58 protein-coding genes, 1 other RNA gene and 1 pseudogene (2 of these 60 cut by a window edge) are annotated in these 57,671 nt (G+C 54.9%); 49 read left to right on the top strand and 11 right to left on the bottom strand.

The features are described 5' to 3' along the window. From BLU70_RS07340 to BLU70_RS07320, 5 genes are all read left to right on the top strand, one after another. A protein-coding gene (locus BLU70_RS07340) for a ComEA family DNA-binding protein (protein WP_244885139.1) crosses the window boundary here: on the top strand, nt 1–539 show its 3' portion. The gene continues 229 nt to the left of window position 1, outside the view; the window shows 539 of its 768 coding nt (coding positions 230–768); the start codon falls outside the window, past its left edge; its stop codon occupies nt 537–539. Nucleotides 540–627: 88 nt separating this feature from the next. After that, the gene (locus tag BLU70_RS07335; protein ID WP_074692978.1) at nt 628–2,136 is read left to right on the top strand and encodes a ComEC/Rec2 family competence protein; all 1,509 of its coding nucleotides are present in this window, start codon (nt 628–630) and stop codon (nt 2,134–2,136) included. A 97-nt stretch (nt 2,137–2,233) separates the two neighbouring features. Then, the gene (locus BLU70_RS07330; RefSeq protein ID WP_237716361.1) at nt 2,234–3,415 is read left to right on the top strand and encodes an NAD(P)/FAD-dependent oxidoreductase; all 1,182 of its coding nucleotides are present in this window, start codon (nt 2,234–2,236) and stop codon (nt 3,413–3,415) included. 93 nt (nt 3,416–3,508) lie between these two features. Next, nucleotides 3,509–4,528 carry a DNA polymerase III subunit delta gene (holA, locus tag BLU70_RS07325; protein ID WP_074692976.1) on the top strand — a complete coding sequence of 340 codons (1,020 nt, stop codon included), beginning with the start codon at nt 3,509–3,511 and terminating at the stop codon, nt 4,526–4,528. Nucleotides 4,529–4,546: 18 nt separating this feature from the next. Further along, the gene (locus BLU70_RS07320) at nt 4,547–4,852 is read left to right on the top strand and encodes a small, acid-soluble spore protein, alpha/beta type (protein ID WP_006445528.1); all 306 of its coding nucleotides are present in this window, start codon (nt 4,547–4,549) and stop codon (nt 4,850–4,852) included. A 30-nt stretch (nt 4,853–4,882) separates the two neighbouring features. Here the strand turns inward: BLU70_RS07320 and rpsT are convergent, their stop codons facing one another. Continuing rightward, nucleotides 4,883–5,155 carry a 30S ribosomal protein S20 gene (rpsT, locus tag BLU70_RS07315; protein ID WP_040288297.1) on the bottom strand — a complete coding sequence of 91 codons (273 nt, stop codon included), beginning with the start codon at nt 5,153–5,155 and terminating at the stop codon, nt 4,883–4,885. 96 nt (nt 5,156–5,251) lie between these two features. Between rpsT and gpr the strand changes: the two genes are divergently transcribed. Then, nucleotides 5,252–6,292, top strand: a complete 1,041-nt coding sequence (gene gpr / locus BLU70_RS07310) for a GPR endopeptidase (protein ID WP_040288299.1) — start codon at nt 5,252–5,254, stop codon at nt 6,290–6,292. Between the two features lie 54 nt (nt 6,293–6,346). Here gpr and BLU70_RS07305 read toward each other — a convergent pair whose 3' ends face one another. After that, nucleotides 6,347–7,084: a lytic transglycosylase domain-containing protein gene (locus BLU70_RS07305; RefSeq protein ID WP_006445531.1), complete on the bottom strand. Its 738-nt coding sequence runs from the start codon at nt 7,082–7,084 to the stop codon at nt 6,347–6,349. A gap of 195 nt (nt 7,085–7,279) precedes the next feature. On the opposite strand from BLU70_RS07305, the gene BLU70_RS07300 reads away from it, so the two are divergent. From BLU70_RS07300 to deoC, 12 genes are all read left to right on the top strand, one after another. Beyond that, nucleotides 7,280–7,711, top strand: coding sequence for a hypothetical protein (locus BLU70_RS07300; protein ID WP_006445532.1), 432 nt, complete (start codon nt 7,280–7,282; stop codon nt 7,709–7,711). A 19-nt stretch (nt 7,712–7,730) separates the two neighbouring features. Then, nucleotides 7,731–8,381 (top strand): cation diffusion facilitator family transporter, encoded by a 651-nt coding sequence (locus tag BLU70_RS07295; RefSeq protein ID WP_040288301.1) that lies wholly within the window; start codon nt 7,731–7,733, stop codon nt 8,379–8,381. A gap of 182 nt (nt 8,382–8,563) precedes the next feature. Beyond that, complete coding sequence (gene lepA, locus BLU70_RS07290; protein ID WP_006445534.1) at nt 8,564–10,372, top strand: translation elongation factor 4; 1,809 nt, start codon at nt 8,564–8,566, stop codon at nt 10,370–10,372. A 5-nt stretch (nt 10,373–10,377) separates the two neighbouring features. Then, nucleotides 10,378–11,556: a radical SAM family heme chaperone HemW gene (hemW, locus tag BLU70_RS07285; protein WP_074692973.1), complete on the top strand. Its 1,179-nt coding sequence runs from the start codon at nt 10,378–10,380 to the stop codon at nt 11,554–11,556. Between the two features lie 81 nt (nt 11,557–11,637). Then, the gene (hrcA, locus tag BLU70_RS07280; RefSeq protein WP_040288305.1) at nt 11,638–12,672 is read left to right on the top strand and encodes a heat-inducible transcriptional repressor HrcA; all 1,035 of its coding nucleotides are present in this window, start codon (nt 11,638–11,640) and stop codon (nt 12,670–12,672) included. 30 nt (nt 12,673–12,702) lie between these two features. Continuing rightward, complete coding sequence (gene grpE / locus BLU70_RS07275; protein WP_006445537.1) at nt 12,703–13,323, top strand: nucleotide exchange factor GrpE; 621 nt, start codon at nt 12,703–12,705, stop codon at nt 13,321–13,323. A gap of 55 nt (nt 13,324–13,378) precedes the next feature. Then, nucleotides 13,379–15,226, top strand: a complete 1,848-nt coding sequence (gene dnaK / locus BLU70_RS07270) for a molecular chaperone DnaK (RefSeq protein ID WP_040288307.1) — start codon at nt 13,379–13,381, stop codon at nt 15,224–15,226. A 119-nt stretch (nt 15,227–15,345) separates the two neighbouring features. Continuing rightward, on the top strand, nt 15,346–16,488 hold the full coding sequence (gene dnaJ / locus BLU70_RS07265) for a molecular chaperone DnaJ (protein WP_006445539.1): 1,143 nt from the start codon (nt 15,346–15,348) through the stop codon (nt 16,486–16,488). Nucleotides 16,489–16,499: 11 nt separating this feature from the next. Next, a complete protein-coding gene (gene prmA / locus BLU70_RS07260; protein WP_006445540.1) occupies nt 16,500–17,450 on the top strand; it encodes a 50S ribosomal protein L11 methyltransferase in 951 nt (316 codons plus the stop codon). Next, entirely contained in the window at nt 17,450–18,196 is a 747-nt protein-coding gene (locus BLU70_RS07255; protein ID WP_006445541.1) for an RsmE family RNA methyltransferase, read from the top strand. Before prmA ends, BLU70_RS07255 begins: the two co-directional genes overlap by 1 nt. A 4-nt stretch (nt 18,197–18,200) precedes the next feature. Further along, on the top strand, nt 18,201–19,628 hold the full coding sequence (gene mtaB / locus BLU70_RS07250) for a tRNA (N(6)-L-threonylcarbamoyladenosine(37)-C(2))-methylthiotransferase MtaB (protein WP_074692970.1): 1,428 nt from the start codon (nt 18,201–18,203) through the stop codon (nt 19,626–19,628). Then, entirely contained in the window at nt 19,625–20,902 is a 1,278-nt protein-coding gene (gene deoC / locus BLU70_RS07245) for a deoxyribose-phosphate aldolase (protein ID WP_074692968.1), read from the top strand. Before mtaB ends, deoC begins: the two co-directional genes overlap by 4 nt. Before the next feature lie 2 nt (nt 20,903–20,904). Here the strand turns inward: deoC and BLU70_RS07240 are convergent, their stop codons facing one another. Continuing rightward, nucleotides 20,905–21,831, bottom strand: coding sequence for a Na/Pi cotransporter family protein (locus tag BLU70_RS07240; protein WP_040288308.1), 927 nt, complete (start codon nt 21,829–21,831; stop codon nt 20,905–20,907). Nucleotides 21,832–21,958: 127 nt separating this feature from the next. On the opposite strand from BLU70_RS07240, the gene rpsU reads away from it, so the two are divergent. The 17 genes from rpsU (at nt 21,959) to rnpB (ending at nt 36,856) form a co-directional block, all read left to right on the top strand. After that, the gene (gene rpsU, locus BLU70_RS07235) at nt 21,959–22,138 is read left to right on the top strand and encodes a 30S ribosomal protein S21 (RefSeq protein WP_040288309.1); all 180 of its coding nucleotides are present in this window, start codon (nt 21,959–21,961) and stop codon (nt 22,136–22,138) included. A gap of 27 nt (nt 22,139–22,165) precedes the next feature. After that, nucleotides 22,166–22,609, top strand: coding sequence for a GatB/YqeY domain-containing protein (locus BLU70_RS07230; protein WP_006445545.1), 444 nt, complete (start codon nt 22,166–22,168; stop codon nt 22,607–22,609). A 181-nt stretch (nt 22,610–22,790) separates the two neighbouring features. Continuing rightward, nucleotides 22,791–23,087: a YabP/YqfC family sporulation protein gene (locus BLU70_RS07225; RefSeq protein ID WP_040288310.1), complete on the top strand. Its 297-nt coding sequence runs from the start codon at nt 22,791–22,793 to the stop codon at nt 23,085–23,087. Next, nucleotides 23,084–24,304 carry a sporulation protein YqfD gene (locus BLU70_RS07220; protein WP_052012163.1) on the top strand — a complete coding sequence of 407 codons (1,221 nt, stop codon included), beginning with the start codon at nt 23,084–23,086 and terminating at the stop codon, nt 24,302–24,304. Before BLU70_RS07225 ends, BLU70_RS07220 begins: the two co-directional genes overlap by 4 nt. 20 nt (nt 24,305–24,324) lie before the next feature. Continuing rightward, nucleotides 24,325–25,296: a PhoH family protein gene (locus BLU70_RS07215; RefSeq protein ID WP_006445549.1), complete on the top strand. Its 972-nt coding sequence runs from the start codon at nt 24,325–24,327 to the stop codon at nt 25,294–25,296. A 61-nt stretch (nt 25,297–25,357) separates the two neighbouring features. Then, the gene (locus tag BLU70_RS07210) at nt 25,358–27,481 is read left to right on the top strand and encodes an HD family phosphohydrolase (RefSeq protein ID WP_006445550.1); all 2,124 of its coding nucleotides are present in this window, start codon (nt 25,358–25,360) and stop codon (nt 27,479–27,481) included. Continuing rightward, nucleotides 27,478–27,960 (top strand): rRNA maturation RNase YbeY, encoded by a 483-nt coding sequence (gene ybeY, locus BLU70_RS07205; RefSeq protein ID WP_006445551.1) that lies wholly within the window; start codon nt 27,478–27,480, stop codon nt 27,958–27,960. The genes BLU70_RS07210 and ybeY overlap by 4 nt, the downstream gene beginning before the upstream one ends. A gap of 20 nt (nt 27,961–27,980) precedes the next feature. Further along, nucleotides 27,981–28,523, top strand: coding sequence for a diacylglycerol kinase (locus BLU70_RS07200; protein ID WP_052012169.1), 543 nt, complete (start codon nt 27,981–27,983; stop codon nt 28,521–28,523). After that, the gene (gene era, locus BLU70_RS07195) at nt 28,513–29,406 is read left to right on the top strand and encodes a GTPase Era (RefSeq protein ID WP_074692965.1); all 894 of its coding nucleotides are present in this window, start codon (nt 28,513–28,515) and stop codon (nt 29,404–29,406) included. The genes BLU70_RS07200 and era overlap by 11 nt, the downstream gene beginning before the upstream one ends. A gap of 93 nt (nt 29,407–29,499) precedes the next feature. Beyond that, on the top strand, nt 29,500–29,655 hold the full coding sequence (locus tag BLU70_RS07190) for a YqzL family protein (RefSeq protein ID WP_006445554.1): 156 nt from the start codon (nt 29,500–29,502) through the stop codon (nt 29,653–29,655). Between the two features lie 27 nt (nt 29,656–29,682). Beyond that, nucleotides 29,683–30,450: a DNA repair protein RecO gene (gene recO, locus BLU70_RS07185; protein WP_040288381.1), complete on the top strand. Its 768-nt coding sequence runs from the start codon at nt 29,683–29,685 to the stop codon at nt 30,448–30,450. Nucleotides 30,451–30,756: 306 nt separating this feature from the next. After that, nucleotides 30,757–32,565 carry a DNA primase gene (gene dnaG, locus BLU70_RS07180; protein ID WP_074692963.1) on the top strand — a complete coding sequence of 603 codons (1,809 nt, stop codon included), beginning with the start codon at nt 30,757–30,759 and terminating at the stop codon, nt 32,563–32,565. A 26-nt stretch (nt 32,566–32,591) separates the two neighbouring features. Next, nucleotides 32,592–33,707, top strand: coding sequence for an RNA polymerase sigma factor RpoD (rpoD, locus tag BLU70_RS07175; protein WP_006445557.1), 1,116 nt, complete (start codon nt 32,592–32,594; stop codon nt 33,705–33,707). 162 nt (nt 33,708–33,869) lie between these two features. Further along, on the top strand, nt 33,870–34,472 hold the full coding sequence (locus BLU70_RS07170) for a YdcF family protein (protein WP_237716364.1): 603 nt from the start codon (nt 33,870–33,872) through the stop codon (nt 34,470–34,472). 33 nt (nt 34,473–34,505) lie between these two features. After that, nucleotides 34,506–35,270 (top strand): tRNA (adenine(22)-N(1))-methyltransferase, encoded by a 765-nt coding sequence (locus tag BLU70_RS07165; RefSeq protein ID WP_040288311.1) that lies wholly within the window; start codon nt 34,506–34,508, stop codon nt 35,268–35,270. Beyond that, complete coding sequence (locus tag BLU70_RS07160; RefSeq protein ID WP_074692960.1) at nt 35,270–36,379, top strand: Nif3-like dinuclear metal center hexameric protein; 1,110 nt, start codon at nt 35,270–35,272, stop codon at nt 36,377–36,379. Before BLU70_RS07165 ends, BLU70_RS07160 begins: the two co-directional genes overlap by 1 nt. Before the next feature lie 70 nt (nt 36,380–36,449). After that, nucleotides 36,450–36,856, top strand: an RNA gene (rnpB, locus tag BLU70_RS07155) — RNase P RNA component class A. Nucleotides 36,857–37,439: 583 nt separating this feature from the next. On the opposite strand, the gene BLU70_RS07145 is transcribed toward rnpB, so the two are convergent. Further along, nucleotides 37,440–37,889: a DUF2231 domain-containing protein gene (locus tag BLU70_RS07145; protein ID WP_176780858.1), complete on the bottom strand. Its 450-nt coding sequence runs from the start codon at nt 37,887–37,889 to the stop codon at nt 37,440–37,442. 670 nt (nt 37,890–38,559) lie between these two features. Here BLU70_RS07145 and BLU70_RS07140 point away from each other — a divergent pair. The 4 genes from BLU70_RS07140 (at nt 38,560) to BLU70_RS07120 (ending at nt 43,845) form a co-directional block, all read left to right on the top strand. Further along, entirely contained in the window at nt 38,560–39,234 is a 675-nt protein-coding gene (locus BLU70_RS07140; RefSeq protein WP_040288314.1) for a response regulator transcription factor, read from the top strand. Continuing rightward, nucleotides 39,231–40,577: a sensor histidine kinase gene (locus BLU70_RS07135; protein WP_006445564.1), complete on the top strand. Its 1,347-nt coding sequence runs from the start codon at nt 39,231–39,233 to the stop codon at nt 40,575–40,577. Before BLU70_RS07140 ends, BLU70_RS07135 begins: the two co-directional genes overlap by 4 nt. 182 nt (nt 40,578–40,759) lie before the next feature. Continuing rightward, nucleotides 40,760–41,782: an NADH:flavin oxidoreductase/NADH oxidase gene (locus BLU70_RS07130; RefSeq protein ID WP_040288386.1), complete on the top strand. Its 1,023-nt coding sequence runs from the start codon at nt 40,760–40,762 to the stop codon at nt 41,780–41,782. 173 nt (nt 41,783–41,955) lie between these two features. After that, nucleotides 41,956–43,845 (top strand): PAS domain-containing sensor histidine kinase, encoded by a 1,890-nt coding sequence (locus tag BLU70_RS07120; protein WP_081503843.1) that lies wholly within the window; start codon nt 41,956–41,958, stop codon nt 43,843–43,845. Between the two features lie 12 nt (nt 43,846–43,857). Here BLU70_RS07120 and BLU70_RS07115 read toward each other — a convergent pair whose 3' ends face one another. Together BLU70_RS07115 and BLU70_RS07110 are read right to left on the bottom strand one after the other, a co-directional pair. Continuing rightward, entirely contained in the window at nt 43,858–44,283 is a 426-nt protein-coding gene (locus tag BLU70_RS07115; RefSeq protein WP_040288315.1) for a DUF1284 domain-containing protein, read from the bottom strand. 17 nt (nt 44,284–44,300) lie between these two features. Further along, complete coding sequence (locus BLU70_RS07110; protein ID WP_040288316.1) at nt 44,301–44,615, bottom strand: cytochrome C oxidase subunit IV family protein; 315 nt, start codon at nt 44,613–44,615, stop codon at nt 44,301–44,303. A gap of 187 nt (nt 44,616–44,802) precedes the next feature. On the opposite strand from BLU70_RS07110, the pseudogene glpX reads away from it, so the two are divergent. The 3 genes and pseudogenes from glpX (at nt 44,803) to BLU70_RS07100 (ending at nt 47,393) form a co-directional block, all read left to right on the top strand. After that, a pseudogene (gene glpX, locus BLU70_RS07105) lies at nt 44,803–45,768 on the top strand (class II fructose-bisphosphatase). A gap of 154 nt (nt 45,769–45,922) precedes the next feature. Next, on the top strand, nt 45,923–46,096 hold the full coding sequence (locus BLU70_RS14585) for a hypothetical protein (RefSeq protein WP_157785430.1): 174 nt from the start codon (nt 45,923–45,925) through the stop codon (nt 46,094–46,096). Between the two features lie 427 nt (nt 46,097–46,523). Then, on the top strand, nt 46,524–47,393 hold the full coding sequence (locus tag BLU70_RS07100; protein WP_006445571.1) for an aldo/keto reductase: 870 nt from the start codon (nt 46,524–46,526) through the stop codon (nt 47,391–47,393). A 6-nt stretch (nt 47,394–47,399) separates the two neighbouring features. Here the strand turns inward: BLU70_RS07100 and BLU70_RS07095 are convergent, their stop codons facing one another. Genes BLU70_RS07095 through BLU70_RS07085 form a run of 3 tightly spaced genes read right to left on the bottom strand, consistent with a single transcriptional unit; the run spans nt 47,400 to nt 51,360 of the window. Then, the gene (locus BLU70_RS07095; RefSeq protein WP_237716365.1) at nt 47,400–48,572 is read right to left on the bottom strand and encodes a GerAB/ArcD/ProY family transporter; all 1,173 of its coding nucleotides are present in this window, start codon (nt 48,570–48,572) and stop codon (nt 47,400–47,402) included. 14 nt (nt 48,573–48,586) lie between these two features. Then, a complete protein-coding gene (locus tag BLU70_RS07090; RefSeq protein ID WP_006445573.1) occupies nt 48,587–49,720 on the bottom strand; it encodes a Ger(x)C family spore germination protein in 1,134 nt (377 codons plus the stop codon). Beyond that, on the bottom strand, nt 49,717–51,360 hold the full coding sequence (locus BLU70_RS07085) for a spore germination protein (protein ID WP_074692957.1): 1,644 nt from the start codon (nt 51,358–51,360) through the stop codon (nt 49,717–49,719). Before BLU70_RS07085 ends, BLU70_RS07090 begins: the two co-directional genes overlap by 4 nt. Before the next feature lie 153 nt (nt 51,361–51,513). Here BLU70_RS07085 and BLU70_RS07080 point away from each other — a divergent pair, with 153 nt between their 5' ends. The 6 genes from BLU70_RS07080 to BLU70_RS07055 all read left to right on the top strand — a co-directional run bounded on the left by BLU70_RS07080 (nt 51,514) and on the right by BLU70_RS07055 (nt 56,316). After that, complete coding sequence (locus BLU70_RS07080; protein ID WP_040288317.1) at nt 51,514–51,732, top strand: heavy-metal-associated domain-containing protein; 219 nt, start codon at nt 51,514–51,516, stop codon at nt 51,730–51,732. Between the two features lie 137 nt (nt 51,733–51,869). Next, complete coding sequence (locus tag BLU70_RS07075) at nt 51,870–52,754, top strand: SGNH/GDSL hydrolase family protein (protein WP_237716366.1); 885 nt, start codon at nt 51,870–51,872, stop codon at nt 52,752–52,754. 80 nt (nt 52,755–52,834) lie between these two features. After that, nucleotides 52,835–53,227 (top strand): aspartate 1-decarboxylase, encoded by a 393-nt coding sequence (gene panD / locus BLU70_RS07070; protein WP_006445577.1) that lies wholly within the window; start codon nt 52,835–52,837, stop codon nt 53,225–53,227. Between the two features lie 177 nt (nt 53,228–53,404). After that, nucleotides 53,405–54,457, top strand: a complete 1,053-nt coding sequence (locus BLU70_RS07065) for an inorganic phosphate transporter (RefSeq protein ID WP_074692954.1) — start codon at nt 53,405–53,407, stop codon at nt 54,455–54,457. Between the two features lie 138 nt (nt 54,458–54,595). Next, the gene (locus BLU70_RS07060) at nt 54,596–55,525 is read left to right on the top strand and encodes an ABC transporter ATP-binding protein (RefSeq protein ID WP_040288319.1); all 930 of its coding nucleotides are present in this window, start codon (nt 54,596–54,598) and stop codon (nt 55,523–55,525) included. Continuing rightward, complete coding sequence (locus BLU70_RS07055) at nt 55,522–56,316, top strand: ABC transporter permease (protein WP_006445580.1); 795 nt, start codon at nt 55,522–55,524, stop codon at nt 56,314–56,316. The genes BLU70_RS07060 and BLU70_RS07055 overlap by 4 nt, the downstream gene beginning before the upstream one ends. Here the strand turns inward: BLU70_RS07055 and BLU70_RS07050 are convergent. Then, nucleotides 56,291–56,704, bottom strand: coding sequence for a hypothetical protein (locus BLU70_RS07050; protein ID WP_006445581.1), 414 nt, complete (start codon nt 56,702–56,704; stop codon nt 56,291–56,293). The two genes, BLU70_RS07055 and BLU70_RS07050, sit on opposite strands and share 26 nt — an antisense overlap. An 89-nt stretch (nt 56,705–56,793) precedes the next feature. Beyond that, nucleotides 56,794–57,447 carry a four-helix bundle copper-binding protein gene (locus BLU70_RS07045; RefSeq protein WP_040288321.1) on the bottom strand — a complete coding sequence of 218 codons (654 nt, stop codon included), beginning with the start codon at nt 57,445–57,447 and terminating at the stop codon, nt 56,794–56,796. A gap of 191 nt (nt 57,448–57,638) precedes the next feature. Here BLU70_RS07045 and metA point away from each other — a divergent pair, with 191 nt between their 5' ends. Further along, a protein-coding gene (gene metA / locus BLU70_RS07040; protein WP_040288322.1) for a homoserine O-acetyltransferase MetA crosses the window boundary here: on the top strand, nt 57,639–57,671 show its start. 903 nt of this gene lie beyond the right edge of the window; 33 of the gene's 936 nt are visible here — the first part of the coding sequence; the start codon lies at nt 57,639–57,641; its stop codon lies off the right edge, out of view.

Genomic DNA, 57,671 nt, shown 5'->3' with positions numbered 1-57,671 from the left:
TACAAGCTCGTGTTCGCACAAATAACGCGACAACTGCCAATGACGGGCTGGCGCCCGGTACGATTGAGGTCGATGTGCATGGTGACGTACGTCGTCCTGGTGTTGTCCAGGTGCTGTCGACTGCGCGTGTCGGAGACGCTATCCGGGCGGCAGGTGGCTTTCTTCACGCTGCGGACGCAGCCACTGTCAACCAAGCAGCTTTACTCTGGGATGGCGAAGAAATCGATGTCTTGGCAAGTGCACCAGCTGGCGGAACCGGCGATGGCACATCCGCTTCCCAGATATCGGGGGTTGCTCGAGGATTGGGCTCGCCAACGCCGATGCGTATTGATGTCAATACGGCCGATGCAGCAACTCTAGAAACACTACCCGGCGTCGGCCCAAAGCGGGCCGCAGAGATCATTGCTTACCGAACGGCGCATGGCCCATTTGTCAATTTGCAGAGCCTTGGGCAAGTGCGCGGGATCGGTCCAAAAACCTTGGCCAAGTGGCAGAGCTTGCTTAGCTTTGGCGTTGGATCGCCAGCCGGCGGGGCGTGAGTAGCCCTTGAGACGCTCGGTCGTTGCATGCAGTTGTGCATGGTTATGGATTGTGGCGGAATGGTTGTCATATCGTTGTGTAAACTGCGTGCAGGCCGTATGGGTGGTATGCTGCTCCGCCGGTATCGGTGCGGTGTTGGGGCTGCTGTTCCAGTTGCGACACAAAAGCTACGGACTGAAGCTGGTGTTGGTCATCGTCGCGCTGGCGATCGGCGCATGCACTTATGGACTCACATATGTTCGCCTGTGCCCTGGCCGTCCAGCGGTCGAGCCGGGTGTCTACACAACGCTGACAGGCGTGATCGAAAGTGTAACGCAAAAGCAAAGGAATACGGAGTTATGGTTAGAGGTAACGAGTGAAGGGGAACTGAGGCAGCCTTGTCGTTTTCGCGTACTGGCACTTGTTCCGGTTTCTACGGTTTGGCAAACTGGTCAGCGTGTACGGGTAAACGGCATCTATGTATGGTCGGTTTCGAGAAAACAAGGTGTGCTCGATGCGCTTGCACCATTTTGGTTGTTTCGTGGAAACGCCTATCCCATGGCAACGGGGCATGGTTGGTTCACGGATACGGGTACCACGGCATTGGCGGCTATGCAAAAGACGGTGTCGACGAACCGGGTGGCGAGTGCAACGTTGGCCGAATCCATCGTGATCGGAAAGTCCGCACCTATTGCCGATACGACGCAATCGGCGTTTTTGGCGGCGGGTGTGGCGCACCTGCTCGCTGCCAGTGGCGCCAATGTCACCTTCGCATTGCGCCTCGCCCTTCTACCATGGCGGTTTGCGGCGCGAGCAGCCGGTCGCTGGCGGAAAACGGCGCGATGTGTATATGCGCTTGCCGTGATTTGGGTTTTCGCCGCGCTGTGCGGGGGAACACTTTCCATCATTCGTGCCGCCTTTGCCGCCTCGTATCGGATCCTCGCAACAAGCCTAGGCAGATCGGCCGGTGGCGGGGTTACGCTGACAGCATCCTGTCTGTTGTTCGCTATTGCCTTACCCGCAGACTTCACGCAGCCGAGTACGTTGTTGTCGATGTTTGCGACATTCGCCGTGTGTGAGGCGACAGATTTGGTTGAGGTGTCGCACGTACGAGGTCAAGCACCAAACTCATCGCCTGCATGGTACCCCCTTCCAAAAATATTAAATACATTGTGGCGCACTATGTTCCATTCCATTATCACGAGTCTTGTCGTGGATGCGTATCTGTTACCCATCGTTTGGTGGATGTTTGGCCAGTGGACACCGTATAGTGCTATTGCGACCGTGCTTTTAGAACCTATGGCTGCTTGGTTGCTGCCCCTGACCGTCCTTTGGGCAGCTCTATCCCTATTCGCGTCTCTAGTGGCACAGAATACGATTTTGTTCGATCTCGCGCATGCATGTGGTATCCTCGACACAAACTTGGTGTCCATTGTTATGGCTATCGTACGGACAATCGCCCATTGGCAATGGAGTCTCGTCCAAATGCCCCCATTGCCTCTGCCTGCGGCTTTGCTCTGCGTGATCGCGATGGCATGCTGCAGACGCCTGCACCTGCCGTACATAGCGAATCGCAGATTGCGTATACAGAGTCGTGTAAATCGACAAACGATATGATATGATTTTGCGTTGGAAGATGTTCGGTCTTGTCGCCGTGTCGGATCGGACAATCGGGCAACAGAAATCAAGGACACTGGAACTGGAGAGGACGAGCATGAGCAAAATCGTAATTGTCGGCGCAGGCTATGCAGGAATGATGGCCGCCGCTCATCTGGATCGGGAAGGCATCCCGTTTACCATCGTCAACAACCACGACTATCACTACCTCACCATCCTCCTGCACGAGGCTGCTGGCGGTCGTGATGACGGTGAAAAGTATGCCATTCCCATCAAAGAAGTTCTGCGCAAAGACACCTCGGAATTGGTTGTTGCAGAAGTGACAGGTATCGATAAGGCGAATCGAGTCGTGAAGACGTCAACTGGAGATATTTCGTACGACTACCTCATTTACAGTCTTGGGTGGGTGTCGGAGTACTTCGGCATTAAAGGCCTGAAAGAGTACAGCTTGAGTATCACCAACCTCGATTCGGCTATCGAGATTCGCAAGCATATCGATAATCAGTTCCAGCTCTATACGCAGGACGGCGACGAACGTCATCTGCGCATCGCTCTTGGCGGCGCCGGTTTGACGGGTATCGAGCTCATGGGCGAATTGCTTGACTATCTACCGAAGCTCTGCAAGTCGCTGAACATTCCTTGGGAAAAGGTTGACCTGCAGTGCATCGAAGCGATGCCTACCATTTTGCCGATGGTGGCCGAACATCTGCGTCCATTCGTCGTGGAGACGTATACCAAAAAAGGCGGTAAATTGCGCACGGGTACCAAGATTAATGAAGTGACAGAGGGCGTCATTCATCTCGATGGCGGCGAAACGGTTGAAGCTGGTACGATCATTTGGACGGGTGGTGTCCGTGCGAATCCGTTGTTGTCCGAGTCTGGCTTCACGGTTGATCGCCGCGGTCGCGCGAAAGTCAATGAATTTATGCAGTCCGTTGATGACGAAGTGATTTTCATCGCTGGTGACAGTGCATGGGCCGAGGATGCAAATGGTCGTCCATATCCGCCAACAGCGCAAAATGCTGAGCAGATGGGTGCGCTGGCTGCGAAAAACATTCTGTTGCGCGAGCGTCGTCGACCCATGGAGCCGTTCCATCCGCGCGATTGGGGCACGCTCTGTTCGTTGGGAGCTGAAGTGGGCGTCGGCAGCTTCATGGGCGTACCCATCAAGGGCGTCATGGGTGCACTTGCGAAGGAAGGCAGCAAAGCGAAGTACCTTTGGGAACTTGGCGGCATGCGCCTCGCGGGTAATCGCAGCAAGTATGTCATGAAACTCTAATCGCTGTAACTTAGCTTTTCATCTGTCGCTTCGATTTCAATATGTGCCTTCCTGGGTCAGGTTGTATACTGGTGCCGGGGAGGCGTTTTACTTTTGGATGTTTTTCAAGCGATGGATGAGTTGGAGGCAAACCGCTTAGCTTCCGTCTACGTGCTATACGGTAGCGAGATTGGCCTTGTGGATCTGTTTTGCGATCGCGTTAAGCATATCGGTGGGTTCACGAGCATTGCCAGATTTGACTTCGAAGAGGATGGTTTTGAACAGGCACGATTAGAACTGGATACCTTGTCATTTTTTTCTGAAAAGGCTTTAGTACATGTGCGCAATTGTGTTGCACTGACCAGTCAAGGTAAATCTGGATCTGATGCAGAGGCGCTCGAAGCGTACTTTGAAAATCCCGCTCCCGGGCGTGTACTCGTGCTCTCGACGGTCGCAGATAAGCTCGACGAACGCAAACGCATAACAAAGGCAGCCAAGCGACATGTCGTCGTGCAATGTACGACACCAAAAGAGCCGGAGGCTTTGCGCCGTCTCAAGCGCTTTGCAAATGAACGCGGTATGAATATCACGGAAGAAGCGATACACGAACTTTGGCGGCGCGTGGGCAGCATGACGCATTGCATGAACGAGATGGAGAAGTTGTCCGTATACGCTTTGGACAGGCGCATCGAACGCGCGGATGTGGAACAGCTTGTAGCCAGAAGTGTGGAGGACAGTGTCTTTGACTGGATCGATTGCGTTGCCCAAGGCCAAATTGCTGCTGCACTGACGAGTCTGCAGGGACTGGCCCGGCAAGGCTATGATCCGTTGGCTCTGATGGCGCTTTTGGCGAGACAGATTCGCATGATGGGGCTCGCGAAAACCCACGGCGATGGTCGGGAGACGTTGGATCAACTTGCGAAACGGGCAAGTGTGCATCCGTTTGCGATGCGGGTAGCGGCCAAACAAGCGCAGCGTTTTGCACTGCGGGATTTGGAAATGTTGACGCGACGGATCGCTGACAGCGAATACGATGTTAAGCGCGGGCGGAGAGACCCACAGCAGGCGTTGGAAACCATCCTCATGCAGGCTGCTTTGGCGGCGAGTACGAGAAGTTCACCCCGGGTACAGTAACGCAAAGGGGGTGCGTGTATGGAACCAAACAGGAATGACGGCCCTGCGGTTCGGACGATTGGAAAGGATGGGCAATTACATGTCGTACCGTACACGGTGCCGGAAAAACCTTCAGCCGCAAAATTGGTCGCCGACAAATTGCACGTTCCTTACCAGGAGGGTGGGGACAATGGCGCGCTGACCGCGGAACAGGCGGGGGCGGTTGGCGGGCACTTGGGCGGCCCGATGGTTGCGAAGCTGGTGGCATTGGCTCGCCAGGAGCTGGCCAATGGGCATGTGGAAAGGCTTCTACAAACACAAAAAGCGACTCCACCGAGTCGCTGATTGCCGGCCATTCGGCCTTATTTTGTTTGATCAGCCGTTGTTGGCCAAAGCGTTCAGACGCTTGGTCAAGCGCGACTTTTTACGCGCAGCGGCGTTTTTGTGCAATATGCCTTTGGTAACCGCCTTGTCCAATGCGCGAATGGCAGCACGCAAAGTTTCTTGCGCCTGTTCGACGTCTTGCGTCGCATAGGCCGATTCAAACTTGCGGATGCTCGTGCGTAGAGCGGACTTCAAGGATGTATTGCGAAGCGTTTGGCGCTTAGCAACCAAAACCCGTTTTTTCGCGGATTTGATGTTCGGCATCGATGGTTCACCTCCAGTGCGCAGAGCCGTCATCATGCAGACGACAGAGAGTGTAACACAGACTGGTCATTGTCGCAACAGATGGGAGGTAAGTCGATGGAGCAGCGGATCGGATGTAAGCGCTGGCGGCGAGTGCCGCTTAAAGAATGCCACATGTCGGTTACGCATAGAAGTCCGCGCACCGACCTGGCGATGGAAGCGCACGAACTCGCTTCGCGGCAAGGAGCTGTCAATGGCGTCGAGGAATCGCGCGAAGAACACGAGGGCATTGTCGTCACGCGCGTGCGTGTACGGACGCAAGCGGCACAGCGGCGCCTTGGGAAGCGTAAGGGAACATACATCACGCTCGATGTCCCAGGCTTGCGTCACCGGGATCTCGATTTACAGGAGCGAGTGACCAAGGTATTGGCGGACGAACTCAAGCATCTGCTTGACCTCCCTCCGTCAAGTACCATTTTGGTGATTGGGTTGGGCAACGAGCATGTGACGGCCGATGCCCTGGGCCCGATGGTGGTCAACAAGTTATTTGTGACGCGCCACCTGTTCGAATACATGCCTCATGTGCTTGGCGATGGCAAGGGCTATCGCTCCATCGCGGCCGTTTCACCGGGCGTCCTTGGCTTAACAGGAATTGAGACGAGTGAAATCGTGCGCGGCATCGTCGAGCGCGTGCGGCCTGACGCTGTGATTGCGGTCGACGCTTTGGCATCGCGCTCCCTCTCTCGGGTGAACGCGACGATTCAGCTGTCTGACGCAGGCATTCAGCCTGGTGCCGGCGTGGGAAACAACCGTCGCGCACTTGACAAGGAATCGCTTGGCGTCCCCGTGATTGCCATCGGCGTGCCTACGGTCGTCGAGGCGGCTACCATTGCCGGTGACGCCATAGAGCTCGTGCTCAACCAACTGCGCGAACAAGTGCCCGGCAATGCGGCGACGGCGCTGTTTGATCAATTATCGTCAATGGAGAAGTGGCATTTGGTGAAAGAAGTGCTTGAACCGATAGAAAATAATTTGGTCGTCACACCTAAAGAAGTGGATGATTTTATGGACAATGTGGCCTATATCGTCGCCAAGGGTTTGAACGTTGCACTTCATCCTGCGATGACATTTGAAGATGCGGATCTCGTCACGCATTAAAACGTTAGGCCGCCCGTTTGAATCGGGCGGCCGTGGTCGTTGGCTTTTAGACGTTTAGGTGGACTGCACCATGCCGCTTTTTGCGAGAATGCTTTGTACATATTGCTGAGTTTCTGGATACGGTGGAATACCACCATATGCCTTCACGGCGTTTGGTCCTGCATTATAGGCGGCGAGCGCCAGCGGTACGCTACCCCCAAACTCCTGGATCAATTGCGCAAGATAGCGGGTGCCTCCATCGATGTTCTGCGCAGGGTCATAAGGATTTTGGACGCCGAGCCCGGCGGCCGTCGTCGGCATCAACTGCATGAGCCCGATGGCACCGGCATCCGAGACGGCGTTTGCGTTGCCGCCGGATTCCTGCGCGATCACGGCCCTTATCAGAGACGCAGGCACACCATAGCGATTGGCGGCCTGCTCGACGAGCGATGCGACATCGTCGCTGGTACCCGTGCCCGTGGCCGGCAGAACGGTGGAGCCTTGAGCCAGTTGATCCGGCAAGGTCGAGTCCAAATTGCCGATGACCGCCCCGGCGTAGTTTGGCAGCGCCGCCAACAGGCCACTGCTATCTACCGGGAAGCTTGTATCATCAGCCCCGACGAGGGTATCTCCGTTTGCGCTGGCATCTACATCGGGCAGGTCTTCTTCACCAGACATGAGCGCCCACTCGGCCTCAAGCAACAGTGCGAACGCCTGCGCGGCGTTGGTGACCTGCGCCGTATCGCTGTTCGTCTGCGCGTAGGTCCCATTAAGTGGTGGGAGCGCACTGCTCTGCGAAATCGTATTGTCCATCTGAAAATTCCCTCACTGGTGTCCAGGTTGGTCGCCCAACCCTAATCTTGAAGTCTCTTTCGACCAATTCGTTCTTGCGGTGTGGTTTCCTGCTCGCAAACCTAGTGGTCTACTGATTTTTTGTGTATGGTGATAATTCTTTTCGTTTGGGCATAGGCTGGTGATAGAAGCGAGAACGAAAGGAAGCATGCGCAGATGAACTTTTCATGGCAGCACGCGCAAAGAAAGCTAAAGCAAATTGCCGCAGTCGTCATTTTTGTGTCCATCTTGCTCGGTGCTAGCGGAACCGTATTTACCATTGTTTCGACAGTTATGTCCCATCTCGGTACAAGCACGGTGTCCGTCGCACCTATCACGCAGGTTCCTGCGACGACGAGTAGCGCTTTTGCACCTGAAGGCGTGACGACATATCAGCCGCCTGTGTTAGAATACAACAATTTTCCAAGTGATAGTAATCCTGTGACGACGGGATCGAGCACGACTTCACCCGATCCGCAAGACGCGTCGAACAGCGCCTTGGCGGCGGCCATGGATACCGGTGGCGTATACGTTGGCGAGCGGATTACACACGTCTTTGGCTCGATGCTTAAAGGTGTGCTCAATACGTTGTTTCTAAATACAAACTGAGCTAAGTGTGGAGGACGTCATGGAGTCGATGCGTGAAAAGCGCCTTCGGGGTGCTCTTGAGCTCGAGCTATTATCGGTCGGATGGATTATGACTGAATCGATTCTTTCAGCGATTGCGGCCTATCACGTAGGGAGCCTATCGCTATCTGCATTCAGCGTCGATAGTGCGGTGGAACTGGTGAGTGGCATGTTACTGGTTGCGCGCCTGTTTATCGAAGTCCAGTCGGGTGTGCCGATGAACGCCAAGCACCCCGTCGAGCGCTGGACGAGCGGCTTTATTGCCGCATGTCTATTTGTGCTCGCTGGTTATATTGCGGTGAAGTCAGGACAGGCCCTGCGCCTGCGCGAAGGCCCCGAACTGTCGATCCTGGGCTTGGCCGTTGCAGCCGCAAGCAGCGTCATAACGCCTTGGCTGGCCGTGCAAAAATTGCGATATGGGCGCGAGATCGGCAGTCCGTCGCTAATTGGGGATGCGATGTGTTCGTTTACATGTGCCTACATGTCGTGGACGCTGCTCGTCGGTTTAGCGTTGAACGACGTGTTCCATTGGTGGTGGGTGGACGCTTTGGCGGCGACAGGAATTCTTTACTTCGTGCTACACGAGGGCTTTGAGGCTTTCGCGTCGTTCACCTCGGGAGAGGGACATACACACGCACACCACAACCACTGATCCCAATGTGGCGGGCATCTCACGCGAGTGCTATAATCTAGGGCAAGCCGCGCATTAGGCGCGGTTTATTTGTGTCGAAAACGGAACGTGCGCCTGTTTACGCAGACCACGCTTTTTGCACATGGGATAGATTTTAAGCAGCTCTGGCGGATTCATGGTTCCGTCAGAGAGGAGGATGAACGGTGTCTACGGCGGATCGGCAATCGCGCATTCGCAACTTTTCCATTATCGCACACATTGATCACGGCAAGTCGACGCTGGCAGATCGGATCCTGCAGCTAACTGGGGCAGTCAGCGAGCGGGAGATGCAGGACCAGTTACTTGATCAGATGGATCTTGAGCGCGAACGGGGCATCACCATCAAGTTGCAGGCGGTGCGACTGGCGTACCGCGCGAAGGACGGCAATGAATACGAATTAAATTTAATTGATACGCCTGGACACGTCGATTTCACGTACGAGGTTTCAAGATCGCTCGCGGCGTGTGAAGGTGCGTTGCTTGTGGTCGATGCGGCGCAAGGAATCGAGGCGCAGACCTTGGCAAACGTCTACCTGGCCTTGGATAACGACCTCGAAATTCTTCCGGTCATCAATAAGATTGATCTGCCCAGTGCTGAACCGGAGCGCGTGCGCACTGAAATTGAAGAAGTGATTGGCCTGGATGCGAGCGAGGCGGTTTTGGCTTCCGCAAAAGCAGGCATCGGCATCGAGGACATTCTCGAGCAGGTCGTGGCCAAAATCCCGGCACCTCAAGGCGATCCGCATGCGCCCTTGCAGGCCCTTATCTTCGACTCGCACTACGACGCGTATCGCGGTGTGATAGTTTATATGCGCGTGTTTAACGGCACCGTGAAGAAAGGTATGCGCGTGCGCATGATGGCGACGGGCAAAGAATTCGAAGTGGATGAGGTCGGTGTCTTTCGGCCGCGCATGACGCCTGTGGAGGAACTTTCAGCCGGCGATGTCGGGTATCTGGCGGCGAGTATCAAGAATGTACGAGATACACGCGTCGGCGATACGGTTACGGATGCCGAACATCCGACTCCAGAGCCGTTGCCTGGGTATCGCAAGACAAACCCGATGGTGTTTTGTGGACTGTACCCGGTCGATTCCGCTGATTATCAGGATCTGCGCGAAGCGTTGGAAAAGCTCGAACTGAACGACGCGGCACTGAGTTATGAGCCGGAGACGTCCAGCGCCTTGGGATTCGGCTTTCGCTGTGGCTTTCTCGGCATGCTGCACATGGAAATCGTACAAGAGCGGCTCGAACGCGAGTACGGGCTGACCTTGATCACGACAGCGCCCAGCGTCGTCTATCACGTGTATCGGACGGACGGCACCATGCAGACGGTCGACAATCCAAGCGAAATGCCGAATCCGGATCGGATCGAGCGGATTGAGGAACCGTACGTTCGGGCATCGATTTTTGTGCCGAAGGACTATGTCGGTAGCGTCATGGAGTTGTGCCAAGAAAAACGCGGACAATTCCACGACATGCAATACCTCGACGAGACGCGGACGACCATTGTGTACGATCTGCCGCTTTCGGAAATTGTCTACGACTTCTTTGATCGGCTCAAATCATCAACCAAGGGCTACGCTTCGTTCGACTACGAGTTGGTCGGCTATCGCGAGTCCAAGCTCGTGAAGATGGACATCTTGCTGAATGGTGAAGTGGTCGATGCCCTGTCCTTTATCGTGCATCGCGACAAGGCGTACGACCGTGGACGTGTGTTGTGCGAAAAACTCAAGGAACTCATCCCGCGCCAGATGTTCGAAGTGCCCATTCAGGCGGCCATCGGCAATCGCGTGATCGCCCGCGAGACGATTCGCGCAATGCGCAAAAACGTCTTGGCCAAATGCTATGGCGGCGACATTTCGCGTAAGCGCAAGCTACTGGAAAAGCAGAAAGAGGGCAAAAAGAGAATGAAACAGGTCGGCAGTGTCGAGGTGCCGCAGGAAGCGTTTATGGCCGTCTTAAAAATGGAGTGATCGACATGGCCGATTGGTTGGATCGGGAGGCAGGGGCTTGGCCTAGGTCTTTGTACGTGCACATTCCGTTCTGCAAGAGCCGATGCTTTTATTGCGATTTTAATACGTATGTGGCGCCGGAACGCGTGATGGAAGACTATGTTGAAGGCCTCGCACGGGAGTGGGAGATGATTGCACAGGCAGGCGTACCTCCTTTGCGAACCGTATTTTTTGGCGGCGGTACGCCCACGCTCTTGGCGGACCCGTTGCTGGCGCGCATGCTGCAATCGCTGCATGCGCATTTTTCGTTGGACGAGGAAGCGGAAGTGACCTTCGAGGCCAACCCAGACTCCATTACGCCAGAGAAGTTGCGCGTGCTGCGCGAATATGGGGTCAACCGCATCTCCTTCGGTGCTCAGACATTTCGCGATCACCTGCTCATGGCCATCGGCCGCGCGCACGATAGCGAAGCCATAGCTACCGCAGTCGATGCAGCGTTTGAAGCGGGCTTTGGCCATATCAACATCGATTTAATGTTCGGCTTGCCAGAACAGACCATCGAAGACGTCGAAGACAGTCTCTTGCGCGTATTGGCTTTGCCTGTCGATCACGTTTCCGCTTACTGGCTCAAAGTGGAGCCCGGCACGCCGTTTGCCAAGTGGCAGGAGCTTGGCCAGCTTCCGCTGCCCGGCGAGGATGAGGAGGCGGACATGTATGATCTCGTCCGCGATACCCTTACACAACGTGGTTTTCGCCATTATGAGATTAGCAACTTCGCAAAGCCGGGGGCAGAAGCACGCCACAACCTCGTGTATTGGCGCAATCAGCCTTATCTTGCGGCGGGGGCAGGGGCACATGGCTATGTCGGCGGCGTCCGCCACGAAAATTTGCGCAAAATCCGCGATTATCTTGACGCGATCGCGCTGGGGCGGCGTCCCTACGCCGAGGAGACAGCCATCTCTATCGCTGAACGCATGGAAGATCAGGTCATGCTCGGACTTCGCTTGGCCGAAGGCGTGTCAGCACCCCGCTTTCAGGAGCGCTTCGGCTTGTCTGTCGAAGAGGCTTTCGGGGATGTTTGGCGCGGCCTGCTCGCGCAAGGTCTGGTGGTTGAAGCGGAAGGCGGGTATCGAATTCCCGCTGGTTATTGGCCCGTTGCCAATGCCATCTTCGCGAAGTGCATCGGCGCCGTTACAGTCGATTGACAATGGGCCTTGGCGTTGCTATTGTCAAGGAGAGTAGCTTAGCACTCGCGGAGCTGGAGTGCTAACAAGGAGGCGAGAATGATGTTGACGCCCCGCCAACAGTTGATTTTGTCTGCAGTGATCGAGGACTATGTGCGGATGGCCGAACCTGTCGGCTCGCGGGCGCTCGCCAAACATGAAGAAATTCAGTTCAGCCCAGCGACGATTCGAAATGAAATGGCGGATTTGGAGGAGATGGGTTACCTGACGCAGCCTCACACTTCGTCGGGGCGTATTCCGTCGCAGAAAGGCTATCGGTTCTACGTCGATAACCTGTTGCGGCAGGGTCACGTCGACCGCGGCGCTGGCGCCTTCCTGAAAGATTTTTTCACGAAGCGGATCGACGAAGTGGAGCAGGTTGTGCGCGAAGTATCGATGATGCTATCTTCGCTGACCAGGCAGACGTCGATTGTCCTTGGACCCAATATGTATACCGAAAAGGTGCGTAAGATTGAGCTGATTCCCATCGGCGCCGGGCGGGCAGTCGCCATTCTCGTGACCGATGCAGGTCATGTGGAAAACGCACACGTCCATTTTTCGGAGGATATTCGCGTCGATGACGTAGAGGCTATCGTCAACGTTCTGAATGACAAACTGGTTGGTGTGCCCATTTCGAAGTTGCGCAGCAACCTATACGCGGAGTTGGCTGAAGAACTGTCGCGGACGGTTGAGCGTTTCGAAGATGCGTTGGCGGTGTTGAGCGAAGTCTGTCAGGTGACGGACCGCGAAGAGACGGTGTACATCGGCGGCGCGGCGAACGTCCTTAGCCAGCCTGAATTTCACGATGTCGAAAAGGCGCAGTCCATTCTCAGCCTATTGGAACAAGGCGGTACCGTGACGTCTTGGTTCCCGAAGGACGAACGTGGACTCACGGTGCGTATCGGCGCGGAAAACAGCGTTGGCGCATTGCAAGACTGCACCGTCATGACGACGACATACAGTTTGTACGGGCATCCCGTGGGCCATATTGGTGTGTTGGGGCCCACGCGCATGGATTACAACCGCATCATGCAAATCCTTCAATACACGTCGGCAGCGTTGACCGAGTTTTTGACGCGCTGGAGCACAGGCATTTGATGCTACATCGGCGCGATACTCGAAGAAAGGATGTTCCAGGTGACGGAAGACTCGACGAAGCAATCAGATGCAGAGCCGATGGTGGACGACGCGCAAGCGACTGTAAACAAAGAACAACAGGCGGACCTCGCCGCGGCTGAACACGATGTTGACGCCGCGGAACTCGCTCGCGAGGATATCTCGTTTGACGAGGATGGCGTGAGCGAAACCGCGCGCGATCCGAGGGATGCGCAGATTGAGGAACTGACCCAGCAATTGTTGCGGACGCGCGCGGACTTTGACAATTTTCGCCGGCGTACGCGTCAGGAGCGCGAAGAATTGACCCAGTTTGCGACCAAAAAACTGCTCGGCGACTTGCTGCCGGTTATCGATAATTTTGATCGCGCGATGGCGGCCTTCGACCAGGTGGACGAGCCGCAACTAAAAACGGGTATTGAAATGGTCCACCGGCAGTTACAACAATTGCTCGGGCAATATGGCGTTGAAGCGATGGCGGCGGAAGGCGCCACGTTTGATCCAGCTCTGCACGAGGCGGTTATGCAGGAGTCGGTGGAAGGCACAGAGCCGGGCGTCGTGTTGCAGGTCTTGCAAAAGGGTTACACGATTCACGGCAAAGTGCTACGACCGGCGATGGTCAAGGTCAGTGTCTAAGCTCACCCGACCTTTTGAAACAACGTCTGTGTGACACGATGGAGGAGGATAACCGATGGCAAAAGTCATTGGCATCGACCTAGGTACAACAAACTCTTGTGTAGCGGTGATGGAAGGCGGCGAACCGGTCGTCATTCCGAATGCGGAAGGCAACCGTACGACGCCGTCAGTCGTCGCTTTTAGCCGTGATGGCGAGCGTCTGGTCGGTGACGTTGCAAAGCGCCAAGCGATCACGAATCCGGATCGAACCATTATTTCGATCAAGCGCCACATGGGTACCAGCCACAAAGTGCAGATCGATGACAAATCGTACACGCCGCCGGAAATTTCGGCGATGATCTTGCAGAAGTTGAAGGCGGATGCGGAGGCGTATCTCGGTGAGACGGTTAGCCAGGCTGTGATCACCGTTCCGGCGTACTTCAGCGACAGCCAGCGCCAAGCGACAAAGGATGCGGGGCGCATTGCCGGACTGGAAGTGCTGCGCATCGTCAACGAGCCTACGGCTGCGGCGCTCGCCTACGGCGTCGACAAGGAAGACGATCAAACCATTCTCGTCTTCGACCTCGGCGGTGGGACGTTTGACGTCTCCATTTTGGAACTGGGCGATGGTGTGTTCGAAGTCAAGGCGACCAGCGGTAACAACCATCTGGGTGGCGATGACTTCGACAACCGAATTATGCAATATCTGATTGACACGTTCCGCAAGGATACTGGGATTGATCTCAGCCACGACAAAATGGCAATGCAGCGTCTTAAGGATGCGGCAGAAAAAGCGAAGAAGGAATTGTCGTCCACATTGACGACGACCATCTCATTGCCGTTTATCTCGGCTGACGCAACGGGACCAAAACACCTTGAAGTCAATCTGACGCGCGCGAAGTTCGAAGAGCTCTCGGCAGATTTGATCGAAGCGACTCTCGGGCCCACTCGCCAAGCGCTGTCTGATGCTGGACTGACGGCGAACGACATCGACAAGGTCATTTTGGTCGGCGGATCGACCCGCATTCCAGCCGTACAAGAGGCTATCAAGAAGTTGATTGGCAAGGAACCGTCGAAAGGCGTCAACCCGGACGAGGTTGTCGCGGTGGGTGCTGCAATTCAGGCAGGCGTCTTGACGGGCGAAGTCAAAGACATCGTCCTGCTCGACGTCACGCCGCTCTCGCTTGGCATCGAGACGATGGGTGGCGTGTTCACGCGTTTGATTGATCGCAACACGACGATTCCGACGTCAAAGAGTCAGATTTTCTCGACGGCTGCAGACAATCAGACGTCGGTGGAGATTCACGTATTGCAAGGCGAGCGCGAAATGGCGGCCGACAACAAGACATTGGGTCGCTTTACGCTCAGCGACATTCCACCAGCACCGCGCGGCGTGCCGCAGATTGAAGTCACGTTCGACATCGACGCCAACGGTATCGTGAACGTTTCGGCAAAGGACTTAGGCACGGGCAAGTCGCAGCGGATCACCATCACGGCTTCGAGTGGTTTGTCGAAGGAAGAAGTCGATCGGATGATGAAAGAGGCGCAAATGCATGCCGAAGAGGACAAGAAGCGCCGTGAGCAAGTCGAGATTCGCAACCAAGCGGACCAATTGCTCTACCAAACTGACAAGGCGTTGAAAGACCTTGGCGACAAGGCGGATGCGGCTCTGAAGAGCGAGGCGGAAGAAAGGCAGAAAGAGCTGCGCACTGCGCTTGAAGGTACCGATGCGGAAGCCATCAAGCAGAAGTCGGAAGCTCTCACTCAGGTCTTGCACAAGTTGTCGACCAAGCTTTACGAGCAGGCGGCGCAGTCGGCGCAGGCTGGTGCTACCTCGGGTGCAAACGCCGACGCGGGTGCCCAGAACGCATCTGACAACGTCGTTGACGCCGACTTCACAGAGGTCGATAAAGACCAGAAGTGAATCGATCACACAGCTTGACGGTGTGCGGCTATCGTTGATATATGTGTCTGATGGCAGGGTGACGACGCCCTGCCGTCGTTGTAAGATGAACAAAGGAACTTTGCTTTGGAGGGATACCGGTGAGCAAACGAGATTATTATGAAGTTCTCGGTGTCAGCCGGTCCGCCACGCAAGATGAAATCAAAAAGGCGTATCGAAAGCTGGCGCGGCAATACCACCCAGATGTCAATAAGGACGATCCAAACGCCCAGCAGAAGTTTGCGGAGATCGCGGAAGCGTACGACGTCCTCTCTGATTCCGCGAAGCGCGCTCGCTATGATCAATTCGGCCATCAAGATCCCACGCAGGGCTTTGGCGGCGGTGCGGGTGGGCCGGGTGCAGGCTTTGGCGATTTCGACTTCGGCGGGTTTGGGGACATTTTCGATATGTTTTTCGGCGGCGCGGGCGGACGGCCACGCGGGCCCCAGCGCGGACAGGACCTCGAATACGACTTGGAAATCGAGTTTGAGGAGGCCGCGTTTGGCGCGGAGAAAGAGATTCAAATTCCCCGTACAGAGACATGTTCGACCTGTGGGGGCAGCGGAGCACGCCCTGGAACGCACCCCAAGACGTGCTCAGTCTGCCACGGCACGGGCGAACAACAGACGGTTACGAATACGCCGTTTGGTCGGATGGTGAATCGCAGGGTGTGTCAGGCCTGTCACGGCCGCGGCCAGATGATTGACGATCCATGTCCAGATTGTCGCGGACAAGGCCGGCGGCGTGTGCGCCGCACGGTTCAGGTCAAGGTGCCGCCCGGGGTAGACAATGGTACGCGTCTGCGGATGCCGGGTGCCGGTGAGTCGAGCCCCAATGGCGGGCAACCCGGCGACTTGTTTATCGTGATGCACGTGCGTCCGCACGAACTGTTTGAACGCGAAGGCACCAATATCTATCTTGACGTTCCTCTGTCGTTTGTGCAGGCCGCGCTCGGCGACGAGATCGACGTGCCGACGCTCGACGGTTCTGTCAAACTGCGGATTCCCGAGGGTACTCAATCTGGGACTTCGTTCCGCTTGCGCGGCAAAGGGATTCCCAAGCTGGGTTCACCGGTCGCGCGTGGCGATCAACACGTTCGCGTGCAAGTCATGACGCCCACGAATTTGACCGAGCGGCAAAAGGACTTGTTCCGTGAGTTGGGCAAAGAACTCGGCGTGCAAACGCATGAACAAGCGAGATCATTTATGGAACGGATGAAAGACGCGTTTCTCGGAAACGCGTGAGGAGGCGTGGCATGCACTGGTGGCATGTGCAGTTTCGGGTGGCGCACGAGGCTTCTGACGCGATTGCGGCGTTGCTGCAGGAGTTTCCCGACGTTCAGGGCGTTCAACTGGAGGGTATCGGCGAATTCGAGCAGCCCCATCCCGAGTACGGCGAGTGGTTTGACGAGATGATTGTACCGACGCCCGACGTCGCGGTGGCGGTGTATTTTCCCGATGAATACGATCCGGCTGAACTGCGCGACCGCATTCAGGGCGTCATCGACCGCGTTGCCGCCGCAGGCGTGCACGTGGGCGACGGGCCCATCGACATTCGGATCGACGCAATCGACGACAGCGTCTGGCTCAACGCGTGGAAAGAACATTACGCGCCCATTCCGGTGGGCGATTCGCTCGTCATTGTGCCGATCTGGCATGTCGATCAATTGACAGGCGATCTCGCTCTGCGCGAGCGGATCGTCATCGAGCCGGGTATGGCCTTTGGCACCGGTGCACACCAGACAACACAAATGTGTGCTGCCGCATTGGCGGAGATCGTCACCCCAGAGGCGAGGGTGCTCGATGTCGGCACCGGGACAGGCGTGCTCGCTATCGCCGCGGCGCGGCTTGGCGCACAACGTGTCACGGCCATCGACATCGATCCGGTGGCAGTGCGGGCTGCGCGCGAAAACGTCGCCCGGAACGAATTGGCGGATCGCATCCAAGTGTCGGAAGGCAATTTGCTCACGGGCTTTGCGGAGGGTGTGCAGTTTGATATCGCGATCGCGAACATTCTGCGCGACATCGTGATTTTACTTGTGCCACAAGTCGCTTCACGTATGCCGGCCGGCGGGCGCTTTTTGACGTCAGGCTATATCGACACACAGGCTCCGGCGGTCGAAGCAGCCCTGCGAAAGTCTGGATTTACCATCGAAAAGCGATATCAGCGCGACGATTGGGTGGCGCTCTTGGCGGTGAAGGTGTAATGTTGCCGCGCGTCTTTGTCGAGGGAATCGGTGAGCCGGGGCGGACGGTTGCCATCGGCGGCGAAGACGGCCGCCATTTCGCCCGCGTTTTGCGCGTGCGTCCCGGGGAGCGGCTGGTCATTGCTTTGGACGACGGGCCATGGCTTGGGGAAATCGTCGCGGTGGAGCAGTCGGCCGTCGCCGTTTGCTTGCGCGAACGCTATCCTATTTCCGAGCCTGCCGCAGGTTTCGTCGTCGTGCAAGGCATGGCCAAGGGAGACAAGATGGAGTCGATCCTCCAGAAATGCACGGAGATCGGCGCCATCTCTTTTGTTGTTTACCAAGCAGAGCGTTCGGTTGCCCGCATTGAGGGCAAGGTGGAGGTGAAGCTTGGGCGCTGGCGCAAGATCGTTCGCGAGGCAGCGATGCAAGCCCAGCGCGATCGTATACCTGACGTGGCGTACGCCAAGACGTTGCCCGATCTCGCTCGCTTGCTCGAAAGCAAGGGGGTGACGCATTCCCTTGTGCTCGACGAGTTGGAGCGCGCCCGCGGTTTTCGCTCTGCGCTGCAGGAGGCGCCAGGCGCTCTCGTGCGGGCGATTGTGATTGGGCCGGAGGGCGGTTGGGCCGACGCCGAAAGGGACGCGTTGCATAGTCTGCCGGGCGCCTGTACGGTGACGCTTGGACCGCGCATTTTGCGCACAGAAACGGCGGGTATGGCCGCACTTGCAGCAGCCTTGATGCATTTTGGCGATATGGGAGGTTGATAAGGTGCCAACGGTCGCGTTTCATACGCTCGGATGCAAAGTGAACTTTTACGATACAGAAGGCATTTGGCAGGTTTTTAAGCACCGCGGCTACGAGCAGGTGCCTTTTGAGGAAAAGGCGGATGTGTACGTCGTCAACACGTGCACCGTGACGCATACCGGCGACAAAAAAAGCCGCCAAATGATTCGTCGTGCAGTCCGTACGAATCCCGATGCTGTGGTCGTCGTCACAGGCTGCTACGCGCAGGTGGCACCTGATGAAGTGGCTCGCATCGCCGGCGTCGACTTGGTCATTGGCAACGACCAGAAGTCCAAGATTGTCGATCACGTCGAGCGCGTGCAAAAAGAACAGCATCCCTACCAAAGCGTCGGCAATATCATGAAGGCGGACGCATTTGAGGAACTGGACGTCCCGTATTTCGAAGAGCGCTCGCGAGCGAACCTGAAAATCCAGGATGGTTGCAACAACTTCTGCACGTTTTGCATCATTCCACGTGCACGTGGTTTGATTCGCAGCCGCAAGCCGGAAAATGTCCTGGCGCAGGCAACCAAATTGGCTCAAGCTGGATATCGGGAAATCGTCTTGACGGGTATCCATACAGGTGGCTATGGCGCGGATTTTGTAGATTATCGATTGGCGCATTTGCTTGCGGACTTAGAGCGAATCGAGTTGCCGTTTCGCATCCGGATCAGTTCGATTGAGGCAAGCGAGATCGACGACCATTTAATCGAGGTGCTCGGCCGTTCACAAAAAGTCGTGAACCACTTGCATATTCCTCTGCAGGCCGGCAGCGATGAAGTATTGCGGCGCATGCATCGCCACTATACCGTCGCCGAATATGCGGAAAAGTTGAAGCAGTTGCGCAACGCCCTCCCTGATCTTGCGATCACGAGCGATGTGATCGTCGGTTTTCCGGGGGAGACGGACGCCGACTTCGAGGACACTTACGCGTTTGTTGAAGAACAGCGCTTCTCGCAGCTTCACGTCTTTCCCTATTCACAGCGGCGTGGCACGGCTGCGGCCAAATTCAAGGATCAAGTTGCAGAAGACGTGAAGCACCTTCGCGTGGCACGCATGATTCAACTTTCGCAGCGGCTGGAAGCGGACTATGCACGTCAATTTGTCGGACGCCATCTCGACGTCATCGCCGAGTCTCCGGTCATCTCGGCGGATGACGAGACGCGGCGCGCGTTTGCGGCACATCCGGAACAAAAGCGGATGCTCGTCGGTTATGCCGCAAATTATTTGCGCGTGGCATTTCGCGTCCCTGAGGGGACGCCCCTTGAAGCGCTCGTCGGCGAACGGATGCGTGTACGCATTGTTGAGACGGGCAATGGGGTGCAATTAGGGCATTTTGTCGAACAACTGACGTTCGCTGATCAGGACGAGCATGGCGTCGCGGTAAGCACAAGCGGGAGGTTGACATCGTGAGCGAGCAAGTCGAACGAGCTGCAGGCGGGCTGGTTGTGCGCCAGGGAAGGCAAGGTCGCGAAGTGTTGTTGATCGACGACGCGTACGGCCAAGTTGCATTTCCGAAAGGCCACTTGGAGCCAGGCGAGACGTGGGAAGAGGCGGCGGTTCGTGAAATCCTGGAAGAGACGGGCGTCGAGGCGCGCATTGTCGGTGACATCGGGCGGATCGAATATCGGATTGAGCGCAATGGCGATCCGGTGCGCAAGCAGGTTCGGCTTTACCTCCTTCAAGCGGAGGGCGATGTGTCGCCGGTGCACCAGGTCGAGGAAGTCAACGCCGCTTACTTTTTGCCGTGGGATGAGGCAAAAGCGCGTCATGAGGAACGCGGATACCCGAATTGGGCTTTTGCCTTCGCCAAAGCGGAAGCGATCTTGGATTGGCTCGATGGAGGTTTTGAAGAGAAGTTTCGCCAGCTGTCGCTCGCCGCGCCTGTGGTAGACCTCGATCAGGCATTTGTCGCCGCGCACGCTGCGCTACACAAGCTCGTCGCCGCCTGCCGCGCGGAAGTGCTACAGACGTTGCCCCAAGTGCCGTGGTTTCCGGCCAAAGACGTCTCCCTTCCTCGCCCAAAGCCCAGTGCCGAAGCGGTGCAAGCGGCCATCGAAAGCACGTTATTGCGCCCGGAGGCAAGCGAAATCGACATTCAAAATCTTTGCGTGGAAGCGATTCGCCGCAAGTGGCCGACTGTCTGTGTATCGCCGCGCCATGTGGCGCTGGCAAGGCGTTTTCTTGGCGAACAACCGGTACGCGTGTGCACGGTCGTTGGATTTCCCCATGGCGCGTCAACCCAAGGTGCTTTGCGCTTTGAAGTGGCAGATGCCGTGGCGTGCGGCGCTGTCGAGATCGATATGGTGGGGCCTGTTGGTGCGCTATGCGAGGGCGATCTCGCGAGTTGGTATGCAGCGGTCCGCGCTGTGGTCGATACCGCTCATCAGTTTGCACACCCGCCGGTCGTCAAGGTGATTCTGGAGACGAGCGCACTCGCCATCGATGGTGTTATCAAGGGCGCCCTGGTCGCTGCGGCGGCCGGAGCGGACTTCGTTAAGACATCGACAGGGTTTCACACAGCGGGCGCGCGTATCGCGGATGTCGCCGCGATGGCGATGGCGGTTGCCGGGCGGGCTGGTGTGAAGGCTTCCGCAGGCATTCGCACCCCCGAGGCGGCCGTGCAGTTGATGCGCTATGGCGCGGATCGGCTTGGGACGTCGGCTGCTGCTAAACTGTTGCCCTAGCCTCAGTGGGCCGGTAGCAGGCGTTCCACCAGGCTTGCGAATTGGCGAGTAAACGGCCACACGATGAGCGTGCACAAAAGGTTGAACGCCGTGTTTGCATTGGCGATTTGCTGTGCTGGATCTTCCGCGGTCATAGACATCACGTGGGTGAAGGGTTGCAATAACGGAACAAATACCACGACGCCCAGCACGTTAAGCAGCACATGGGCCAAGGCGACCTGCTGGGCTGGGCGAATGGTGCCGATGGCGGCAATGACAGACGTCAGGCATGTACCTACATTGGCGCCAAGCGCGATCGCGATGCCGCCGACGACGGGAATCAAACCGTCTGCGGCCAGGGCCATGGCGATGAGCGTGGTCGCTGTCGAAGACTGGACGATGGCGCTAAGGCCACAGCCAATAGCGAGCGCGAGAAGCGGCCGGGCACCCGCATGCAGGAGTGCCATATGAAACCAATGGCTTGCGGCAAGCGGCTCTAGGGACGTTTTTAGGGCCTGTAGCGAAATAAAAATGCAAGCAAAGCCAACGAGGCCTTCACCCAAGCGTCCCAGCTTCGGTTTGCGCGTGCATACCAGGATGATGCCGGCGACGAGCGCAGGCAGTACGATGCCCCAAAGGTTGAGATTCAACAGTTGCGGTGTAATCGTCGATCCGACGTTGGCGCCAAGGACGACGGCAAGGCCGCTTGGAAACGTGATGCTGCCGGCGGCGACGAGGCCGACGGCAATCGCGGTCAAGGCCGCGCTGCTCTGCAGTATCGCTGTCGCGAAGGCACCTGTGAGGATTCCGCGCGAGGGCGTTGCGACGAGCCGCTGCAGCCATTTTGTCAAGGTGCCTTCCGCCAGGCCTGTTAGACCACTGCGCATGACGCGAAGTCCGCCGAGAAAGGCGACGATGGAGAGTATCGTCGCAATCGCGTGAGTCCACATGGCAATCTCTCCTGTTCTAGGACAACCGTATGCATACACGGATGGGGCCATGCTTTCGTTTGACGAGCTTTTTTTCGCTGTACTATAATTACGACTGTCTGATGCATCGCTGGAGGGAGGGAATTCGATGTCTGAAATTCGTCTGCGCAAGAACGAGTCGCTCGACAGCGCCCTGCGCCGCTTTAAGAAGGCGACGGCTCGCGACGGCGTCTTGGCCGAGGCGCGCAAGCGCGCACACTACGAGAAGCCGAGCGTCGCACGCAAGAAAAAGGCCGAGGCTGCTCGCAAAAAGCGCCGTAGCTATTGATCATTCGGATGGCCAGGAGGACGTTCCATGGGGTTACTTGATCGTCTCAATGACGATTTGAAGCAGGCCATGAAAGAGAAGCAAAAGGTGCGGCTTTCCGTCATTCGTATGGTCAAGTCCGCGGTGAAAAACCGGGAGATCGAACTCGGGCATCCGCTCTCCGAAGATGACGTCATCGGCGTCATTCAGAAGGAGGTTAAACAGCGCAAAGATTCCCTCCAGGCGTTCCAGGATGCGAATCGAACGGATTTGGCTGAGACGGCGGAAGAGGAGATAGCTATCCTCGAATCGTATCTGCCGGAGCCTTTCACCGAAGATGAGTTGCGCGCGTTGGCGTCAGCGGTCGTCGAGCGCGTGGGCGCATCGTCGAAGTCCGATATGGGCAAAGTGATGGCCGAACTGATGCCGTTGGTGCGAGGCCGCGCCGATGGTCGGCTTGTGCAACAGGTCGTTCAGCGCTTGCTATCGTGATCGGATGCATAGGCTGTTTGCTTGTATGACATTGAAATTCATTCAAACGATCGCTTAAATGGCAGGTCTCTGCCGTTTAGGCGGTCGTTTTTTCGTTGGCATCGTTCTCTGACAAGAGGTCGCAGTTCCAGGTATTAGCCCCCCCGAGACGAGCATAGTCATGCAAGGGGAGGAGTTGGCCATGCCAGGATGGAAGACGCGGATTCGCAAGCGCGCCAGTGAAGTGCTCAATCTGCCTGCCGACGCGCTGTTGAACGTGCCGCGCGTCACATGCATCGGCGGATCGCAGGTGATCGTCGAGGGCGCCGAAGGGCTGATCGAGGTTGGCGATTCGTCGATCGCGGTCGATCTCGGTGGACAAACGCTATGGGTGCGCGGTCATGACTTTGAAGTGACGCTAGTCACGGAGCACGAGATTCACGTGACGGGACGCGTTGTGCAAATTGAGTATCAGTCGCAAGGGGGCCTTGGCTCATGAGCGAGACGCCGATTCAGTTGGTCTGGTACGGCTCGTTGACGCTCGCGCTGCGCGGCGGCGACTTAAGCGCTTGTATTGCGGCCCTACAGCGGCGCGGCATCACGTTGCGCAACGTACGGGTACGGCGAGATTATGCCGTCGTTACGGTGAGCCTGCGTGCGTTTCCAACGGTTTATCAAGTGTGCCGACAGCATCGTGTCAAGTTTCGCATTGAGGCGCGCCACGGTGCACCTTTCTGGCGCCGTCGGCTATGGCGTCGCAAGGCTTTCGCAATCGGCGCCATGGCGTTCGTCTGTGCGATGTACGCCATGTCGTCGGTCATTTGGCGGATCGACATCCAAGGGGCCACGGATGAGGACGGCGTGGCCGAATTGCGAGCCGCCGCACACGACGCCGGCCTGTATGTCGGTCAATGGCGATCACGCCTCGCAGATCCGGCTGTCCTTGCTGAAGAGATGCTCAAGCACGCAAACAACTTTGTCTGGATCGGCGTTCAAACAACCGGGTCTGTCACGACCATCCGTGCGATTCCCAAGATTGAAGGTGCGCGGGCGGCTGCTGAACAACCGCACAACATCGTCGCGGCTCGTCCAGCTGTCATCCTCAACGTGCAGGCTACGCGTGGACGCCCCATGGTTAAGCCCAATCAATTTGTGCGCCCAGGCCAAGTGCTGATTTCGGGCGTTCTGGCCGAAGGCGAACCCAATGTGCCAGCGTCAGGGAAAGTGTTGGGTGAAGTTTGGTATACATCGAATGTCACGATTCCGCTCACGATGATCCAACAGGGCTTAACAGGGGAAACGGCTACCCGCGATTATCTGTACTTGGGCTCCTGGCGGTTGCGTGTATGGGGCTTTAAGGAGCCACAGTTTGCGGCAGTCTACGAGCGTGATGAGGGGACAGACTGGCACATTGGGCAATTTGTACTGCCGGTTCAGTGGCAGCGTGCCACGCTTTATGAGGCGTCTCCATCCGCCATCATTCAGTCGGTGGATGGAGCCAAGGAGAAGGCACTTCTCGCTGCACAGCGCGACGTGGCAACACAAGCTGGTGGAGATAGCCGCGTCCTAGGGCAGTCTGTTTTACACGAACGAGTCGAGCGTGGTACTCTATACGAGACCATATTGACACGGGTCGAACAGGATATTGGTGCACCGGCGTCCATACCTGCACCAGCGCCGGAATTGAGCAATAGCACATCGCAAACGCAAGGCTGAAGACGGGGGTTGGTTGACGGTTGACCGAGCAGACAGCGACGAAGAAATGGGTATTTGCGACAAATGAAGAAGCAGTGAAAGTTCTCGGGCCAAACGATTTGCTCATCCACTTGCTCAGTCAGACGTCCTCGGCGAAGGTCATAGCCCGGGGCACGGAGGTTGCGTTTGCAGGTGCAGACGATGAAGTGGCGCGTTTGCAGGCAATTTGCAGCACGGTCACGACTCTCGTTCGCCACGGTATGCAATTGGGTGAGGCAGATTATCGATACATCATTCAAATGGCAAATGCGGATGAGTTGGACAGTGTCGTCGATGTGTATACGACGGAGATTGGCGTCACGTTTAAAGGTAAAGCCATCCGCGTCAAAACCCTGGGCCAACGCCGCTATGTCGATGCCATCCAGAAAAACGATATTGTCTTTGGCGTAGGTCCCGCAGGGACGGGCAAGACCTATCTGGCGGTGGCTATGGCTGTGATGGCACTGAAACGCGGCGAAGTCAAGCGTATTGTCCTCACGCGTCCGGCTGTCGAAGCGGGCGAAAAACTGGGCTTTCTGCCTGGTGATTTGCAGGAGAAGGTCGACCCGTACCTGCGTCCGCTTTATGATGCTCTGTACGATATTTATGGACTGGAGCAAGTACAGCGTGCGCTGGAACGAGGGAACATCGAGATTGCCCCGCTCGCCTACATGCGTGGACGCACGTTGGAGGATAGCTATGTCATTCTCGATGAGGCGCAGAACACGACCGTCGAGCAGATGAAGATGTTCTTGACGCGGCTGGGCTTTCATTCGAAGATGGTGATTACCGGAGACGTCACACAGGTCGATTTGCCTGTTGGCAAGCAGTCGGGTTTACTGCATGCACAAAAAGTACTTACGGGTATTTCTGGAATTGCATTTCACACATTTTCGGCAAGCGATGTCGTACGCCATCATCTTGTACAAAAGATTATCGATGCGTACGCCGCGGAGCAGAGCGCGAATAGCTGAGCCGCCGTATGCCCGGCGGCAGCAACCCGCCGCGACAGTTCACATCTAAGGAGCACATGGTATGGTCTTTTCAGGATGGGGACAGGCCATTCGCCAGTTTCTCGACGATGAAAAGTTCCGGCAGAACCACCGGATCCGCACATGGATATACGTCGGACTCGGTCTCTCCATGTTTGCGATTCTCGTCGGCAGCATTTTGCCGCCACGATATCATTTCACCGTCGGGCAGACGAGTCCCACGACTATCGTATCGCCGACGACGACTGTGGATACGGCGGCAACCGAAGCTGAAAAAGAAGCGGCGGAAAGCAAGGTTCCCAAGCAATATGCGCAATCGCCCGCGGTCTTGACGCAGGCGGTCAATCGCGTCGATATCCTCTATGCGGCGGCGATGCAGGCCGCATCGGATTCGTCGCTGTCCGACGCGGACAAGCTCAAAAACGTGCGCAGTGCCGCCCCGGCAGGGGTGAGCCAGGCGACGTTGGTGCGTTTGCTCACGCGTACGCCTGCGCAAATGACGGTTCTCGAGCGCGACACGGAGCGAGTGGTCGAGGAAATCCTCGACGCGCCGTTTTATCAAGAGTCGATGCAGCAAGCAACCTTGCTCGTGGATCGACAGATCTTGAATCTCAACCTGGGTCTCGATCACGACGACGCGTTGATTGTACAAAATGTTGCAGTCAGTGTTCTCAAACCCAATATGATCTATCAGGCACAGGCGACTGCAGCGGCCCGGCAACAGGCGGCATTGTCTGTACAACCTGTATTGATACACGCAGGCGATATTATCGTCGCCAAAAACGGCATTGTCACCCAGGATGTCATTAGCAAGTTGCGCGATGTTGGGCTTTATTCTTCATATCCAAGCGTCGGTATTGCCATTGGATTTGCGCTGTTTGTCGCCCTATCTGTGGGGATGCTCGCCGCCTATGTCGAAAGGCGGGCGCCGCGCCGGCGAGTCGATAACTTGCTCCTTGGTATTCTCGGCTTAGTTTTTGTGCTTATGTCGATTCTGATTTCGGTGACGAAGTGGATCATCGCGGCTGGCGGGCCAAATTCGATTGCCTATCTGTTGCCTATATCTTTGGGAGCGATGCTGATTACCGTCATGATGGATTCGTCTCTGGCGGTGGTGGCATCCTTCTATTTCTCGTTTTTGTTGGGGGCAGCCCTGAATTTTAACTACGACTTTGTCTTCTATGGATTTGTGGGTTCACTTGTCGGCGCGTACAGCGTGGCTCGCGTGACGAGCCGCGGAACGTTCATGCGGGCCGGATTTTTCGTGTCGTTGATGAATATCGGCTCGGTGCTTGCACTGTATTTGTTGCAGGCCAATCGGAGCGCGGATCTGCACTCGCTTTCGCTGCACGTCGGTCTAGCCGCCCTCAATGGTATTTTCGCGGCAATCTTAGCCATGGGTATACTGCCGTTTTTTGAATCGGCGTTCGGGCTGTTGACCCCTATTCGTTTGCTTGAATTATCCAACCCGAATCATCCCTTGTTGCGCAAGGTGTTGCTTGAGGCACCTGGAACATACCATCACAGTTTGATTGTTGGCAATTTGGCCGAGGCCGCCGCGGAGTTAGTCGGGGCGGATCCGCTTCTTTGTCGGGTTGGCGCCTATTACCATGACGTTGGCAAAACAAAGCGGCCGATGTTTTTTGTTGAAAACCAGATGACGAAAGACAACCCACACGAAAAAGTGGCACCCAGTCTAAGTCATTTGATTATTACATCGCATGTCAGCGACGGTCTCGAGATGCTTAAACAGGCGGGCTTGCCAAAGCCCATTCAGGATATTTGTGCGACCCATCACGGGACGACCATTTTGTGGTACTTTTTTAACAAAGCGAAAGAGCAAGATAAGAACGGTACCGTGAAGGTGGACGATTTTCGCTACCCTGGTCCCAAGCCCAAGACGCGTGAGTGCGCCATTATTATGATTTGTGACGCTGTGGAAGCGGCGGTGCGGAGCATGGCGCGTCCCACGCCGAATCGGGTGGAAGGCGTCATTCGCAAGATCATTCGGGATCGTCTGCAGGACGGACAGTTGGACGAGTGCGACCTAACGCTGCAGGATCTCGACGCGATGGTCGGTGCCTTCATGAAGACGCTCAAAGGTATTTACCACTCCCGGATCGAGTATCCGGATATCGATAAACTGCGGAAGGAAGTGGCTAAATGACGGCGGAACATCGCCTTGCCGTAGGCGTCGAATGCGAGGTCGACTGGCCTTGGTCGGAGGCTGGGAAGGATCCGCAGTCGTTCGTACAACGGGTACTGGAGGCAGCAGCCAACCGCTTGGATATTGAAGGCGAGGTATCCGTACTGTTCGTCGACGATGAAACGATTCACGAGCTCAACAGAACATATCGCCAGGTGGACAGGCCGACCGATGTGCTATCGTTTGCGATGCTCGAGGGCGAAGAAACGCCGCAGCCTGAGGGCGAATTGCCTGTGCTAGGCGACATCGTCGTCAGCGTCGACACGGCGAAAGTGCAGGCCGAATCGTACGGCCACTCTTTGGAACGCGAGATGGCGTTTTTACTGGTTCATGGTTTTCTTCACTTGAACGGTTACGATCACGCTGAACCAGAGGAAGAACGCGAAATGTTTGCGCTGCAGGAAGAGATCCTGCAGGGCATCGGTTTGTCGCGCGGTTGATAAAGATTGGGGCGATTGACGTGCGCGAGGACGAAGTCAACCATCACGATTCGGAGTTGCAAGCCGTGCAGCCATTTGCGCGGGCTGTTGCGTACAGTTTGCAGGGTGTGGTGTACGCGTTTCACACGGAACAGAACGTCAAGCGCGATGTCTGGTTGTTTACCGTGCTGTGCGCTGTCGAACTCGTGTTGCGGCCGCCCTTGCGCGATGTCGCCCTGACGATGTTCGTCGCCATGTGTGTTTTCGCCGCTGAGTTGTTCAATACTGCCATCGAATTGGCCGTCGACATCGCATCGCAGTGGCAGCACCATGTCGTCGCAGGGGTTGCGAAAGACGTCGCATCCGGAGCGGTGACATGCGTGTCTCTGGGCGCGATCGCGTTGGCCATCTGGTTGGTGGAAAGCTTGTGGCCCTGGCACTTTTGGTTGTTTACGGGGCATCATCCAGCGGGTGCAGGGATGGTGGTCGCTGGATTGATTGTCGTCTGGGCGTTTCGTTGTTGGCCATATCGTCAGCGAACTGTGATCAAACGCAGGCGAAAGGGGGATGAACATGGCGTTTAAGTCGGGATTTGTCGCGATTGTAGGCCGACCCAATGTCGGCAAATCGACCTTGCTAAACGCACTGGTTGGTCAGAAGATTGCCATTATGTCGAATCGGCCGCAGACGACGCGCAATCGTATTCGAGGCGTGCGCACGACAGAAACCGCGCAGATGATCTTTATTGATACCCCAGGCGTGCATACGCCGCATCACCGTCTCGGTGAAGTGATGGTAGATATGGCTTTGCAGACGTTGGGCGAAGTGGATCTAATCTTGTTTGTCGTCGACGTCACGTCGCCCGTGCACGCGGCAGAACAGGAGATCATCAAACAGTTGGAAGGCGTGCGCACACCGGTTTTTCTCGTGATCAACAAGACGGACGCAGTCGACAAGGGACTGATTCTCGAGCGGATTGCAGCTTTTCAGGCCTTGCGTTCCTTTGATGAGTATGTACCGGTCTCAGCTTTGCGGCAAGAGCAAACGGATCTGCTCGCGAGCTTGATTGAGGAACGCCTGCCAGAGGGGCCCAAATACTACCCGGACGATATGGTCACAGATTACCCGGAAAGTTTTATCATCAGCGAGATCGTCCGTGAAAAGGTATTGATGTTGACGCGCGAGGAAGTGCCGCACTCGGTCATGGTGGCGATTGAGCACATGGAACGACGGGCGTCAGATACCCTGCATGTGCATGCGACCATTTACACGGAACGAGATAGTCAAAAGGGCATTTTGATTGGGAAACAGGGTCAAATGTTAAAGCGCGTAGGCGAAATGGCCAGACGCGAACTCGAAGGCTTACTTGGGAATCGGATCTATCTCGAGTTGTGGGTGAAAGTCAAGCGCGATTGGCGCAACCGCCCGGCGTTACTGCGCCAATTTGGTTTTGACGGGGACGTCTGAGGACCAGTTCACAGGGTATAGCAGGCGGCCTGCGCGGAAGACTAAAAGCGTTCGGAAATGCAGCCCAGGAGAGCTTGAAAGGAGACGATCCTGTTGCGTGACATCACGTGGCAAATGTTCGAGCTCACAGGCGATATCGACGCGTATTTGTTGTACCGCGCCTGCGAGCAGGCGGATCTCACAGGCGACGACGTTCGTGCGGCGAACGACGTCGAGCTCGAAGAGGAATCGCATTTCCCACCATCTTGACAGCCGGTTTTGGGAGTTGGAGAAGAGTTGCTGTACAACACGGACGCGGTGGTCGTCAAAACAGTTCGTTACGGGGAACATAGTGCCATCGTCACGCTGTTGACTCCGTCCGGTCTCGTGTCGGCGATGGCCAAAGGCGCACTGAAACCGCAGAGTCGCTTGGCGGCCGGAACGCGCTTGTGCGCAGAGGGAACTTATTTCCTATATCAAGGTCACGGGATGGGGGATATTCGACAAGTGCAGCTGACGGCGAGCCGCCGACGGCTGCACGAGGATATCGAGGCGGCGGCGTATGCCGCCTATTTTTGCGATCTCGCACTTGTTTCTACGCCCGAGCGCCCGCATGCACCGACGGCTATGTACAACCAATTCAGCGCGGTGCTCGCTGCGCTGGAATTGCGCGATCAGACACCACCTGATCTCCTGGCGCGCGTGTACGAGGCGAAAATATGCAATTGGCTAGGCGCCAGCCCAGATTGGGGGCGGTGCATCCGCTGTACACAACCGCTTGTACCGCCAATTGCCTATCATCTGAAAGAGGGCGGTCTGGTCTGTGGTGTATGCAGAAGTGACATGGACAGGACCGCGGAATTTGTCGTTCCAGAGCGAACTGGGCGTTTGCTTTCGGTGTTTACAGAAGTGGACGTGCGTCGATTGGGCCGAATTGAGGTTTCACCGCCGACGCGGCGCGCACTGGACACCATTCTTTCACATCAACTGCGCGAGTTTGCAGGTTTGCATGGCCGAGCGAAAGACGTTCTTGACCAAATTGTCCAGTCTTTGCGATTTGATTGATAACAAAAGCGAAAATCGGTGACATTGCACACATAAGTGGATTTGTCAAACCATACACTGATTGCGGGACATCCAAGAGGATAAATTTGTCTCGATGCGTCGATACTAGGTTTGTCTTGAACGCGAACGGACATCGTCGTTCGTCGCGCCATAAAGAGGTGTCCTGCCGATATCCAGTTTGGCAACGATAAACTTTGATCAGATAGGAGGAAAGTGTCTTACTTTGTAGAATAACTGTATATAAGCCGTAAGGCAAGGAACATTCGACGTACCGAATTCCGGTCGCACCGAATTGGGGGTGCCGTGGTGAACGTACCCGATTCGTTCCTAGAGTCGCTGCGTCAACAGGTTGACATCGTGGAAGTGGTCAGCGAGTATGTCCAATTGCGAAAAAACGGGCGCTCTTTGACAGGACTTTGTCCGTTTCATAACGAACGTACTCCTTCATTTTCTGTGTCACCTGAACGACAAATGTATCACTGTTTTGGGTGCGGAGCCGGTGGTACCGTATTTCGCTTCATCATGGATATCGAGGGCTTGCCGTTTGCTGAAGCTGTTGCTTATCTCGCTGAGCGGCAGGGCATTGCTTTGCCTGCACATTTTGGCGTCGGGCGCACTGCATCGAATCCAAAGTTGGAACGCTTTCGCGAAGCTCATGCTCTGGCTGCAAAAGTGTTCAACCACATTCTAATGAATACAGATGCTGGTGTGCAAGCCCTGAATTACTTGCTTTCGCGAGGAATTTCCCGAACAACCATCATGTCTTATCAATTGGGTTTTGCGCCCAAGCCCGGCAATGTGCTGATTCCATTTTTGAAACGAAAAGGCTTCTCGGAATCGGAGTTACTCGAGTGCGGTTTGGCTGTCGAACTTGGGTCGGCCGTGACCGACCGTTTTCGGGGACGGGTCATGATCCCGATTGCGGACCGCAAAGGACGGGTTGTCGCGTTTGGCGGGAGAGCGATGGATGAAGGCGTAAAGCCCAAGTACTTGAACTCGCCCGAGTATGAGCTGTTCCACAAGAGTCAGCTGTTGTTTCATTACCATCTTGCGCGCAAGGCCATTCGCAAAGAGAAGCAGGCACTGTTGCTCGAAGGCTATATGGACGTCATTGCGGTACAGCAGGCGGGCATCGAACATGGCGTGGCGACCTTGGGGACGTCGTTGACCGAGGAGCAGGCGCATCTGCTCAAGGCAGACTGTGATAAAGTCGTGATCGCGTACGACGGAGACCAGGCGGGACGCAAGGCGACCGTGCGGGCAATCGACATTCTGGAGGGCGTCGGTATCTCACCGCTCGTGTTGCGAATACCAGATGGCATGGATCCGGATGAATACATTCGAGCGAACGGCGCTACGGCATTTGCACGTTTGTTGAATCGGAACACACTGTCGGTCGTGCAATTTTTGCTCGATGAATTGAGACAAGGCGCACAGTTGGTGAGTGCGGTCGGGCGGACCGAGTTTGTTCGTCAGGCGTTGAGGATTCTTGCCGAGCGGGCGACGCCGGTCGAGCAGGAGTACGAGTTGCGAAATTTGTCACAGGAATTTAACCTCTCTGTCGAAACATTGAAGGAGGAACTGCGAACCTTCTCGAAACAATCTAAGCGTCGTACTTTCGGACGGGAAACGAGCGGTTCGAAGACGGTGGCACAGCCGTTGGCGCGTGCGGATCAACAGGCGAGTATAAGGCTATTGCAGGCAGTGCTGTTTAGTCGTGAGGCAGCCGAGTATCTGATGGAGAAGGGGCTCACCGAATTGGCTGAGCCGGTACAGACTGCCTTGTTATCCAATTTGTACGCATGGCGTTTGGAGAATCCGGACGGTTCGCCGTCTGCCTTCGTAGATCAACTGGAGGATGAGTCGTTGGCTCACTTTGCCTCGTCATTGTTCTTTTACGAAGTGCCCGAGTTTTCCACGGCCTTGTTGGACGATTATCTGCGTGCGTTAGAATTGCATCGGCTTGAACAGCTGCACAGAAGTCTGCTTCGTCAATGGATTGAAGCGGAAGCCGGCGGCGATGAAGAAAGATCCACAGAGATAAAGTTGCAAGTGGAACAGATCCAGGACCAGATTGCAACATTGAAGCAGCCCCGAGCGATTCACGCGGAGTGACCTTGGGGTAAAGGAGGCGGGGAACTATGGCGAAGGCAAAAGATGAAGTCCGCGAGGAAGATCAGGGACTGACCCTTCAGGCTGCAAAACAGCAACTGGTGGAGCTAGGGAAAAAGCAAGGCTCGTTGACATATGAAGAAATTTCGGACCGATTGGCGCAGTTTGATCAAGACACGGATGCCTTGGACGACTTTTTTGAACATCTTGCAGAACAAGGTATCGATGTCGTAAACGAGCGAGACGGGGATCCAAGCCAACAGGACGGCGGCGAAGAGGATTATGATTTGCATGATCTTTCCATGCCTCCGGGTGTCAAGATTTCCGATCCGGTTCGCATGTATCTAAAAGAAATTGGCCGCGTACCGCTTTTGTCGGCCCAAGAAGAAATTGAATTGGCAAAGCGAATTGAAGCCGGCGACGAAGAGGCAAAACGCCGGTTGGCCGAAGCCAATCTCCGTCTTGTCGTAAGCATTGCAAAGCGCTACGTAGGGCGCGGCATGTTGTTCCTCGACCTCATTCAGGAGGGCAACTTAGGCCTGATCAAGGCGGTTGAAAAGTTTGACTACCGCAAGGGTTATAAGTTCAGCACATATGCGACATGGTGGATACGCCAGGCCATCACGCGTGCGATTGCCGACCAGGCACGAACCATCCGCATTCCCGTGCATATGGTGGAGACCATCAATAAATTGATTCGCGTTTCGCGTCAATTGCTACAGGAACTCGGGAGAGAACCGACTGCAGAGGAAATTGCCGCAGAGATGGACCTGACTCCTGATAAGGTGCGGGAGATTCAAAAGATTGCTCAAGAGCCTGTCTCCCTGGAAACGCCTATCGGTGAGGAGGACGATTCCCACCTGGGGGACTTTATCCCGGATGACGAAGCCCCTGCACCGGCCGATGCCGCTGCTTATGAATTGTTGAAAGAACAATTGGAAGATGTTCTCGATACGTTGACGGAACGCGAAGAAAATGTTTTGCGCCTGCGTTTCGGATTAGATGATGGCCGTACACGAACACTCGAAGAAGTCGGTAAGGTGTTTGGCGTTACGCGTGAACGCATCCGCCAGATCGAAGCGAAAGCACTCCGCAAACTACGGCATCCAAGTCGCAGCAAGCGGTTGAAGGATTTCCTAGAATGAGTTTGTAACCTGCATGCAGATCAACAGGCTGTTTGTATCCCGTTTGAACCGGGGAACAGCCTGTTTTGCATTTCAATCTTGCCGTTCGGTCTAGAGCGACACCCCTCTGCGTATGGTGGAAGGGAGACTTTGTCATGTTCACCTCGCGGGGCGGTGAGTGGTGTGCTCGTCTGGATTTCGTTCGCGCTGTTTGCGCTCGTGATCGCACTGTGCGGCACTTCGATCTTTATTGAGCGGTTTGCACAACATTTGCGTCGCGAGGGTTTGCGCGAGCGTCCAGTGCCAAGCGACGTCGGTATCGTGTTGGGTGCGTATACGGATGGCTACCGCCCGAGTAAGCCACTTCTGTCTCGGTTGCGCGCGGCACTACACCTTTACCGACATGGTTATATTCGGGCGTTTATCGTCAGCGGTGGTCGCGGCGATGACGAGACGGTGAGCGAATCGTCGTCCATGAAGCGGTTTTTGATCATGAATGGTGTACCTCCACAGTTGATTCACGAGGAGCGCTGGTCCAGCAACACATGGGAAAACTTGAAGAATAGCCAGGCCTTGATGGAAAGACTGCGGTACCGGAGTGCTGTTATCGTTACGTCGGATTATCATTTGCCGCGCGCGCTGGCGGTCGCGCGCACTCTCGGCATCGAAGCGAGTGGGTGCGGAGCGCCATCAAGCCGTCAGGAATTTCGCGCCGCGACGCGTGAGGTATTCGCGCATATCCAATATACTTTACGAGGGCGCGAAGCGCCGTTTTGGAATTCGTGACGATCCGGCAGATCGTCGAAACTGGAGTGGAGTATGTCTGAACTACGTTTGTCACCGCGACTTCAACAAGTTGCGGACTATGCTTTGCCATGTGCAGTGTTGGCCGATATCGGCACGGATCACGCCAATTTACCGATTTACGCCATTGAGCATGCGTTGGCTCAACGGGCGATTGCGACCGATTTGCGCACGGGGCCGCTCGAACGCGCTCGTACCAACGTCGCTTTACATCGCTTGACCACGCAAATCTCGTTACGGCATGGCGACGGCCTTGCGCCCATCGAACGAGGAGAGGCCGACGTGATCGTATCCGCTGGCATTGGTGGACATGTCCATGCCCAACTGCTGCGGGCGGGCGAGCCTGTCGCAAAAGCGGCTAAGCGCATCGTACTGCAGCCGATGAACGCGGGACACTTGGTACGCTCGACATTGTACGACCTCGGTTTTCACATCGTGGCCGAAACATTGGTCGCCGAAGGGGACAAGCTGTATGAAATCATTGCGGCGGAGCCGAAGGATGATCCAGATCCTGCGTATGCATCGGCTGCGTTGCCGAGGTTTTTGACCGAAGCTTCAGCGGCCGCAGCCCGTCACTTTTTGTACACGTACGGGCCGATGATTGTCCGCTCGCGCCACCCACTCGCCCCACGGCGGGCCTCGATGGACCTTGAGCGCTTACGTTGGGTGTTGTCGAGATTGCCTGATGACGCTTCGGATTACACCGATAGACAGTTTCAACTAAGCCATTCGATACGCATGTTGGAATCGTGGCTTCGACAGATGGAGGAAATTACGTGATGGATATACGCGTTTCTGACGTCATACGGGAGATGGAGCGGATTGCACCGAAACACTTGGCACTGGCGGATGACCGAATCGGACTGCAGCTAGGAGACCCAAACGCCGTCGTCAAACGCCTCTGGGTAGCCTTGGAGGTGACACCCGAACTGGTCACACGTGCGGTTGCAGAAGGCGTCGACATGGTGGTCACTCATCACGCACCGCTGTATCGACCTCTTTCGCAAGTCGACTGGTCGCAGCCACGGCAACGAGCCATCGCGGAGCTCGTGGCGCATCGTATCTCCGTCTTTGCGGCTCATACCAACCTCGATGTGGCTCCAGGAGGAGTCAATGACGTGATCGCAAAAAGGCTTGATCTTGTCGACCAAGAGCCGCTCGATATCACGTACCGGACTCGACTCAAGAAGTTGGTCGTTTACACGCCTGCAGCGAGCGTCGAGGCTGTACGGCAGGCCCTTTGCGACAAAGGAGCTGGGCACATCGGGAATTACTCTCACTGTACGTTTGCTGCGCCAGGAACGGGTTCGTTTGTGCCTGGCGATGATACCCATCCATACATTGGTGAGGCGGGGAAATTGGAACTGGTCTCGGAAGTGCGCCTGGAAACGGTCGTTCCAGAGCACCTTCTCGGAGAAGTAGTTTCTTCCATGTTGGCTGTGCACCCCTATGAAGAAGTCGCCTACGACGTGTTCGATCTCGCCTTGCCTGGGGCTTCCTTTGGAATCGGGCGCATCGGACAACTATCGGTTACACAGACCCTTGCCGAGTTTGCCGATCGCGCTCGTCTTGCATTTGGCCTTCCTCACGTGCGCTACGCGGGAGATCCGGGACGAAGTGTCAAAACTGTAGCGGTGCTTGGCGGATCGGGCAGCGGTTGGATAGGCAAGGCTTTGATGGCAGGGGCGGACGTATTGGTCACGGCGGACATCTCACATCATCAGGCGGCCGATGCAGTGCACGATGGTATTGCCGTGATCGATATGCCTCACGCGGCGTTGGAAGCGCCGGTATGCGAGGAGGTTGCAACACGGTTACAGGCCGCGCTAGGCAGTCGTGTTACCGTGAAGACGGCACCTGTTGCCGTTGATCCATGGCGCTGGTTGTGAACTGTAACTTTATGGTGTGTGGTTGTCAGTGTGCGCCGACCGGAGTATACTATGAGAGGTTTCAAGCGAGGAAGTAAGCTGGGCAATCGCCGGTGCATGGCCGAAAGGCAGCACGGGAGGAAAGTCCGAGCTCCGCAGGGCAGGGTGCCGGATAACGTCCGGCGAGAGCGATCTCAGGGAAAGTGCCACAGAAATGTAGACCGCCGATGGCCTGTTTCAGGCTCAGGCAAGGATGCAACGGTGCGGTAAGAGCGCACCAGCAGTCCGGAGACGGATTGGCTAGGTAAACCCCACCTGGAGCAAGACCGGATAGGAGTGCTGATGTGGTGGCCCGCCACGCACTCGGGTTGGTCGCTTGAGCCGACTGGCAACAGTCGGCCTAGATAGATGATTGCTGCTCCATACGTGCGAGGCCGCTCTGCGCGTGCCGTTTGTAGCACAGGAGTACAGAACTCGGCTTACAGGCTTACTTCTTCGTACCATTATATCGTACATACATCATCATGAACCGCGCTAAGCTTGATTTTACACCGAGCCTGAGCGCGGTTTTGCTTTATTCAATTTTGTAAGTGAGCATGCGTCTCCTTTCAAGTCCGATGTCACAAAGGTATTGCATATCGACTGCACGAGTGTGGGAGTGGTGGAAATTGAAAAATGCCTTATGGGTATTATTGGGTGTTCTTGTTGGGGCCGGGGGTTTTTGGTTCGCTGACTACCCATTGAGGTCAAGTGTAATGAGGCCAACGAGTCCAACCAGCGTGTCCTTGATGTTTGAACAAGCAATCATCAGTGGCCAACCGGAACAGGTGCAACAACTGATGACACCCTTAACAAGGAATACATTCACTCGCGCAGACTTTAATGTCCTTCGCCAGTATATTGGGGGCGGTAGGGCGGCATCAGATGTTGCTACATTGAAAACCTACGAGGTTTTAACATTTGGAAATGGACATTCTGTAACCTTATGGATATCTAATTTCAACAACGATGGAATATGGGAAATCCAACGGTTCATCAAGGGATCCGCATTTGCAAGTGACGACCAGTGACACGCTGATGTTTATCCGACACCAAACGCATCGTGATAAACAAGCGTTCCTCCCAGGTGCCCGGCGAGGCTGACGAGGACCGTGGCGACGAGCGACGCGATGAAGCCAATCATAGCTACTCGTTGTTTCCGTAAGCCAAGCAGCCACTGCGTAACGAAGGCGAAGATGAGTGCGACACCTGTTAACACGCCGTACTCCTTATGACGATGGAACATGGGTGCAACGGTCGGTGAAATCTGACGAATGTAGGATTCACTGATCACACCCGCGACACCTGCAGCGATGGTAGCTAGGATACCTAGACCCAGGAGATACAGAAACGATCTAGGCCAGAAATCAGACTTGCGGCGTAGGAGCCCAATAAGGCCTGCAAGTGTTGCAAGATACGTAATGGCAATCGTGAAATGAACGACCATGGGATGAATCGTAGCAGGAAACATGTGTTCAAACGCTGCGAGCACGTGGATGGATGCTCCTTTCTATGCAGTGCAGTCCGTTGCAGAAGCGAAGAAGTTCATAGATCTATGTTTACAATCCCACAATAACATTGAAAAATGGTTTGAATATGCCGTGGTTGAAAATGGATAACAGTATGGAGTGTATGTAGAAACCCCCAACTTGCGTGGGGGGGCTTGGTAAATCGCTTCGCGGTTGCCGTGAACGAATTGGCATAGCTATCGCAGACTTTGCGTTGCGTATATCGTGTTCCGTATATCGTGTTCAATGATCTTTTCCACGTCGTATGCCGGGTATACATCATGTTGAAGAAAATAGTTGAAGATTTGCTCGTGGAAGGTATGTAAGATACATGTCTCGCAAATGCGGATCGGTAATTTTTGCTACGGTTCGTTTGTCTTGCGCTAGGCGATTGGATTTCATGGCGAGAAATCATGTAATTCTAGTGTTTCGTGCGTGGCGAGGGAACGCTGCGATGCGGACCGTGCGCTTTCGCCCATGATAGATCCTCCTTAATGAGAGTTTGCTATACGGTCCGTATCATTATAGGGCGGTTATCTGGTGTTCCGGGGTTTCACCCCACCAGGTATCAGGAGCAAATGCAATTTCAAGTTTCTTTGGGTAATATAATAGGCCAATGTCACGATGGAATGGGCATAAGGATGTGTGGTTCAGATGCGAGTCTTGTTGATCGAGGACGATCCCGGTCTGCGCGCCATTGTTGCAAAAATCTTGGAAGAGGCATCATATCAAGTCGACGTCGCGGAAACTGGCGACGATGGACTTTATTTTGCAGAATCGGCAGTTTACGACGTCCTCATTGTCGACATCATGTTACCCGGACTCAACGGGATCGAGTTGGTCAAACAATTGCGCCTGCAACAGATTTTTGTGCCCGTGCTGTTTCTCACCGCGCGCGGCGATGTCGATGATCGTGTGGTTGGCCTGAATGCGGGGGCGGACGACTATCTGGCAAAACCGTTCGCCACGGAAGAGTTGCTCGCCCGTCTGCGGGCGCTGCTGCGACGCAACCGCGATGTTGGCGCTGATATGACGGTGAAAAGTGGTTATCTCGTGCTTAATCCAGCAGCCAAAGAGGCCGTGTATGAGGATACGCCACTTGTTCTGACAGACAAAGAATTCGATCTGCTTGAATATCTCCTGTTGCATCAAGGTGAAATTCTCACGCGCGAGCGAATTTCGTATCGCCTTTGGGGACACGATGCAGAGACGAGTGAGTCGACTGTCGATTTGTATATACATTACGTGCGTAAAAAGTTGAAGCCGTTTGACCTGGACAAGCGCATTCGCACCATTCGCAATGTCGGCTATATCTGGAGTGAGTCGTGACCGTGTTTCGGAAGACCGCATGGCAACTTGTTGCGTTGTATACCCTCGCGTTTATCGGAATTCTCGTGCTGTTTGCATGGGTCGTGGATCGCGTCATGGCTCAGCGCTTATGGTCACTCGAAGCCCAGGCAGTGACCTCAGCCGCTACACAAATGCTGGCGCACTATAACGACCAAATTTTTGGCGATCACGATGAAATAGATGGAAGTCCTATGAATCGTCCCAAGCCGAAGTCGAATCCCGCAGGGGAGGATGATCCGCCCCCGACTTCGCTCGATGAGGAAGAGCGGGAAACGCGCGACCAACACATGGTTTACGTGCTACAAGGGACCGCGCGGCAGGTGGTTGTTCAGACGCCCGCTGGCAGTCTGTCCAACGCGGAGCTCAAACAACTGTTTGCGTTCCCCGCGTCGAATCGATTGCGCGCAGTGTTGCTCGACAACACGCCATTTCTCCTACAGGCGGTTTACCCTACATCGCCGATCGTATACCATGGTCAACCCGTAAAGGCTGTCTACCTTCTCTATAACCGCACGATGGACGTCGCCTTTTTGCGCCATATGACGAAGGTCATGGAAGTGAGCATCATCGGTTTTGCCGGACTTGCTGCAGCCATCGGCATCTTTTTGGCCAATCGAGCGTTAGCGCCCATTTCGCGGGCTTGGACCCGACAACAGCAGTTTGTTGCCAACGCTTCGCACGAGCTGCGAACCCCCCTTTCCATTGTCCAACTTCACGTCGAGCGGATGTTTCGCAATCCGTCTGCGACCGTCGAAGAAATGGCAGAAACATTGGCTGCGCTCGATCGCGAAACGCGGCGATTGCAAAAGTTGGTTGGCGATTTACTGATCTTGGCGCGAGCAGACTCCGGGCATGCATGGCTGCAAATGCGCGAAGTTCAGTTGGACGTTCTCGCCAGGGAAGCAGAGGAGCGTTTTGGCGATCTCGCCCGTGCCCACGGCGTCCACCTTTTGACCGGCGCGTTGGCGTCCGTACAGCTTCAGGCGGATCCGGAACGGCTACGGCAATGGTTCGCCATTGTCCTTGACAACGCCTTGTCGTTTACCCCGGAAGGGGGACGTATCGTGATCGAAGTGTTACGACAACACAATCGTGCTTTGCTCGTCGTGAAAGACACTGGATCTGGCATTGCTCCAGAACACTTGTCGCGCGTATGGGAACGGTTTTATCAGGCTGATCCATCTCGCGCGACAGTTGGCGCGGGGCTTGGCCTTGCGATCGCGAAGTGGATCGTCGAAGCACATAGCGGCGAGATGAGCATCGCGAGCCCTGCTGATTGGGGTGTGGGCACACAGGTGACAGCCTCGTTTCCAGTTCACTAAGCCAGTTTGGGCCCCTTCGTGGAGATGTGTCCAAGGTGGATTTTTGCATGGCCTTTGCGAATGTGCTATAAAAAAAGTAGTAAGTAAATAGACGATAGTTTGATGCCTGGGCGCGCTTTAGGGCACCATGAGGCTGAAAGGCCCGCTTGGGTGCGATTTTTGGAGATGGGGAGCGGTGGATGATGGCACACCTGTTTACGCCGTTTACGGTGGGAAGTCTTGAGCTAAAAAACCGGATTGTCATGGCGCCAATGTGCCAATACTCAGTGACGGCAAAAGACGGTAAACCGAATGACTGGCATTACACACACTATACAAGTCGGGCGATTGGCGGGGCCGGACTGGTCATTATCGAGATGACAGACGTGGAGCCGGATGGTCGGATCAGCGACTTCGATCTCGGGCTTTGGTCGGACGATCACATTGCGCCGTTTGCGCGCATTGTTGACGCCTGTCACGGTTATGGCGCCAAAATTGGCGTGCAAATTGCACATGCGGGACGTAAAGCCGAAGACGCAGCAACGCCTGTGGCGCCGTCTGCAATTGCATTTGAGGGACCACAGTATAAGGTGCCCCGTGAATTGTCGACAGACGAGGTCAAGCGCATGGTCGAACGGTTTGGCCAAGCGGCAAAACGGGCCGTGGCCGCTGGATTTGATACGATTGAGCTACACGGCGCGCACGGTTATCTCATTCATCAGTTCCAATCGCCTGTGACCAATCGCCGCTCCGATGAATACGGACAAGACCTCGCCCGCTTTGGCGTCGAAGTCATCCAGGCGGTGAAAAGCGAAATGCCAAGCAGTATGCCGCTTTTGATTCGCATCTCGGCAGTCGAATACGTCGATGGCGGTTACGGGATCGATCACGCGATCGAGCTTTGCCGTCGTTATCGTGAGGCTGGGGTCGACGTCGTGCATGTCAGCTCTGGCGGCGAGGGTCGGCCGGGCAAGCGCAAACCTGGCAACTATCCGGGCTATCAGGTGCCGTTTGCACGCCAAATCAAGGAGGCGCTTGACGTGCCTGTCATCGCCGTCGGTATGCTCGACGAGTACGCCTTGGCCGAGTCCGTCATCGCCAGCGGTGATGCGGATCTCGTCGCCATCGGGCGCGGCCTGCTTAGGGATCCATACTGGCCGATTCACGCTGCACAGGCACTGGGTGTCGAGCTGAATGTGCCAAAGCAATATGCGCGGGCATTTTGACATTCACTGGTCGTTGCGAATCTGCGTTCCGCCACGTATGATACAACAAGTAGAATAGATAGAGATGCATTGAACGGAATCGGTTTGTTGCTGACTTGAGCCGAAAGGCACCCAATTCGCCTGTCGGCTCTTTTTGGCAACATCTGTTCGGTTGCGGAACGCGGGTGGTTGCCATGACTGAGTGGCCGGGAGATTCCCCGCGCAGGCGTGCGCGGCGGATCAAGCAGCTATTCGATATCATTTCACATAATTCACAAGATGTGATTACATATTGCACGTCAACGGGGATTTGCGAGTATGTCTCGCCATCGGTTTATCATGTTTTAGGCTATACGTGCGAAGAAATTTTGGGGCAAACTATTGAGCCGTTTTTACACCTCGAAGACCGGGATATCTGGGACGAAGCCATCAAGGCGCTGGAGCAAGGGGCTACTCATAAGCGAATGACGTTGCGCATTCGCCATAAGAGCGGCCGTTACCGTTGGTTTGAGGTGACCCTGAGCGTACAATGCAATGCGCACGGTCGAATTGTGGGCGTCATCGGAATGGGTCGCGATGTGACCGATGAACGGCTTGTGGATGAAGAATTGGCGGCGTTAAAGCGCAAATACGAGTGGATATTAAATGCGGCTAGTGAAGGGATTGTGGGCATTGATCCGCAACAGTGTATTATTTTCGCCAATCCAGCCGCGGCAAACATCCTGGGGCTCGGCATTCAAGACATGATTGGCAGGCCGTTTGCTTCCGTGACTGGTTTTTTGGGACGGCAGAGCCACGACTTGTTTGCTTCTACACTCGAAGTCGGTCGGGTGATCACCGACTGCAGAGCATGGTTTCATCGAAGTGAGGATGGGCACGCGCCCATCCCTGTCGAATATTCCATCACGCCAATCAACGAGGCTGGCGAGATTGTCGGAGCTGTGATGACGTTTCGGGACATCTCGGACAAGCTGGCACAAGAACATGAGCTACAGCGAAGCCGGGACAATCTGAAGCAGGCACATCAATTGGCTCGTTCAGGCTACTGGGAACTCGATGTGCAACACGACCACCTCGTATGGTCCGATGAGATGTTTGTGATTTGGGATATGAACCCGAAGGGGTTTTCAGGAACGTACGAATCTTTTTTACAAACTGTTGTGGAAGAGGATCGAGCAGCAGTTCATCAAGCGGTGCAAGAGTCGCTTTCTGGTGAATTGTATGAAATTGAGTTTCGGATCCTTACTGGGCGTGGTGAAATCCGGCATATTTCGGCCCTGGGTCAAACGGATATGGATGCCGACGGCAGACCTGTTCGCTTTTTCGGCGTGGCTCAAGATATTACGGCTCGCAAAGAGCAGGAGTTGGCATTGGAAACGTCTCGGGAACTGTTGGAGCGGTCGGAAAAGTTGGCGGCCGTCGGTCAATTGGCGGCCGGCATTGCTCACGAGATTCGCAACCCGCTCACGGCGTTAAAAGGGTTTATTGACTTGATGCACCGCAAATCAAAAGGAAATAACAAGCGATACCTTGAAATAATGAAAGGCGAAGTCGGGCGCATGGAGCTCATTTTGGGCGAACTGCTCATGCTTGCGAAGCCGCAACAGGTCCATTATTCGGCAGAAGATGTCGATTTGCTGTTACAGGAAATTGTTTCGTTCATGAGTCCACAGGCGATTATTCACAACGTCGTGATCGAGACAACCTTTCCTGATGACTTGCCTCAGATTACGTGTGAACCCAATCAATTGAAACAGGTTTTCATCAATATTGTTCGCAACGGGATCGAAGCGATGGAGCGCGGCGGAACTTTGTGCGTCGTGGCGAAGCGGCACGATGATCATGTGCAAATCGACTTTATCGACGAGGGAGTTGGCATCCCACCGGAAAAGTTGAAGCATATCGGGGAGCCGTTTTTTACGACGAAGGAGCAAGGGACGGGTTTAGGTATGATGGTAAGCCAGCGAATTGTCGCAGAGCACGGCGGTCGCCTCTCCGTGCAGAGCGCCATCGGGCAAGGGACGACCGTAACGATTCTGCTACCGATTGCCCCACAACAAGCGTTGCCACAGACTAAGGGATGATCAGACCAACGCTTAGTCGACTGGCGGTGCTGGGGGCAAAGGGCGGCCTGACCGAACGAACACGATACCTTCTTCACAAACGCCATAGGTGCGCCAGGAACACGTTTTGCATAACGCGTGAATGTCATGGGATTCCACGCGCTGGGCGATGCGTTTTTGGATTTCGGCCCAGGTTGACCAACCGTTAGGCTTGAGTCCAAGACGAGCCAATACAGCCGCATCGCGCCTGTGGACACTTGTATTTTGACAGTGACATGGTTTGTCAACTGGGAATTTCATGCACAAATCGTCTGGGCCGGCCACCAGTCGGATTCGCGTCTCTGGATTTTTGCGCAACGTTTCATAGATCTGTGTCATGTTGCGAACGTAGTCCTCTGAGTAGCCCATGCCCCGATACCCGAGCAGACACAGCAAGTGATGGCCACGCAGTCGAATCATGCAAATCTCCTTTCTCGTCACGAAACGCCGCTTTGAAAGGTCATCACCAAATAGGTAAAGCTAACGACGACGACGGCGATAAATGTGCCGCCAAGGAGGGCGGCCAAGCGCACCCAGCGCTCGTCTTTGAAACTGGCGTGCAACAACAATGTGAGTTGAAGAATGACTTGCACCAGTGCCATGCCAAGGATGATGACGACGGTAACCGCATGGGGCATATGAAGTTCGTTCGCAATCAAAATGGCGAGTCCGGTCAGGGCAACGCAAATGAGAAATGCCGAAACATAACGCCAAGGAAATGGCAGTGATGAATCTTCGTCCGTCGGCTGCATCGAAAAGCCTCCTTGCCAAAGAAAACGGCGGTACGCCAACTACGCACGGTCATACAGCTCATGTTCATTTCACTACAGGGACTCCGCGAATGCAAGATACAGACGAATAGATTCGGCAATTGTTCGCATAGTCAGTCATCGTGAAGATGATACTGGGGGTGTTGGAAAGGAAAGAGGTGGATGTGACATGGAACGCGAGTTGGCGATGGAAATTGTCCGCGTAACTGAACTGGCGGCGCTTAAGAGCGCGCACTGGATGGGGCGGGGCAACAAGATGGAAGCAGACAAAGCAGCGACCGAAGCGATGCGTAGGATGTTTGACACCGTCTCGATGGACTGAACCGTCGTCATTGGCGAAGGTGAAATGGATGAAGCTCCCATGCTGTACATCGGCGAGCGACTGGGTACTGGCGTGCCTCCCATCGTCGACGTCGCGGTAGATCCGTTGGAAGGAACCGAGGTCGTCGCCAGCGGTCAGACGGACGCGATGACTGTCGTTGCGATTGCCCCGCGCGGGAACCTACTTCATGCACCGGATATGTATATGGATAAGCTTGTCGTTGGGCCAAGTGCCAAGGGACGCGTACATATGGAACAGAGTGTTCGTGAAAATCTGGAGGCTGTTGCAAAGGCCAATCATAAGCCTGTGTCACAGGTCGTTGCTGTCATTTTGGACAGGCCCCGGCACGCGGAACTCATTGAGCAAGTGCGGGCGGCTGGCGCCCGGATCAAACTCATTCCGAGCGGCGATGTGGCCGCTGCCATACAAACGGCGTTTCCGGAAAGCGGTGTGGATATCTTGCTGGGGGCGGGCGGAGCTCCGGAAGGGGTCCTGGCCGCGTGTGCCCTGAAATGTCTGGGTGGGGAGATGCAGGGGCGCCTGCTTCCCGAGAACGAAGAGCAGCGCCAGCGCTGTCTCGACATGGGAATCACGGATGTGGACCACGTTTTCGTGTTGGACGACATGGTTGCAGGTGATGATGCCATTTTCTCAGCTACGGGTGTAACGGACGGATCGCTATTGCATGGTGTGCGGTTCCTTGCGAACGGCCGTGCCCGTACGCAGTCGATTGTGATGCGTGCGAAAACGGGTACGGTGCGCTTTGTCGATGCCATCCATAATCTAGATCGCAAAGTGGGGTGGAACGACTGAGTGGCTACTTCGTTAGGGCAAGCGGTTTCGTTAGCCTAACGTTTCGTACATCCTTCTGATGCTAGCGCATACAATCGACTTTTTTTCGATTGAGCGCGCAACGCCTTCGGAATACACTACATATGAAAGATGGAATTCAGGAGGCGAGTATATCATGATGAGCGTATACAAGGTGTTTGCATATAAGACGATGTACGAAGTGATTGCCAAGCAGCCGAAAATCGTTCTCACACCACCCCTTGGAAGTGCAAAAGAAGCGGAGGCATTTGCCAAGCAAGAAATGCCAGACTCCTTCCTTGTGCAGGTGCAGTTGTTCCAACGGGCCTGATACAAAGGGGGCGCGACGTCGCATCGGTGGAGTCGCTTGCGGCATCGGCGCCCCGGACAATTACACCCCCGACGGTTCCCGAAAGTTCCTCTTGAGCACAATGACATCGACACGTAGCGACCGCTACTGCCGTTTGGTTTTGTTTATAAGATGCGGTGACTACGCGTACAGCTATACATTTTATTCCAAACACTCCTGATGTCAAGGGTGGAGAATGGACAGTTCACCACGACCACTTGCGACACAGTCGGCGATTTTGCCACAGGTATCAACCGTATCGTACATAGAACACGACGGGCGTTAGACCGATCACGCACGCGAGATTGGTACGTGACAGGTCGGTGCAGGCATTTTGGCGTTTTCATTTGGACAGGTTAAACGGAGTATGCCGAACTAAACATTTGTATGAGAGACTTGGAGGAATAACATGACCAATGAAACGATGTCCGCGAAGCGATCTGGGTCGTTGACCATCGGCGGCGATTTGACCGTGCATCGTCTCGGGTACGGTGCTATGCAATTGACAGGCCCAGGGGTTTGGGGAGATCCTCGCGATCCTGATGAAGCTGTGAGAGTCCTGCGCCGCGCGGTGGAACTCGATGTCACGTTTATTGATACAGCCGACGCCTACGGACCGTTTGTGTCCGAAATGTTGATTCGCAAGGCGTTACACCCGTACCCGGATAACCTCGTCATCGCCACAAAGGCGGGACTTACCCGCTCCGGTCCGGACGATTGGCGCCCGGTCGGACGACCCGAATATTTACGACAACAGGTCCATTTAAGCTTGCGCCATCTAGGGGTTGAGCGGATTGACCTGTTACAACTGCACCGGATCGATCCCAAGGTTCCTCTGGAAGAGCAAATCGGCGAGTTAAAGCTATTACAAGACGAGGGGAAGATTCGCCACATCGGTCTGAGCGAAGTGAGCGTTGAGCAAATTGAAGCCGCCAGTAAAATTGCCAAAATCGCATCTGTGCAGAATCTGTATAACCTCGTAAAACGCGATGCTGAGCCGGTTTTACAGTACTGCGAGGCGAATCAGATTGCGTTCATCCCTTGGTTTCCACTGGCGACTGGCCAGCTTGCGAAAGCGGGCGGACCCCTTGACGAGATTGCCAAGCGGTTGCAGGCGAAACCATCCCAATTGGCTTTAGCCTGGTTGCTAAAGCGTTCGCCCGTCATGCTTCCGATTCCCGGCACCTCATCCGTCGCACATTTGGAAGAGAACATGGCGGCCGTCAGTATCGATCTTCGTGATGCTGATTTTCAAACGTTGTCGAGCTTGGCGCAGTAACACCGTTTACACTCTTCCTTTCGCTCGGCGCTGAAGCCGCCGGTACCTGCGACTTGGCTGCTTGATTTGTTTCGGACCTTCTTCTCGGTCATCGGTACGGATGTTTCGTACGTACGACGTGACGAGCTTGACGGTCGGAATAATGACCACAAGCAGCCAAGTCACCGGGGTCAGAATGTTGTATACGAGCGAGCGCGCTTCGACGGTCGACTGCACAATCATGCTGATGGTATATATACACGGTGCAGCGAAGAAGGTAAACGGCTTAAACTTGTGATCCGACTGGCCAAATATTCGAGCAATGGTCGTGGAAATGCCCCAGATGTGATTGCTGATAAAAAGTGTGGTGAACGCGACCGATAGGATGATAATTACAATTCCTAAGCGCTCGACCAAAAAGCCACGCATGCGAATGAGTTGAATGACCACTTGGACTGGATAGGCCAGCCGTTCCACAGGGGACCAACCTAGGTTCATCACGATGGAAAAGAAGACCAAGAGTACAATGATGGCACTGGCTATGGATCCGTATACTGGGTACCATGCACTGACTTTGTTTTTGTGTGCGTAATATGGACTCAAGATGAGAATGAGATCCACGCCGAGGTAAAGGGGTAGCAGATGATATGTTGCGATGGCGGTGGCCTTTGGGCTTGCCATCGTAAGCGGGATCATCGGATGCTTCGCTTGAAACAAAATGGCTGTAAACGATGCAATAATGCCAGCAAAGGTCAAAGGATGAACAATGGCGGCCGTGCGGCCAAGCGCCTCGATTCCGCACCAAGCTCCACGCCAACTGACGAGCATCATGGCGGCGCCAAGGATATAGCGAGGCGTGTGCGGGAAAAAGTACTTCATCAAACTAATTGTGAAATATAGACTGAGCGCCACAAACAGAATGTAGACTGGCATATAGCTTATGACAATCAGTTTGCCCAAGGGTTTTCCGAACAGCAGGATGGCCGGATCCGCCCCTGTCATATTCGGGAAGCGGTCATTAAACTTGCCGTGCATCCAATTGACCCAAACGCCGATAAGTACCACAGCGAGAACTGCCCACTGTGCGTCGAGCAGTGCGTAGTGTACAGCAACGCTTGGATAAAACCAGAACATGACAGGCAGGTAACTTGATGAAGAAAGAGCGATGGCTTGGTACTTAGAAAGGGTTGCCTTGTTCAAGTGTTTACCTCCTGTCATATGAGGTTGCCTTCGCGGGAAATGGTGCAGTGAGCTTGCACATCCAGACGCGCATGGCTGAACATGTCGCTCCAATGATCGCGCACGAGAAGAGCCGCTTTTGGATGCTTAATCATATACCAAAATCCAAAACCAACAATATCTGTTTGATTCTCCTGTAGTCTTTTCAGCACATTTCGTGCATTCGCCTTGACGTAGGATTCGATGGCGTCTTCGTACCGTTCACTTTCGGCGTTCGTAATGGGGCGTTCGCCAAGTCCTTCAGATGACGCGAGGTCTGCACTTACATGGATCACGTCGTGCAAGGTCAGCTCGCCGTGGTCATTTGTGACATAGAAATTTGAGTGGCTCGACGCATTTTTGATTTCAAAAGATCTGTCGCCATCCGGGATGTTCAGGGCCAAGGCATGGATATCGTGAGCGAGCAAGTTATAAAAAACCGTATCATCAGGCGTGAGCGATCCAACCGGTCGATATCCTTGAAAGGTCAGCGTTCCACCGACCTTGACGCTATTGTCCAAACTTTCGACGAGGGGCATATGCGGTTCGCGGCCAATCAACTCGGCGTCTCGCCAAAATTCCCACAGGCGCGTCGGTGCCGTGAAGCCGCGTTGCGGGATGGCTCGCGTCCACATCGATTCGATATAGGTAGCGGGTGGAGAACTGGTGTTGGCCGCCAAAACGGACCGCGCTGATGACGGTGTTGCGACGATCACGGCAAGCTTGTCAAGTGACTCGTCCCTCATCATCTGCTCAGTGACGCGCATCACCGCTTGTTCGCTCAGTCCGGACTGTAAAACAATGGATTCCATATTGCCAAGAAAAAACGATTTGTCATAGGTCGTCTGTGCCCGAGCGATTGCGGATTGCAACGAAGTCGCTTCGACATAGAAGTTTTTATAAGCTTGCGATTCTCCACCTTGCCTGCCGTCTGTACCAAGGTTCATGTTTTCCGACGCAGGTTTTTCTAAATTCGGTATCTGCAGTGTGAACGCCAGCATGTCGTCGCGCCCTGGCACTGGATCGACACCGATGCCAATGATTTGCGAGCGCTCGTTAATTTTTTGGTAATCTCCGCACCCTGTCACACCAAAAAGGACGAGGATGAACAAAGGCCACAGTCGTTTCATGGCTGACGTTGCCACCACCTTCGCCTACGCTTTGGGGTGGTGGACGGTGGCGGCCACTTCTCAAGCTGCGGATGGGGGATGGGCACCACCAGATCCGTATCGCCGGTTGCGTCGAACGGATGCAAGTGCTTGGTGCGCTTGTCCATCACCGTGATGGGCAGACGGATTAAGCCATCGACAAAGGCGTCTTTGACATAATCGCCACCTAAAGGATCGACATAGGGCACACCAAAAGACTTTAAGTTGCAGATTTCATACAAGGCCCAGATGGTGACGAGCACGACCCCATAAAATCCAAGCAGAGTAGCCGCTAAAATCATGATCCAGCCGCCCAGGCGAATCATGACGGTGAATTCATAACTGGGAGTCACAAAGATGCTGACGGCAGTCAGCGCGACCACGATGATCAGGATGTTACTGACAATGCCCGCTTCAACAGACGCCTGACCGACGACCAAGCCGCCGACAATGCTGATGGTCTGGCCCATTTGTTTCGGCATACGTAGGGTCGCTTCTCGCAAAATCTCGACGACCGTTTGCATGATGATGACTTCCATGACGGCCGGAAACGGCACGCCTTGCCGCGATTGCGCGATTTGTAACGCTATGGTCTTGGGTAACAGTTCCGGGCTGAAGTCGGCAAATGAGATATAGAGTGCGGGAAGCCACACGGCTAGGACAAACGCAATGATGCGCAGCCAGCGAATAAATGTCCCTTCCCACCAAGAGTGCACATAATCCTCTTCGGTTTGGAAAAAGTCCTGAAACGTCGCAGGTGCAAGGAGTACGGTGGGGTCGCCATCGACAATCACGGCTACCTTTCCTTGGTTTAATTCGCGGCAGACGCTATCCACACGCGTCGTCACCCGCGTCAGATTGAACAGTGACCAAGGATGATCGCTGATGCGCTGCTCAATGGCAGCCGAGTTGCTGATGTGGTCGATGTGAATGCTTTCCAGGCGCTTCATGACGGTATCGACCAAGACTGGGTTGGCGACGTCCCGAATGAACGCCAGTGCCACAGTATGATGCGAGCGAACGCCGATGGTCCAGCGCTTAATGACCAAGGTATCGGAACTCAACAGTTGCCGAATCATGCCCAGATTGATGTCGATATTTTCGACAAAGGCAACCTGCGATCCGCGCGACGCACTTTCAACCGTAGGCTGCTCTGGGGTCCGATGCTCCACTGCTTTCGCGCTGATGACGACTGCCGGTTTGTGTTGGTCAAACAACAAAACCAGCTTGCCGGATGCTACGGCTTCGCGCAATTCGAACATATTGACCATGAAAATGGCGTCGGAGCCGATGAGCACGTGTTCAATCAAATATTGAGACAAGTTCTTTGGCATGCGGCGGGGGAAGCGGTGCGAATGAATCGAGCGCAGCGTATCTTCCACCGCACGTTTGTCGCAGATACTCGAATAGAAAATCAACGCTCCCGAAACCCCTTGAACCTCAATCATGCGCACGATGTAGTCGTCACTTACGCCGAGCGTCTGGGCTAGGTAGTCAAGTGTCTCGTCCAGCTTGCCTGTATAGTCAGGGGCGTACCTAAAATTTGGTATGTGTGGTGCATAGCGGCCGTGTACCGGATTGGTAAACGACCAGCGCTCTGTCAGTTGTTTGAACCATCCCATGCGATACCACCCTTATCCATAGGTGCACCTTTAACATGTGTATGATTATGGAAGAGTATGCGTGTTAATGGCAGGTGTCTGTTCGACCTAGGCATAACGCTCTCCGTCGCATGGGGATGCTATCCGTACATTTGCGGAAGGGGTGTTCTCTCCATGGCTATTTCAACGATCACGCTGCAATCTGCAACATGTCCACTTTGTGCCAATCGCGTTTCGGTGGCTTTACATGCCGTTGCGGGCGTACGCAACTTCGACGTCGACCTCTCGGATGAAATTGCGGTTATCACGTATGACGACGATACGGTCGATGATGCAGTGATTCGCAACGTGATCGACGAAGTGAATTGCGACGCACATAAAACTGTGCATTGAGATTGGCGTTTGCCGCATTTTTCGAATTCGCTTCAAGGAATTTTTGATATACATAGCGAAAGGAGATTTGATCAAGCGAGCTGGATGAAAGGCAATTCGGACCTTTCCACCTGGCAGAGTTTGAAAGGGTGACAGCGATGGCGGATCGCGAGGAGGAGCACATGCAGGAGGTACCTACCACACGACGCCAGGCATGGCGACGCCTGTGGCGCGGGGCGGGTCTGGTTCTCAGTGGGGCCATGCTGATGGTCGGCGGTTGGTGTATTGGGACCTTGCAAAATCGCTCCGACAACGTGCTGGCGGCGACGCCTACAGGGCAATTGTCCAGCCAACTGACCACCCAAAAGGTGATGATTATCGGCGGATCCATGGCACATGGGTGGAAAGATCCGAACAACGATAGTTATCTAAAGCGCGCGTTTGCGGCACTTTCGAATTCGACCGATACGCAGTATACGTATGATGATCGCACGGTGGTGGGCGGATCGCCAGTCGGATTGGACAAGAACGGCAAGTATGCGACCTGGTTGGCCGAGGATAAGCCTCAGATTGTCGTCATTTCTTGGGGCTTGCTCAATGATGTGTATGACAAGACCCCGATGGCCGCGTTTAGCCAAGCCATACACGACGAAATTCAGGAAGCGCTCGCGGCGAATGCCGTGGTGATCTTTGTGACGTCGCCTGTGACCAAGGCAACAGCGACGTACAATCACGCCGAAGTGGAGAATTACATTGCTGTGGAACAGCAACAGGCGAGTTCTTTTGACAATCCAAACATTTATTTCATCGATTTAAATCACGACATGTCTGTCTATATGGCCGCACACGGTCAGACTTGGCAGCAATATTACGGCGACAGTTGGCATCCAAACGAGGCTGGACACGAGCTGGCTGGAGAACTTCTCTTTGACGACTTCATCGAAACCTTTGGCACGGGGCCCATCGAATGGCAGGATCCGGGGGCCGGAGACACTGCGAACCAAGGTTCTGGTGGCGGCGAAACTGCGGGTACCAGCGCGTAACTTGGAACATATGAACAAGCACGCAAACAATATGCTGAATCGAACACCACGTCTGCGGATGTGGGGAGGAGGCGATTTGCGTGCTGAGGAAAGTGTGCAAAGGCAAGCTTCACCGTGTTCGCGTCACGCAGGCAGATCTCAACTACATGGGAAGCATCACGCTGGATCCGGCTTTGATGCGAGCCGCTCGCATTCGACCTTACGAAATGGTGCAAATCACGAGCCTCGAGAACGGCGTTATCTGGCACACCTATGCGATTGAAGGCCAGGAGAACAGCGGTGTTGTCTGCCTGAACGGCCCGCCGGCCCGCCACTTTCAACCGGGCGATCACGCCATTGTCCTATCACTAGCTTGGATCGACGAAAGCGAATGGGAGGACTTTACTGCGAGTGTCGTGTTTGTGGGCGATCACAACGAGATTACCTCCGTCGTGACAAGTAGGCCGTTTGACGGTTGGCAGGACGGACCTTAATGGAATCGCCGCAGCGCTTGGCGTTGCGGCGCAGAAACGTAGGACAAGCGGCAATTGCAACCGCATCTTCAGTATGTTACACTGCTCTAAATCCGACTTTTCTATTTGGTTTAATGTGTTTTTGCTTAGGACTTATGATAATTTGGGTACCATGAAGGTACGTCAAGAGGGATGTCCATGGTTATAGCCGCTTGGCTGATCGCCTTGTTTTTTGCCGCCAACATCGGGGCAAGCGGTACAGCCGCTTCGATGGGTGCGGCATATGGAGCTGGCGCAGTGCGTAAAAAGTGGATTGCGTTGCTGCTGGTTGCCGTCTCGGCGTTTCTCGGTGCGGTGATTGGCGGGGGAAGCGTGGTCAAAACCATCGGTAGCGGCATTGTTCCTTCGCATGTGATCACGGTTGAGATCACCGTCATCATTCTAGGTGCAGCTTGTCTTACCTTGTTTGGATCCAATCTGTTTGGCGTCCCGTTGTCCACGAGTGAGGTAACCGTGGGCGCGGTCGTCGGTGCGGGTCTCGCAATGGGCCATGTGTATTACGCACACCTGCTATTCATCATCGCCGTCTGGCTGGTGATGCCGTTTATCGCGATGTGTATCGCATTGATGTTAGGAATTCTAGTTCGCCACGTAGAGCCACGCTTGTTGCGTCAAGTAAAGGGAATGGTGCCAGTCCTCATCTCTCTGTTGGTTTTGGCCGGATGTTATGAGGCGTTTTCGGCGGGGATGAACAACGTGGCGAACGCGGTTGGGCCGATGGTGGCATCTGGAATCCTTTCGGTACACGCAGGATTGTATTGGGGAGCCCTCTTCGTATCCCTGGGCGCTTTGACGCTCGGTAGCAAAGTCTTAGATACAAATGCCAAAAAGATTACGAAATTGTCGCTGATGCAAGGCATTGTGGTTTCCTTTACGAGTGCGACGCTGGTTCTGGTTGCCTCGATTCTTGGTTTACCTGTGCCACAGACACAGGCGACGACAATGGCCATTTTTGGCGTGGGTCAATCTCATGTCGGGTCGGACATCTGGCGCCAAGGCGTGGTTACGCGCATTCTGAAGACTTGGATTGTGTCGCCTGTCACATCGTTACTAGTCAGCTATTTGTTGGTCGATATCTTGGCTCGCAATCAATATACGTCTTTATTTATCGCCGTCGCTTCCGTTGTTGTGGCTTTTCTATATTGGAGCATGCGCCCGCATACCCGACGCGTAAAGGTCGAAGAAGAGTAGGAAATGGCGTTGCTGGACGGGCTTACATTCTCGTTCGGCTATTGACAAAATCCATGGTGATCGGCAAACAATAGGGTTTGTGGAGTTTTTCCATGAACGTAAGCCGATACCATGGATTTGTCTTTGAGGAGGGGCTGCATGCCAAACGCCATCGTATTGCGAGGGCTGACCAAACGGATTGGCCAAAAGACGGTTGTCGACAACCTGACGTTCGACATTCCTTCCGGCGAGGTATTTGGTCTGCTTGGTCCAAACGGAGCGGGAAAGACAACAACCATCCGGATGATGGTCGGTCTCATCCGCATGACTGCGGGAACGGTCGAAATTGCGGGGCACGACATTGTGCGCGACTATGGACAAGCCATCCGCCAAGTGGGTGCGATTGTCGAGAATCCTGAGATGTACAAGTACTTGTCTGGGTATGAGAATTTACGGCAATTTGCGCGGATGACGCCGGGGATTGCGCCGCGGCGAATCGATGAAGTCGTGGAGTTTGTCGGGCTGTCCGAGCGCATTCACGATAAAGTCCGCCAATATTCGTTAGGCATGCGCCAGCGGCTCGGTCTCGCACAAGCCCTTTTGCATCGCCCATCTGTGTTAATTTTGGATGAGCCTACAAATGGGCTCGATCCGGCAGGTATTCGCGAGTTGCGCGATCATCTGCGACGTTTGGCTCGTGAAGAAGGCGTAGCTGTCGTTGTGTCCAGTCACCTGCTCAGCGAGATGGAATTAATGTGCGATCGCGTCGCCGTCATCCAGCAAGGGAGGCTTGTCAACGTCGGGCGGATCGACCAAATGGTCGCGGCTGGAACAGATGGATTGGTGCGCCTTTTTGTCGAGACTGCGTGTGGACATGAAGCAAAGATGGCCCTGGTTGGACGCGTAGATGGTATGGCGGAGCTCGCCGTAGTCGATGGCGGCATTGAAATGAAACTCCCGCGGGATGTCATCCCGCGCGTTCATCAATTGCTGGTGCAATCGGATATACCGGTTTTTGAAGTTCGTATCGTTACACAGACGCTGGAAGATCGATTCTTGGAGATGACGGGAGGTGGGGACAAAGTATGATGGGTCTTATTTGCAATGAACACGTGAAAATCTATCGTCGCGCGAGGACTTGGATATTTTTTGCTGCGATTATGGCCATTGCGATATTAGGGGCCGCTTTGAAACATCATACGGCCGTTCAGTTGCATGACAAGGAAACAGCTTGGATGTTCATGGATAGTATGGGCCGTGCCGTCTATCTTGTTATCGTGTTCGCATCGATTGTCGCCGGTGACATTGTCGGCGGGGAATTTGCAGGCGGCACCGTCAAGCTGTTGCTTATTCGGCCACACCGCCGCTGGAAAATACTCCTTAGCAAGTATCTGTCCGTTCTTTCGTTCAGTTTGACACTGCTCGTGTTCACCGTCTTCATTGCATGGCTTGTCGGCGGCCTTGTCTTTGGCTTTTCGGGAGCCGGTGAACCATATCTACTTTCACACGGCGGACACGTCGTGTCGATCCCGGCTTCTTCAGAAAGTGTGCGAACGTACGCATATCTGGCCATTCCGCTACTCTTGACGTCGACATTAGCCTTTATGATTTCTACACTATTTCGCAGTTCTGTGGTGGCGATTGCGCTCTCGGTGTTTCTGGTCCTCTTTGGCCCGGTCATCACAGAAGTGTTGCACAGCTATGCGTGGGATCGATTTGTCTTATTTGCAAACTGGAACCTGGCACCGTACTTTGAGAACGATATATCGCCTTTGCCGAACATGACTCTATCGTTTTCTATCATCGTACTTATCGTGTACTATGTCGTTTTTCTCGCCATATCTTGGTTGTCCTTTACGAAGCGAGACGTTTCCGCATAACGACGTGCAGCCACGTAAATACGCTCGATCCGAGCACGGGTGTAATCAGTAAAATGGTGATGTGACGTGGTAGGGACCCGACTAGAAAAATGCCCATGGATACGCCCATAAACACGTTCATCGCAAGCTCGGAAAACGCCTCAAGGTGGACGGATCGCATCGTCAACAAGCCGGCGCTGACGCCCGCTACGCAGGCTGCGATCCCGCCCACCGTTTTATTGTGGATCAAGAGTTCGACAATCAGTTGCGTCGCAAACGTCAATCGCATCAACACGCTGTTTGCGATGTCGCGAGAGACGACGGCGTCCGCGTCGGCGCTTGCGCCAATCCGCTTCCATATGAGCCACGTTTCAATCAGCGCGATCGGCACTACCATGGCGATGAGCACCCGCGAACACCCCCTCTGTACAACCTATGCGGACGTGCTGGTTAGCATGTCGACAAAGGGGGTGGATTCAATCAGTCTTCAACCTTCAGCTACATCCACGTGTATCCGGCTATAAACTTTTCGCATGCGTCCGCACAACGTAGGCAACACTGTTTTGCAGACTGCGAGACGGGGTCCGCATAGCTCGCACACTCGTCTGCGCACGTACGACATACTTTCGCGCAATAGAGTAGTGCAGATTTCATCAACGGACTCTTGCGAGCGATGACGCGTGTGGTCATCAGCGATACGTCAACCATGTCCTGTAGTAAGGCCAGTTGTCGCCTGCGCAGTGGGGCGTCGGGTTGGCACATGAGCATATGCAGGGCCCGCTCACAATGCAGCATACAGTCTTTCACGTACTCACAGATGTTCAGGCACTGATGGTGCGGATGTGGGGTAAACCATATTTCCTCGATCTCGACGTTTTCTTCCACTACCTCATATTGCACGCCCGGCGCCTTAAAGCCCGTCGCCACCGATGAGGCCGAAGGCATCTGCGGTGTGTGAAAGACTACCTCAGCGGGTGAGCTGTCGGGGTCGTCGAACGAGAACGGTGGCATAGGTGCAATGGGTGTTACGGGGTCGGAGGCAGATGGTGAGGATGGCTCCAACATTGCATGATTCTCCTGTTTTGCAGTATGTGACGATGATTCGTTACGTCCATGCTCTGCGTCAAACATCCACGGAATTTCATTTGCCACGCGTACACATCCTCCTAATCGCGAAGTCATCACCATAGAATGCATTGAACTGAAGTCCTGTGCGAGTGTCCCGAGTGTTTTGGGCGCAAGGTGAGACGGGGCGATTTATGCTACACTGATACCATTGCGGAATTTGTCCGATTCTGATGTTTTTCGGATCAAGGCAAACTCAGATGAGAGGTGGCTTCGACGTGCCAATCAAGATTCCGGACCACTTACCTGCG

It is taken from the genome of Alicyclobacillus hesperidum (assembly GCF_900107035.1).
GTDB lineage: Bacteria > Bacillota > Bacilli > Alicyclobacillales > Alicyclobacillaceae > Alicyclobacillus > Alicyclobacillus hesperidum.
Note: the sequence above shows the minus strand (reverse complement) of the source record. Positions and strands in the feature narration are given on the sequence as shown.

Bases quoted from the DNA above. Each gene is read 5' to 3' on its own strand.
- BLU70_RS07330 (WP_237716361.1), top strand. From the start codon at position 2,234: ATGAGCAAAATCGTAATTGTCGGCGCAGGCTATGCAGGAATGATGGCC.
- BLU70_RS07320 (WP_006445528.1), top strand. From the start codon at position 4,547: ATGGAACCAAACAGGAATGACGGCCCTGCGGTTCGGACGATTGGAAAG.
- rpsT (WP_040288297.1), bottom strand. From the start codon at position 5,155: ATGCCGAACATCAAATCCGCGAAAAAACGGGTTTTGGTTGCTAAGCGC.
- gpr (WP_040288299.1), top strand. From the start codon at position 5,252: ATGGAGCAGCGGATCGGATGTAAGCGCTGGCGGCGAGTGCCGCTTAAA.
- BLU70_RS07305 (WP_006445531.1), bottom strand. From the start codon at position 7,084: ATGGACAATACGATTTCGCAGAGCAGTGCGCTCCCACCACTTAATGGG.
- BLU70_RS07300 (WP_006445532.1), top strand. From the start codon at position 7,280: ATGAACTTTTCATGGCAGCACGCGCAAAGAAAGCTAAAGCAAATTGCC.
- BLU70_RS07295 (WP_040288301.1), top strand. From the start codon at position 7,731: ATGGAGTCGATGCGTGAAAAGCGCCTTCGGGGTGCTCTTGAGCTCGAG.
- hemW (WP_074692973.1), top strand. From the start codon at position 10,378: ATGGCCGATTGGTTGGATCGGGAGGCAGGGGCTTGGCCTAGGTCTTTG.
- hrcA (WP_040288305.1), top strand. From the start codon at position 11,638: ATGTTGACGCCCCGCCAACAGTTGATTTTGTCTGCAGTGATCGAGGAC.
- grpE (WP_006445537.1), top strand. From the start codon at position 12,703: ATGTTCCAGGTGACGGAAGACTCGACGAAGCAATCAGATGCAGAGCCG.
- dnaK (WP_040288307.1), top strand. From the start codon at position 13,379: ATGGCAAAAGTCATTGGCATCGACCTAGGTACAACAAACTCTTGTGTA.
- prmA (WP_006445540.1), top strand. From the start codon at position 16,500: ATGCACTGGTGGCATGTGCAGTTTCGGGTGGCGCACGAGGCTTCTGAC.
- BLU70_RS07255 (WP_006445541.1), top strand. From the start codon at position 17,450: ATGTTGCCGCGCGTCTTTGTCGAGGGAATCGGTGAGCCGGGGCGGACG.
- BLU70_RS07240 (WP_040288308.1), bottom strand. From the start codon at position 21,831: ATGTGGACTCACGCGATTGCGACGATACTCTCCATCGTCGCCTTTCTC.
- rpsU (WP_040288309.1), top strand. From the start codon at position 21,959: ATGTCTGAAATTCGTCTGCGCAAGAACGAGTCGCTCGACAGCGCCCTG.
- BLU70_RS07230 (WP_006445545.1), top strand. From the start codon at position 22,166: ATGGGGTTACTTGATCGTCTCAATGACGATTTGAAGCAGGCCATGAAA.
- BLU70_RS07225 (WP_040288310.1), top strand. From the start codon at position 22,791: ATGCCAGGATGGAAGACGCGGATTCGCAAGCGCGCCAGTGAAGTGCTC.
- BLU70_RS07220 (WP_052012163.1), top strand. From the start codon at position 23,084: ATGAGCGAGACGCCGATTCAGTTGGTCTGGTACGGCTCGTTGACGCTC.
- BLU70_RS07210 (WP_006445550.1), top strand. From the start codon at position 25,358: ATGGTCTTTTCAGGATGGGGACAGGCCATTCGCCAGTTTCTCGACGAT.
- ybeY (WP_006445551.1), top strand. From the start codon at position 27,478: ATGACGGCGGAACATCGCCTTGCCGTAGGCGTCGAATGCGAGGTCGAC.
- era (WP_074692965.1), top strand. From the start codon at position 28,513: ATGGCGTTTAAGTCGGGATTTGTCGCGATTGTAGGCCGACCCAATGTC.
- rpoD (WP_006445557.1), top strand. From the start codon at position 32,592: ATGGCGAAGGCAAAAGATGAAGTCCGCGAGGAAGATCAGGGACTGACC.
- BLU70_RS07165 (WP_040288311.1), top strand. From the start codon at position 34,506: ATGTCTGAACTACGTTTGTCACCGCGACTTCAACAAGTTGCGGACTAT.
- BLU70_RS07160 (WP_074692960.1), top strand. From the start codon at position 35,270: ATGGATATACGCGTTTCTGACGTCATACGGGAGATGGAGCGGATTGCA.
- BLU70_RS07140 (WP_040288314.1), top strand. From the start codon at position 38,560: ATGCGAGTCTTGTTGATCGAGGACGATCCCGGTCTGCGCGCCATTGTT.
- BLU70_RS07130 (WP_040288386.1), top strand. From the start codon at position 40,760: ATGGCACACCTGTTTACGCCGTTTACGGTGGGAAGTCTTGAGCTAAAA.
- BLU70_RS07120 (WP_081503843.1), top strand. From the start codon at position 41,956: ATGACTGAGTGGCCGGGAGATTCCCCGCGCAGGCGTGCGCGGCGGATC.
- BLU70_RS07115 (WP_040288315.1), bottom strand. From the start codon at position 44,283: ATGATTCGACTGCGTGGCCATCACTTGCTGTGTCTGCTCGGGTATCGG.
- BLU70_RS07110 (WP_040288316.1), bottom strand. From the start codon at position 44,615: ATGCAGCCGACGGACGAAGATTCATCACTGCCATTTCCTTGGCGTTAT.
- BLU70_RS14585 (WP_157785430.1), top strand. From the start codon at position 45,923: ATGATGAGCGTATACAAGGTGTTTGCATATAAGACGATGTACGAAGTG.
- BLU70_RS07100 (WP_006445571.1), top strand. From the start codon at position 46,524: ATGACCAATGAAACGATGTCCGCGAAGCGATCTGGGTCGTTGACCATC.
- BLU70_RS07090 (WP_006445573.1), bottom strand. From the start codon at position 49,720: ATGAAACGACTGTGGCCTTTGTTCATCCTCGTCCTTTTTGGTGTGACA.
- BLU70_RS07085 (WP_074692957.1), bottom strand. From the start codon at position 51,360: ATGGGATGGTTCAAACAACTGACAGAGCGCTGGTCGTTTACCAATCCG.
- BLU70_RS07080 (WP_040288317.1), top strand. From the start codon at position 51,514: ATGGCTATTTCAACGATCACGCTGCAATCTGCAACATGTCCACTTTGT.
- BLU70_RS07075 (WP_237716366.1), top strand. From the start codon at position 51,870: ATGGCGGATCGCGAGGAGGAGCACATGCAGGAGGTACCTACCACACGA.
- BLU70_RS07065 (WP_074692954.1), top strand. From the start codon at position 53,405: ATGGTTATAGCCGCTTGGCTGATCGCCTTGTTTTTTGCCGCCAACATC.
- BLU70_RS07060 (WP_040288319.1), top strand. From the start codon at position 54,596: ATGCCAAACGCCATCGTATTGCGAGGGCTGACCAAACGGATTGGCCAA.
- BLU70_RS07055 (WP_006445580.1), top strand. From the start codon at position 55,522: ATGATGGGTCTTATTTGCAATGAACACGTGAAAATCTATCGTCGCGCG.